Origin of the sequence: Nocardia sp. NPDC023852 (assembly GCF_040639505.1) — a bacterium.
In the GTDB taxonomy this organism is placed as follows: Bacteria; Actinomycetota; Actinomycetes; order Mycobacteriales; family Mycobacteriaceae; genus Nocardia.
Window position 1 is genome coordinate 136,561 of the sequence record NZ_JBFAAB010000011.1, and the last position, 51,542, is coordinate 188,102.

Sequence of the window (51,542 nt, forward strand, 5' to 3'; positions counted from 1 at the left end):
GAAGGCGACCGCCGACAACGCCCCCGAGACGTCCTCGGAACGCAAGTTCGCGGGCGTCACCCTGCCGTCGATCGGCACCGGGTGGGATCTGACGCTGCCGGGTGCGGAGTCCACGCACTGGCTGCGCATCGATCCGGAAACCGGCAAGCGGCGCGGTCTGCGCTCGGCGCTGCATGAGGCGAAGGTCGTGCTCAAGGAGAAGGCGCGGCAGGAGAAGGAAATGCTGCGCGAGGCCAAGGCTGCCTTGCGAGTGAAGGCCAAGCACGAGCAGGAGATGCTGCGCGAGGCCACACTCGCGCTGCAGGAGCGTGCCCGTCAGGAGCAGGCGTCGCTGCGCAGGAAGGCTGTCTGGGGCAAGTCTTTTCGCCTCGGCCGCAAGCGGCGTTGACCTATCGGGTCGCTGATCGCAAGAGCATGCCCGATCCAGTTGTGACGAGTCCCTCACAACCTACGGTCTCGTAACCTACGGTATAGTAACCGGCATGGCCATCTCGGATGTCAAGGAATACGCGCACCTGACCGAGGCCGATGTGGAAACACTCGGCGCGGAGTTCGACGCGATTCGGCGAGAAATCGAGGCCTCTCGGGGCGAGCGCGACGCGAAGTACATCCGCAACGTCATCCGGCTCCAGCGCGCGCTCGAGATCAGCGGCCGCGTTGTGCTGTTCGGCAGCTTCCTGCCGCCCGCATGGTTGGCCGGCGTTGCCCTTCTCGGCACCTCCAAGATCATCGAGAACATGGAGATCGGGCACAACGTCATGCACGGGCAGTGGGACTGGATGAACGATCCGGAGATCCACTCCAGCTCCTGGGAATGGGATAACACGGGTGCGTCCAAGCATTGGAAGCACACGCACAACTACCTGCACCACAAGTACACCAACGTGCTCGGCATGGACGACGACATCGGCTACGGCCTGCTGCGGGTGACCCGCGATCAGCGGTGGAAGCCGTTCAACCTGGGCAACCCGCTCTACAACCTGGTGCTACAGCTGTTCTTCGAGTACGGCGTGGCCATTCAGCACCTGGAGCTGGGCAAGCTGGCCGCGGGCCGATTCAAGCCGGGCACCCCGGAACGGGCCGAGTTCGAGCGCAAGCGCGGCGAGGCGCTCACCAAAATGGGTAAGCAGGCCCTCAAGGACTACGTGATCTTCCCCGCGCTCACCGGTCCCGCGTTCTTCTCCACGCTGACGGCCAATCTGGCCGCCAACGCGATCCGCAATGTGTGGTCCAACGCGGTGATCTTCTGTGGCCATTTTCCGGACGGCGCGGAGAAGTTCACCAAGGCCGACATCGACGGCGAGACACGCGGCCAGTGGTACCTGCGTCAGATGCTGGGCAGCGCCAACATCTCCGGCGGGCCGGTCACCCATTTCATGACCGGCAACCTCAGCCATCAGATCGAACACCACCTGTTCCCGGACCTGCCGAGCAACCGGTACGCCGACATCGCCGTGCGGGTGCGCGAGCTAGCCGAGAAGTACGACCTGCCCTACACCACCGGTTCGCTGCCGGTGCAGTACTTCAAGGCGTGGCGGACGATCCTCAAGCTGGCGTTGCCGAACAAATACCTGCGCGCCACCGTCGATGACGCACCCGAAACAGCCTCGGAGCGCAAGTTCGGTGGTAAGGCAGAGTCCACCATCGACCCGATCACCGGAAAGCGCCGCGGTCTGCGCACCGCGATCGCCAACGGGCGACGCCGGATCAGGCGTCACGCGGTCTGATCGGTTTGCCGGCACACAGGCATCAACCGCCGACTGTGCCCGCTCACGTTACGGGTGCGCGCGCTCAACTCAGTTACTGGCCGATACAACCGAAGCAGCTCGACCTCCGCTTCCGAGCTCAGCGAGACAGAGCATTGCTCGGACGCGAGCCACAAGGGGGCCGCGAAGACGCCGCGCCCGCGCGGCAAAAGACACAGCTGGTTGACTGGGGCAGTGCGTGCTGAGGATCTGAGCGTCTACGAAGCCATCCAGCGGCGCCGCGATGTGCGCGCCGAGTTCACCGGGGAGCTCGTAGACGATGCCACGCTGTGGCGGATGCTCGGTGCGGCGCACCGGGCGCCGAGCGTGGGCAACTCGCAGCCATGGGACTTCGTCGTCGTCCGCAATCCGGCGACATTGCGGAATTTCGCCGAACACGTGGCGGGCAAGCGCGGCGAGTTCCGGGACGCGCTGCCACCGGAGCGCGCCGCGACCTTCGAGCCGATCAAGATCGAAGGCATCACCGAGAGCGGCACCGGCATCGTGGTCAGCTACGACCACGACCGGGGCGGACCGCAGGTGCTCGGCCGAACCACCGTGCCCGAAACCGGGATCTACTCGGCGGTTCTCGCGATCCAGAACCTCTGGTTGGCCGCCACCGCCGAAGGTGTCGGCGTCGGCTGGGTGTCGTTCTACGACCCCGAGTTCCTCGCCGAGCTGGTGGGTCTCCCCGACGGCATCCACCCCGTCGCCTGGCTGTGCGTAGGTCCAGTCCACGAGTTCCAGCAGGTCCCCGACCTGGAACGATTCGGCTGGCGCGCCGGACGGCCACTGCCGGACGCCGTGCACCAGGAGACCTACCGTGGCTGAGTCTCGAGCAACCCCTTCGAGAAGGTTCGGCGAAGGCCGAGTTACCGGAGTGGCACCAACTCGAACCGGTCGAGGATGCGAGCCAAGTGAGTCGTTCATGGTTCAATTGTCCGCAGAGTGGGTACGCTTTGGGCGAAACTGCTTCGGACGCAGCGTTCTTCGTTCAGGAGGTTTGTGCAATGGCCAATGTCGCTGCCGTTCGGCTTTCGAGCGAGCTGGGCATCGATCTGGCTCAGGCGATGTTGCGCCTGCGGCGGGAGGGCGTCCCCGGCGAGACCAAACACCAGACCTGCCTGCGAATCATCGCTGACGAGGGCCGCGGCCGTCGACCCGGCACAGCCCCGGCCAACCCTGAGCGGGGACGCTAGCCACAGGCAGCGCAGTCGCGCACTCATCCCGTCCCACGGAAGTTCGATCATTCGGACGCCACCGTGGCCCTGACCCACGTCGGGTCACATTCGCTCGAGCACCGCTGAAGCGCCGATACCACCTGCGGCGCAAATGCCGAGCAGCGCCGTACTCTTGCCGGTGCGGGCCATCTCGTTGGCCATGGTGGTCACCATGCGCGCCCCCGTGGCGCCGAACGGGTGCCCGAGGGCGACCGAACCGCCGTGCACGTTCAGTTTGTCGATGTCCACCGCACCGACGGCGGTGTCGCGATCCAGCCGGGTCTTGGCCCACTCGTCGCTGGCGAGGGCGCTCAATACGGACAGCGTCTGCGCGGCGAAGGCCTCGTGGATGTCTATGACATCGATGTCCCTCAAAGACATTCCAGCCTTCTCCAGCGCGCGCGGCATGGAGATCGCGGGACCGATCAGCACCTGGTCGGTCGGGTCGACGCTCACGTAGCTCCAGGAGCGGAAGGCGGCCAGTGGCCGATAGCCGAGGGCGTGCGCCTTCTCCTCGCTCATCAGCAACACTGCGGCGGCACCGTCGGTCAGCGGGCTGGCGTTGCCCGCCGTGACGGTGCCGTCGGCCGCGAACACCGGCTTCAGTCCGGCCAATTTCTCGACGGTTGTGTTACCACGCACGAGGCCGTCGCGCGCGATCTCGACCCCCTCGGGGGTGCGTACTCGCAGTACCTCGTCGTCGAACCGCTTCGACTCGATGGCCGCAGCCGCGCGATGGTGCGAGCGGGCGGCGAACTCGTCCTGATCGGCCCGGCTCACACCATGGATGCGGGCCATTTTCTCAGCGGACTCCCCCATCACCTCGCCGGTGCTGCGCTCGGCGATCCTGGGCCGGCGCGGCAGCAGATCGGTGAACGGCGCGAGCTGCGCGACCGCGGAGAGATAGTCCTTCGGCTTCGGCTTGCCGAGCGCCAACGGCGCCGCCGCGTGCACGACCTTCTGCGGAAGCTTCACCTCGGCGTTCGAGGTGGAATCGCTGCCGCCCGCGATCATGATGTCGTATTCGCCGCGCTCGATCGCGGCCGCGGCGGAGGTCACCGCCTGCAGGCCGGAGGCGCAAGCCCTGGTCACCGTGTAGCCCTCGCAGCCCGGGTGCAGCCGCAGGTCCAGCGCGATCTCGCGCGCGATATTCGGCGCCACGCTCGGCAGGATGACCCCGCCCCAGACGATCGACTCCACCTGCGCGCCGGGCAGCCTGGTCCGTTCCAACACCCCCCGGACCGCGGCATCCGCCAGCGCGATGGAGTCCATTCGGGTGTATCCGGTGAACGCACGCACGAATGGCGTGCGTGCACCGGACACAATCACAGCACGGCGAGCGGCGTTGGTGGCCATGCGATTTCCTCTCGAAGAGCGCGAACCACAAAACTTACTCTAAAGTAAGTTCACCGTCGACCCCCTTCGCCGACGGTGAATCGCAACCAGCGGCGATCCCCGCCTCCGAGTCCGCCGCCCGCCATCTAGTGACCGGCCGGAAACGCCCGGCCCGACGAACACCCCCTGCTCGTCCCGGAGCGACGCCGTGGCCGACATCCCCGGCCAAGAGAACCGTAGCAATGCATCGCCCTCGGAGCTGTCGCGGCGGCAGAAGAGATTCGGCCGAATCATCAAGGAACGCCGGGACGAACTCGGCCTCACCCCAGCTGCAGATCGGCGATCTCGGGGGACCTTCGGCACCGACGATCCGGAAGATCGAGGACGGCGACGCGACGATCAGCACCCACACGCTGAACAAACTCGACGTGCCGTTGCGGTGGCTACCCGGCAGTGCCGCCCGCACCTACGCGGGCGGCGCCCCCGCCGCCGACGATCCGTCGGCCGCCGCTCGCGGCGCGGGCGAGTCGGTGGTGACCGGACCTGACTCGATCCGGTTCGAAATCGCCGACCTCACCGGACTTCTCGCTGCCGCGGGCAGGCTCACCGACGCCGTCGAACACGGGCGTACCACCGATCCCCAGGTGGTCGCGGCGATCACCCAACTCGACCGGGGCGACCGAACAGTCCGCGCGCTACGCGACCGCGAGGACAGCGACATCATCGGGGCGCCGCGCGATAACGACCAAGGAAGAGAGAGGCTTTCATAAAAAATCTCCGGGCACCCAACCCTCGAGCTGGGCGCCCGGAGAAGCGGACGGACTCGATCAGGCGAGCCGGATGAGGCCGTAGTCGAAGGCGTGCCGACGGTAGACGACCGACGGCCGGTCGGTCTCCTTGTCGTGGAAGAGGAAGAAGTCGTGGCCGACGAGCTCCATCTCATAGAGGGCGTCGTCGACGGTCATCGGAGTCGCCGGGTGCACCTTCGTACGCACGATGTGACCTGGGCCCGTAGCGTAATCCGTGTTCTCTGCCTCGTCGATGCGGCGGCTTTCGCCTTCGGTATGAGCATGCGCGGTACTCGCCCCGCTCGGCCGCTCGAACAGGGACTCATCCACCAGGTCGGCCGTGGCCTGGGCGACAGAGACCGGGGTCTTGTCCCCGTAGTGCACCCGGCGCCGATCCTTGGTACGACGCAATCGGCTCTCCAGCTTCGCGGTCACCGACTCGAAGGCGGCGTAGAAGCTGTCCGCGCGGGCCTCGGCCCGGACAACGGGACCTTTACCGCGCGAAGTGATTTCGACGCGCTGGCAGCTCTTGCGCTGCCGACGGTTGCGTTCATGGAACAGCTCCACGTCGAAGAGGAAGATCGACGGGTCGAAGCGCTCGAGGCGGGAGAGTTTTTCCGCGACGTAGATTCGAAAATGATCAGGCACCTCGACATTGCGGCCTTTCACCACGATATCGGCGAGCGGAGCCCGTGGGCTTTCCGCTACGGGTTGCTCTGTCGCATCTTGGGCGCCGGAATCCAGCACCGAAGGAGCAGCGTCTTTCACTGAAGGTCGTGAAGAAGTCGTCACGCGTACCTCCCGGATATGGCCGCACAGATCGATTCATGCGGCGGGATTGAGCAGTGCCGATCGAGAATCGCTCGGCACAAGTTGTCCGAGGCGACACCTCCAAACTCCCGGTTCGGGTGTGTGATCGCGACGCTAGTACGACATCGGGCAGACCGCCAGTCTTCACGCAAATTTCCCGGCGTCAAGCGGCACAGATAACCAAAACCCCACGAATCGGCAGTCCGACCCGCGCGAGCGCGCGGACCGATTCCCGAGCCGTCGCACCGGTTGTCAGCACGTCGTCGACTACCACCACCTCGGCGTTTTTCGGCATCCCCCACGCGGGGGCGCAGGCGGGTACAGTGGTCACCCGCCCACGGAGATTGTGTACCCGCTCACCGGGCGTCAAGCCGACCGAATCGCGCACCCCGCGCCACACTCGCAACACCGATACCACCCGGCTATCGGGCAGCCACCTCGCGGCTACGTGCGCCGTGCGCAGCATCGGATCTCCGCCTCGACGCCGTGCCGCCGATGCTTTGCTCGGCGCGGGCACCAGTGCCAGCGGCCGATCCCAAGACCGCAGCCGCGCGAGTCCGCCCGCGAGCGCCGCGCCGAGCGGCTCCACGAGATCCCGGCGACCCTGCTCCTTGGCCGCGAGCACCGCGCGCCTGCCGGGCCCACGGTAGGGACCGAGCGCCCAGCACGGGACCCCCGGGTCCGTGCGTGGTCGTACCCGCACCGGCGGCGAGTCCAAGGCGGCCTCGCAGGCGGCACACCACGCCGTCCCGGCCAGCCCGCACCCACCGCAGGCCGTCGGCAGAATCAGATCCAGCAGCGTCCCCATCGCCCGATTCTGCGCCAGGGCACCGACACCTTCGCCGAACGACGGTTGCGGCAGCGGCAGCGGCAGCGGCAGCGGCAGCGGCAGCGGCAGCGGCAGCGGCAGCGGAATACGATGGTTTGGAGGTGATTACGACGACCCAGCCGCAGTTCCAGAACCGTGGGTGCCAGCTACCGTCAGAACGACCGCCATCGCCGCGGTCGCGCCCTTGTCGGCCCCGGTGGGGCGTTCGGTCGGTATCGTGCACACGCCACGCGACTACGCGGAGGACTTGATCGAGACGGAATGCGCCAACTCGGCGCACATGCCGTACGAGCGATGGGACAGCTGCCGATCAGCGCTCCCTGAACGACCGACCGCCCTGGCGTTTCCGCCCGCCAACGGGTTGCCGTCCTCGACGACTCCGCGGTCACATCAATGCCTCGACGACCTCGATGATCATGCGGCCCGCACCGCGACCAACGAATCACGGCGAGTCGGAGGGACCGAGCAGGGCGAAATCTCAGCCAGGTAGGACCGGAACCGCATTCGCGCCGAGACCGGGCACCTCGCGCCAGTACGGTTCACCGCCGTCCGGGTTGCTGGTCAGCTCGAGCACCGCACGTGAGTCCGCGACGTACTGGTGTTCCGGCGACGCGCTGACCTCTCGCACTGGTGGCGTCAGGTTCCGGCTGGTCTGTGGCATCGGCTGGGAACCGTCCACCGACACGGTGTTCACCGGGTCGACGTTGCCCTCGCGAGCGATGATGATCGTGTCCATGGTAAGCCAGCTGAGCGACACAGCGCGGGTGCTCAGGGTGATCGCGACGGGCAGTGGCGCGGTAAGGGCGTAGTGGCCGTCTGGACGCCGTTCCACCACCGCCACATAGACTTTGCCGTCGGCGATCAGCGCCGCTCGGACGCCGGTGCGCGCGATCTGCAAGTCGGTGATCGGCGACCTCGGCGCGAGACCGGAGGACACCGTGGCCAGCGCCGAGGTGTCGACCTCCTGCACCGAGACCGTCGAGGTGGCTCGGTCGTTGATCGCGCGGATCACCCGCTCGCCGTCGACCACCGCCCACGCCGCGCTGCCGTCGGAGGTCCACGAAGGTCGGGTGATGGTCGAGCCCGTGGCCACCGGAAAGGCGTTGCCGCCGTAAGTGCCGACCATCAGAGCGCGGGGCTGCTCGGATCTTCCGGTCTCGGCCACCGCTGCCACCAGCTGACCATCTTGGGACAACGCCGCCGACCGCAGGTTGTTCACCGCGCCGAAGTACCCCGGTGTCGGCGTGATGCCGCCGTTGTCCTGGAACTGCACCAGTCCGCCGCCGCGCAGCGCGTGCAGACCGACCTGGTTACGTGCGGATGTCGCGGGATTGAGCTGCTGCACATCAGCGACGGTCCATCCGTTCGCGGCGAACCGGTCGTCCAGCGGTTTGCCGTCGGCGAGCAGGACGTAGGGGCCGAGGATGTCGGCGCCGGACAACGTCAGAATCACCTGGGCGGCGAGCAACTCGCGGTCGCGCGGGTTCAGGGCGGAGGCGCCGGCGAAGTCGATCTTGACGCCGCCGAGCCCGATACCGACCCCGTCCGGGTCGCCGTTCGCCTTGGTGATCGGACCGCGGAGGGCGACCGGCCCGGCCAGCTCGTTGCGCAGGACCGGGGCGAGCGCGGGTTGGGTACCCTCGATCAGGAGGCTGAGCAGCTTCTGGGTCAGCTGAACCTTGGCCACCGAGATCCAGCGCAGATCCGGAACAACGGTGGTAGCGGCGGGGTCGACGAAGTACAGCACGTAACGCCGATAGGACCTGGCGAACGCGGTGGAATCCATCACGACGCCGTCGGGCAGCTCGTCGATGCGCCACTCGCCATCGACCTTGGTCAGCTCGATCTTGTTCTCGACGAGGTCGTCACTGGCGCGGTACGCGCCGTCCGTGGCCAGCTCGCCGACCTTGCGCGCGCGGATCCGGTACGTCGCCTTATCGCCGGAGCGCGATTCACGCAGTGTGTCCGGCTTCTCCACGATCACGGTGCTCGCGGCGTCGTCCCACTGGGTCGACGCCGCGGGGGTCATGTACTGTCGCGCGGCCAGATGACGATTGGCCGGATCGGCAGTGGCCTGCAGAAAGTCACGCAGCAGCAGATCCGGATCGCGGTTGGCGATGGGCGGCGGCGGCCCCTCGGACGTGGGCTCCCGGTCGATCGTGCCCAGCGCCTGCGGCGCCGAGGACTCGGGCAGACTGGCGCATCCGGTCAGCGGCAATAGGATCGCGACCACGACCGCGACCAGCGTGGACAACCGCTGCCTCCGCGCAGATCCGGCACGCATGCTCATGACTGTACGTCCCCGGACTTGCGCTCCGCCCCGCCCCCGGCCTGCGCCGACTCGGGCGCCTGCAATCCGTTCGAACCGGGCGCGGGCCGGTCACCGAATGCGGGCGTGGCACCGGACACAGTCCCGGCACTCGACACCGGCGCGACCCCGGGCACCGTCCCGGCTTCCGACGCAGGCGCGTCACCGGACAGGGTCTTCCCGTCGCCGCACGCAGGGACGCCACCAGAGGCGGGCGCACCACCAGCCGCCGACGCCGACGCCCCACCAGAAGCAGGCCCGTCACCGGACCCGGATCTGCCACCGGACTCCGGCCCGGCTCCGGACACGGGCGCCGCACCAGAAGCAGGCGCGTTATCCGACGTGGGCCCGGCGCCGGCCCCACCCCCGCCACCAGGCACAGACGAAGCAGCACCATCCGATGCCGAAGCGCCACCAGAGGCAGGCGCGTCATCGGATACAGACGCAGGTGCTGTGCCGGAGGCGGTATCCGCGGACGCTGATGCGCTCTCGCTCGCGGCGTCCGGATTCGCGGCAACGGGATCGGCGGGCGGCGCCGGCTCGACCACCCGCATCGATTTGCGGACAGGTTCCAGCGGCAGCGGACTCATGCCGAGTTTCTTCCCGCGCACCAGCGGCAGCGTGAGTCGGAAGGTGGCGCCGACGCCGACCTCGCCCCACGCCTCGAGCTTGCCCTCGTGCAGGTTCGCGTCCTCCACGCTGATCGACAGGCCGAGGCCGGTGCCACCGGAACGGCGCATCCGGGACGGGTCCGAGCGCCAGAACCGGTTGAAGACCAGCTTCTCTTCGCCGGGTCGCAGGCCGATGCCCTGATCCCGTACGACGACGGCGACCGCGTTGGCGTCGGCGTCGCCGCGCATCCGGATCAGCACCGGCTTGCCCTCGCTGTGGTCGATCGCGTTGGCCAGCAGATTGCGCAACACCCTCTCCACCCGCCGCGGGTCGACCTCGGCGACCAGCGGCTCTTCCGGCATATCGGTGATCACCTCGACACCGGCGTCCTTGGCCAGATGCCGCACGGTGGCGATCGCGGCCCGCGCGCACATCCGTACGTCGAGGGATTCGACCTGGAGTTCGGCGACGCCCGCGTCGTGGCGGCTGATCTCGAGCAGATCGTTGAGCAGGCCCTCGAACCGGTCCAGCTCGTTGACCAGCAACTCGGCGCTGCGGGCAAGGGCGGGATCGAGGTCGTCACTGCTGCCGTGGATCAGATCGGCGGCCATGCGCACCGTGGTGAGCGGCGTGCGCAGCTCGTGGCTGACGTCGGAGGTGAACCGGCGCTGCAGGTTGCCGAACTCCTCTAGCTGCGTGATCTGGTTGGACAGGCTTTCGGCCATCTCGTTGAATGCCTGGGCCAGCCGCGCCATATCGTCCTCGCCGCGCACCAGCATGCGTTCCTTGAGCCTGCCGTCGGCGAAACGACCCGCGATCCTGGCCGCGGAGCGGATCGGCAATACCACCTGCCTGGTCACCAGTGCGGTGATCGCGGCCAACAGCACCAGCAGCACGATGCCCCCGACGAGCATGGTGCCGCGCATCAGCGCGAGGCTGCGCTCCTCGTTGGCCAGCGGAAAGATCAGGTAGATCTCCAGCGTGGGGATGTCGGCGCTCGGACTGCCGATAATCAGCGCACGACCGCGGTAACCGCCCGGGTCGTCGACCGTGGCGAACTGGTAGCTGACCTGGTTGCGCTGCACGAACCGGCGCAGCTCGTCGGGCACCTCTTGGATCGGGCCGGTGGAGATCTGCTGCTGCGGCATGCCACCCATGATGGTCAGCGCTGAATCGAAAGTGCCTGCGGCACCGGTCGATTGGCCTGCGTCGCCGCGGTTGGACAGCGCGTTGCGCGCATCCTGCAAGCGCTGCTGCTGGGTGCCGATGTCGTGCACGCCGACCAGCTGGCTCTGCACCGTGTTGCGCGCCCGATCCATTTCCTCGACCGCCGCATTGATCTTGGCATCCAGCAGGCGGTCGGTGATCTGACTGGTCAACACCACGCCGAGGATCGTGATCACGATCAGCGACAGGGTCAGAGTCGACACGATGACGCGCAACTGCAGCGAGCGGCGCCATAGGTGACCGAGGGCGCTGCCGACCGCTTGGAACCAAGCCACCACCGGTGCCATCGAAATCCGAAGACGTGCGATCACGCCATCGGTATCTGAATTCCGGCCTCGGCGGGGCCCTTCGTGGTCACGCAAGCTACCGCCTCCGGACCCTGAACGCAGGCCGGATCACGGTGGTCCAGCCTTGTAGCCGACTCCACGGACGGTCAGCACGATCTCCGGATTTTCGGGATCCTTCTCGACCTTGGCGCGAAGCCGCTGCACGTGGACATTCACCAGACGGGTGTCGGCGGCGTGCCGATAACCCCAGACCTGCTCGAGCAGGACCTCACGGGTGAACACCTGACGCGGCTTGCGGGCAAGCGCGACGAGCAGGTCGAACTCCAGCGGCGTGAGCGAGATCTGCGCGCCGCCGCGGCTGACCTTGTGCGCGGGCACATCGATCACGATATCCGCAATCGACAGCAGCTCGGCGGGCTCCTCCTCGGTACGGCGCAGACGGGCGCGCACCCGCGCGACGAGTTCCTTCGGTTTGAAAGGCTTGACAATGTAGTCATCGGCGCCCGACTCCAGACCGAGTACTACGTCGACCGTGTCGGTCTTGGCCGTGAGCATCACGATCGGAACCCCGGAATCGGCCCGCAGCACGCGGCACACATCGATGCCATTCATGCCGGGCAACATCAGGTCCAGCAGCACCAGATCCGGGCGGATCTCTCGAACCGCCGCAAGGGCCTGTGTGCCGTCGCCGACCACATGCGGGTCGAACCCTTCCCCGCGCAAGACGATCGTGAGCATCTCAGCGAGTGCCATATCGTCGTCGACGACCAGAATCTTCGGCTTCATAACTACTATGTTGTCATCTCCCAGGCCAGGATCGGGCCGCCACGCCAACACTGGTGTGAACACACGGCACAGCCAACCTTATCGACCAATGATTTCGGTGATCCGCGCGCTCAGCGTAGCCGGGTCGTCGTCGGATCGGTATGTCCACCATGGCCCGTGCCAGTCGCGTTCGGCCAGCTCACAGTACACCGCACCAGTTCGGTGCTGCAGACCGCGGTCGCATTCGTAGGCGTCCAGCGCACGGGCGGCGTCGAGTTCGCCTCGCCTGCGGGCACGCTCGGCCGCGACCTCGGTCGGCACATCCAGCAACACCTGCAGCGCTGGCGCGGGAAGGTCGAACCTGCCGAACTCCAATTCGCCCACCCAATCGACGATTTCGTCGTCGGCCGACTGCTCGAGCCGGGCAGCGGAATACGCGGCGTTGGAGGCGACATAGCGGTCCAGAATCACAACGTCGTTGTCGGCCAACAGCTTCGACAACTCGTCGTGGGCGTCCGCGCGGTCCAGCGCGAACAGCAACGCCATGCCGCGGACCGAGTCCGCGAGATCGCCGTGCGCGCCGCGCAGCGCCTCGGCGGCCAGGTCGGCGTGGACCGAACGGTGGTATCGCGGGAAGGCCAACGCCTGCACCCGCAGGCCACGCTCGCGCAGATCGGCGACCACCCGGTCGATCAGCGTGCGCTTACCCGCGCCATCGAGGCCTTCGACGGCTATCAGCACTCCCATAGGTAGGCACGATACCCCGACGCCTATTTACCGCCGACACCGACTGACCAGGGCTGATACCGGGTCGGTATAGCCGGAGGCGGCTCGGGATCGACCACGCGGCGCCCGCCGACCGGACGGTCGACGGGCCACCCCGCGCCTACCACTCAGTAGCGGTAGTGCTCCGGCTTGTACGGGCCTTCCACATCCACGCCGATGTACTCGGCCTGGTCCTTGGAAAGCTTCGTCAGCTCGCCGCCCAGCGCCTCGACGTGGATGCGAGCGACCTTCTCGTCCAAGTGCTTCGGAAGGCGGTAGACCTCGTTGTCATACTCCTCCGGCTTGGTCCACAACTCGATCTGCGCGATCACCTGGTTGGAGAAGCTGTTCGACATCACGAACGACGGATGTCCGGTCGCATTGCCCAGGTTCAGCAGACGCCCCTCGGACAACACCAGGATCGACCTGCCCGACTGGAACGTCCACAGGTCGACCTGAGGCTTGATCGTCAATTTCGTTGCGCCGGAACGTTCCAGCCCTGCCATGTCGATCTCGTTGTCGAAGTGGCCGATGTTGCCGAGGATGGCCTGGTCCTTCATCGCCTTCATGTGCTCGAGGGTGATGATGTCCTTGTTACCTGTCGCGGTGATGACGATGTCGGCCTCGCCGATCGCCTTCTCCACGGTCACCACGTCGTAGCCGTCCATCAGCGCCTGCAGCGCGTTGATCGGGTCGATCTCGGTGACCTGCACTCGTGCGCCCTGTCCGGCAAGTGATTCCGCGCAGCCCTTACCGACATCGCCGTAGCCACAGATCAATATCTTCTTGCCACCGATGAGCACGTCCGTGCCGCGGTTGATGCCGTCGATCAGCGAGTGGCGAGTGCCGTACTTGTTGTCGAACTTGCTCTTGGTGACCGAGTCGTTGACGTTGATCGCCGGGAACACCAGTTCGCCCGCCGCCGCGAACTGGTAGAGCCGCAACACGCCGGTGGTGGTCTCCTCGGTGACGCCCTGAACCGAGTCGGCGATCGCGCTCCACTTGCCCTTGTCGGTCTCGAAGCGCTCACGCAGCAGGTTCAGGAATACCTTGTATTCGGCCGAGTGGTCCTCGTCCTCCGGCGGAACCACGCCCGCCTTCTCGAACTGCGCGCCGCGTAGCACGAGCATGGTGGCGTCACCGCCGTCGTCGAGGATCATGTTGGCGGGCTGGTCCGGCCAGGTGAGCATCTGCTCGGCGGCCCACCAGTACTCCTCCAGGGTCTCGCCCTTCCAGGCGAACACCGGAGTGCCCTTGGGCTCGTCGACAGTGCCGTGCGGTCCGACGACGACCGCGGCCGCCGCATGGTCCTGGGTGGAGAAGATGTTGCACGAGGCCCAACGAACCTCGGCCCCGAGGCTGGTCAGTGTCTCGATCAGCACCGCGGTCTGCACGGTCATGTGCAGCGAGCCGGAGATGCGCGCGCCCTGCAGCGGCCGCACGTCGGCATACTCACGGCGCAGCGCCATCAGACCGGGCATCTCGTGTTCGGCGAGGCGGATCTCCTTGCGACCGAATTCGGCCAGCGACAAGTCCGCCACCTTGTAGTCGATGCCATTGCGGACATCGGCGGTCAAAGATGTTCGTGCGGGAAGTTCTGAGGTGGTCATCAGCCTCTCCTGATTCGGCAAGTACCGAGGCAAGGCTAGTCGCTGGCCGCCGGATACGGGCTAGGCGGTCACCCCGTGTGCCGACAGGATGCGGCGGCGCTTGCGCGGGTGAATGTTCGCCAGTGTGATATCGCCGTCGTAGTGGTCCAGAACGCGGCCGTCCATGATCCGGCGCCACAGCGGCGGTATGGCGGCGAGCACGATCATGGTGGCGTACCCCGCCGGCAGTTGCGGGGCTTGCTGGGAGCTGCGCAGCGTCTGGTAGCGGCGGCCGGGGTTGGCGTGGTGGTCGCTGTGGCGCTGCAGGTGGAACAGGAAGATGTTGGTGACCAGGTGGTCGCTGTTCCAGCTGTCTCGCGGCGAGCAGCGGGCGTAGAGCCCGTTCGGTCGCCGGGACCGCAGCAGGCCGTAATGCTCGACGTAGTTCACCGTCTCCAGCAAGGCGATGCCGATCACGGCCTGCAACGCGAGGTAGGGCAGCACCCGCGGGCCGAACGCCGCGATCAGGCCGCCGAACAGCACCAGGGTCATCGACCACGCCTGCAGGATGTGGTTATCCGCGTTCCACCAGCCCTTGCCCTTGCGGGCCAGTCGCTCGCGCTCCAGACCGATCGCCGAACGGAAGCTACCGGACACGCTGCGCGGCAGGAACTCCCACAGCGACTCACCGAGTCGGCCGCTGGCCGGATCCTCCGGAGTCGCCACCCGCGCGTGATGCCCGCGGTTGTGCTCGACGAAGAAATGCCCGTACCCGGACTGAGCCAGGGCAATCTTGGCCAGCCAACGCTCCAGGTGCTCGACCCGGTGCCCGAGTTCGTGGGCCGCGTTGATGCCGATGCCACTGACGAGGCCGAGGGTGGCGGCCAGCCCGAGCTTGTCGACCACGTCCAACTCGTCACCGGCCCACATGTAGCACGCGACCGCCAACCCGATCAGTTGGATCGGCAAGAACAGGTAGGTACACCACCGGTAGTACCGGTCGTTCGACAGCAACTCGTAGTCCTCGTCCCGCGGGTTGCTGCCGTCCTCGCCGATCAGCCAGTCCAGCACTGGGATCACGACCAGCACAATGATCGGCCCGATCCACCAGAAGACCACCGCGCCCGTGTGAAGCACGAGTTGCGATGGCAACAATGCGGATGACGGCGCGATCAGGCCGAGAACCCACAAATGGCGTTTGGGATCGACCGACCCCGCCGGTTTGCCAACCGTTTGCACGTTTGCCCCGCTTAATAAGAACCCTGACTTCGACGACGCATGAAGATAGTTGCAGACTTTACGTCTGTTACATGTGGCTGGACGGTTGAAACGTGGCAGAGATTACCTGCCTGGCAGCCGGTTCTTGTGGAGGTCCACATGTGATGAGAATCACCGTCCTCGATCGCGACCCGGTTGCCGTCGGCTCAGCTCTGTACCCGTGCCGCCAGGATCGCCTCGACATATGGGGTGAGAAGCGCGCTCATCTCCTCCGGGGCATCGCGTCCCGGGCCGGGCGGGGTGGGAATGTAGCTCAGCGCGATGCGGGCCAGCGCGTGTGCGATAACGTCCGATTCGGTGGCCGTCGCCGCCACCCAACTCTGCTGGAACGCGAGCGAAAGCCGCTCCGTCGCATGGTCGAGCAGCGGCCCGGCATCGAGGGTGATCAGCCGCAGCAGATCCAGCTTCACCTCGCCCCCGAGCAGCGACCGCACCAGTGGGTCGGCAGCCGCGTCGAGGAAGAAGTTGCCCATCCCCTCGCGGAACGCGGCGCGGGCATCACCGACATTGCCGGTGATCGCCGCGTCGACGTGGTCGACCAGATCGTCGGCCAAGCGCAACGCATACGCTTGGGTGAGGCCGTTGCGCGAGCCGAACTCGTTGTAGAGCGTCTGCCTGCTCACTCCTGCCCTGGTCGCGACGTCACCGAGCGTGATCTTGGACCAGTCACGCTCGGTGAGCAGCTCGCGCATCGCGTCCAGGACCGACGTACGCAGGAGTTCCCGTGCGGCCTCCTGGTAGGGAATCCTGGTTCCGTTGCGCGGCATACCCGCGACACTGTCACGGGCGCTTGCCGCAGTCAAAACCTCACGACCGCTCGATCTGGACCATGAAGAAGTCGGCTTTGGCGGCTCCGCAATCGGGGCAGGTCCAGTCGTCCGGAATGTCGTCCCAGCGGGTTCCGGGTGCGATCCCGTCGTCCGGCCAACCCTCGGCCTCGTCGTATTCGAAGCCGCACTGGATGCATTGATAGAGCTTGTATTCGGGCCCACCCGTCTCCCGGCCGCCACCCCTCATCGAATCGCTCGGCGATGCTGTACTCATTTCCTAGCCCCTGTCTGCTCGAAGTCGATCTTCTCCCGCACGCCGCAATCGGGGCAGCACCAATCGTCCGGCACCGCCTCCCACGGCGTGCCCGCCGGGAAACCCTCGTGCGGCGCCCCTTTCGCCTCGTCGAAGACATAGTCGCAGACGGGGCAGCGATAAGCGGTCATAACTCCACCTCGCCAGCGCTCGGCCCCCTCATAATCGCCAGGGCGGCCGCGCCCGTCGCTCGCCTGCCGCGCCTACTCATGCCCCGGCCACCTGTGCGCCGCCGGTCGGGGCATCCGTGCCGTAGCGCGCGAGCACCTGGTCGCGCTTGCCCGGATGAATGTTGGCGCGCGTGATGTCGCCGCCGTAGTGCGCGAGCACCCGCTTGTCCATGACGCGGCGCCACAGCGGAGGGAAGTAGGCCAGCAAGATCATGCTGGCGTAACCGCTGGGCAGATTCGGTGCGCCATCCCAACTGCGCAGCGTCTGATAGCGCCGGGTCGGATAGGCGTGGTGATCACTGTGCCGCTGCAAGTGGTAGAGGAAGATGTTGGTGACGAGGTGGTCGCTGTTCCAGCTGTGCACCGGAGCGGGCCGCTCGTAGCGTCCGCCGGCCGTCCGCTGCCGAACCAGGCCATAGTGCTCGAGGTAGTTGACCGCCTCCAGCAAGCTGAAGCCGACGACAGCTTGCAGAACCAGGTATGGAAACAGCTCGATACCGAACACCACCAGCAGCACCGCGTACAGTGCGGCCGACATCAGCCAGGCGCTGACAACCTCGTTCCGCGGACTCCAGGGCTTCTTGCCCAGCCGCTCCAAACGGACCTTCTCCAGATGCCAGGACGACTTCAGGCTGCCCCACACGGTGCGTGGCCAGAACGCCCAGAAGGTCTCGCCGACGCGGGAACTCGCCGGATCCTCCGGCGTCGCCACACGTACGTGGTGACCACGGTTGTGCTCGATATAGAAATGCCCGTAGAACGACTGGGCCAGCGCGATGCGGGACAGCCACCGCTCCATGCTCACCTTCTTGTGGCCGAGCTCGTGCGCCGTATTGATGCCGATGCCGCCGATCATGCCGACCGTGATCGCCAGGCCGATCTTGTCCACCACGCGTAGCCCGCCATCGATGCCGAGCCAGCTCAGGTTGTCCGCGGTGATCAGGTAGGCCGCCATGAGCAAGGCCGCGTATTGGAACGGCAGGTACAGGTAGGTGAGGTAGCGGTAGTACTTGTCGTTCTCCAGGTACTCCATCACCTCGTCGGGCGGGTTGTCGCCGTCCGGGCCGAAGAAGATATCGGCCAACGGGATCAGCACGTAGACCAGGATCGGCCCGAGCCAGAACGGCACCTGAGCCAGGCGGTGCCAGCCGAGTTCGTTCAACGCCCACACGAGCGGGAGGCCGATCGTGAACAGGCCGGTCGGTGCGAACAACCCCCACAGCCACATGTATCGCTTACGGTCACGCCAAGCCGGCAACTCGACCGGCTGTGCGGACAGTTCGGCGTCCGTCGACATCGTTGTCTCCATTCAAAGCGGCACATCACATGTGACGTGCGTTACTTCCGAAATGGACGATATCGCATCATTTGTCGGCTGTCTATACAAATCATATCTTTTGTAAAGGAGCGGAATGGGCCCCGTTTCCTGCTCATGGGAGCTCGGACGAGACGCAGCGAACGGGTCGCGCGTCAACGCAGCAGGACGTCGGCGTCGGCGGGCAGTGCGTCCACCGGCCACCAGCGCAGATCGGTGGACTCACTGCTGCGCACTGGTACCGCGCCGGCGGGCGCGGTGATCCGGAACAGCAGGTCCAGGTGCCTGGTCGGCACACCGAGCGAACAGGTGATCGGATGCGCTTGCGCGCCGTACAGCTCGGGCTCCAGCCGCAGGCCCGAAATGCCCGACTCCTCGGTCGCTTCGCGCAGTGCGGCGTCGGCGACCGTGGCGTCGCTTTCCTCACAGTGGCCACCGAGCTGAATCCACCGGCCCACCCGCGGATGCAGGGTGAGCAACACCTCTCGCTCGTCGCGGGAGAAGACCACGGCCGAAGCGGTGATATGGCCGGGTGCGTGTTCGCGTAGGCAGCCGCGTGGAGCAGAGCCGAGGAAAGCCAGCATCGCCTCGCGCAGCGATCGGTCGGAACTCGCTGGGGGACACCAGGATTCAAGTATCTCGGTGGCCGAGACATGGAGTGAGGCAGCGGTCATGACTCCACCTGGCCGGCGCTTGTCCCCCTCATGACCGAGCGACGCCCGGCCGTGCCCGTTGTTCGATGGTTCACGCCGAGCTGCGCTCGCAGACTCACAGCTCGACCAGGCCGTGGCCGGCACCGCGCACTGGCCGCGGGGCCAGCTCCCCCTGCGGATGACCGACGGCTATGGCGCCCAGAGGGTTCCAGTCGTCGGCCAAGCCGAGGATGTCACGGGTGACCTCCGGGGCGAAGATGGTCGACCCGATCCAGCAGCTGCCGATCCCCTCGGTGGCCAAGGCGACGAGCAGGCCCTGCACCGCGGCGCCCACCGCGACCGTGAACATGGTGCGCTCGTTGGCGCGACGCCGCTCGTCCGGGTAGTCGTGCGCGCCGTCGGGCACGCAGAACGGGATGATCACCTCAGGTGCGTCGAACAAGATGCGACCGCGGGCGATGCGGCGCTCGACGCGTTCGGGCGCGAGGCCGTCGGCGGTGAGATCGGCGCGCCACTTCTCGGCCATCGCCTCCAGCAACTGGGCACGCAAAGAAGGTTTGCGCAGCCAGACGAACCGCACCGGGCGGGTGTGGTGCGGGGCAGGCGCGGTCAGTGCGACAGACACCGCCGCACGGATGCGTTCGGGATCCACCGGGGTGTCGGCGAACTGGCGGATCGAGCGACGCAGCAGGATCGCCTCCCGCCGCCCCTGCTCGATCGCCTCCGCGGTGCCGAGCCAGAACAGGTCGTCGGTACCGCTGCGCAGCAGATCGGCGGCGCCGGACCCGTCGTCGATGACCGGAAACCCGCGCACCACGGCGACAGGAATGCCGCCGAGCTTGCCCTTCACCAGGTCCGCGGCGGCGGCCAGCTCGTCGGCCACCGCGACCTGGGTGACGTTCAGCTCATTGCCCTGGCCGTCTACAGCACCCGCGTAGTCGTGCAGCACCCGAAGCCCCGCGGCGCCGATCGCCGCGTCGGTCTGGCCATTGCGCCAGGCACGGCCCATGGTGTCGGTGACAACCACCGCGACCGTCACGCCCAGTCGCTCGGCCAGCGCCGTCCGCAGCGCCTTGGCGCTGCCGTCCGGATCGGTGGGCAGCAGGACGAGTTCACCCTGCTCGACATTCGAGCCGTCGACCCCGGAGGCCGCCTGCACGATGCCGAGCTTGTTCTCAGTGATCAAGGTGCGGCCCTTGCGCGCGAGCACCCGCACCGCCTCGTGCTCGATGAGGCTGCGTCGGGCGCTGTCCCGTTCTTCGGGGTCCATCGGCGCCTCCACGACCCGGCCCTCGACCTTCGCGACGATCTTGCTGGTGACCACGAGCACGTCGCCGTCGGCCAGCCAGGGTGCACACCGAGCAAGGTGTTCGGCCAGGTCGTCACCGGGCCGGAACTCCGGAAGGCCGGTGACGGGCAGGATGCGCAGCTCTACTGCCGCGTGGTCGGTGGATGTCGTCATGGCTTCACTCCTGCGAGATCCAGTGCCTGACGCACCATTTCGGCGGTGGCCGGCGGGTCGGTCATCAGCAAAGGCACGCTACGCACCTCGACACCGGGCACGTCGGCGGTATCGGTGGTGTGGATCAGCCAGCCGTCCAGGATTCCGGTGGCCGATCGGGCGCCGTAGTAACGACCGATCGCCTCGGCCGTGGTGTCCACCCCGATCACCGACAGGCACTCGTCGGCCATACCGCGCAACGGCTTTCCGTCGATCACACCGGACACGCCGATCACCTTGGCCTCGGTCGTGCGCAGGGCACCCCGAATACCCGGCACGGCGAGGATGGCTCCGATGCTCACGACCGGGTTCGACGGAGCGAGGAGCACCACATCGGCGGACGTTATGATCTCTGTCACATTTGGTGCTGGTTTGGCGTCATCGGCGCCAATTGTGGCGAATCCATGGGTGTCGACGTTCGCCCGGTAGCGGACCCACCACTCTTGGAAATGGATCGCGCGCCGTTCGCCAGGATTGTCCGGGTCGGTCACAACGACATGTGTTTCGCAGCGATCATCGGTTGCCGGGAGGAGTTTCACGCCGGGTCGCCAGCGATTGCACAGCGCCTCGGTGACCGCGGAGAGTGGGTATCCGGCGCGCAACATTTCGGTTCGGATCAGGTGCGTGGCGATATCACGGTCCCCCAAGCCGAACCAGTCGGGTTGGGCATGATATTTCGCAAGTTCCTCCTTGGCGTGCCAGGTCTCGCCGACGCGGCCCCAGCCGCGATCGGTATCAATGCCTCCGCCTAGGGTGTACATGCAGGTATCGAGGTCGGGGCAGATCCGTAGGCCATGCATCCAGACGTCGTCACCGACGTTCACGATCGCGGAAACATCGGCCTCGGGCAGCAGTTCGCGGACGCCCTGGAGAAAACGCGCCCCACCGACACCGCCGACCAGGACGGCGATCCGGGGCCCGCTCCCGGGTGCGGCGTCCACTTGTTGTCCAGTCACATCCGCACAGCCTATGCGGTAACCCGATGGCGACGACTCGCGGTAAATTTGCTATCTATTTGCTAACGTACATGACAAGATCAATTCGGAATGCGGCTGCGGATAGTAACGGAATAGCGTCGGCGGCTTGACCATCGACACGTCCGGCGTGTCTAATCACAGTCATGTCATTCCGGGTTCGCGCGAGAGCCCAAGGCGTGAACGACTTTTCGAACAGATGTTCGGGTGAATGACAGGCTCGGGGACGTCCGCGGGACAACGTCGCGGGGTATGGCCGTCGGCGTGCGTGTTGGTCCGACGGAACGAATCATTCTGCGCTAACACACAGTGAGGAGGCGGAGCGATGGCCAACGAGATGGTCTCGCCGACCGATTCCACAGCAGGCGCAGCACGTGGCGTCTGCGCAGACAACGGCTGGAAGGACGAAGAGGGGGGTGACGGAGTCTCGGCACCCCGGCTCAGCCTGGTCGTGACCGGCTTCGACGAGATGTTCGAATCCATCGAAGAGCAGTGGCAGGAGCGTGCCCTGTGCGCGCAGACCGATCCGGAGGCGTTCTTCCCCGAGAAGGGCGGCTCGACCCGTGAGGCGAAACGGATCTGCATGGGCTGCGAAGTACGTGACGAGTGCCTGGAGTACGCACTCGCGCACGATGAGCGCTTCGGCATCTGGGGCGGGCTCTCCGAGCGGGAGCGGCGCCGCCTCAAGCGCGGCATCAGCTGAGACGTACGCGAGGCCCGGAGTTGCCCACCTCCACCAGGGCGACTCCGGGAACACGCGAGGACAGCCGATCCCGCACCCGAAAATCGATGCACGGCAGTACCGCCACCCCACTCGCCGACGCGCGCTCATCGACACGACGAGAGCGTCACGCCGCCTCGATGAGCGCGGCCGGAATCGACTGGCCTAGATTTTGTGTCATGGCACGTTCCCGTAAGCGTCGACCGCCGACCGCCCGGTCGGTGATCCGACGCGGCCGAGGAGTGCGCGGGCCGATGCTGCCACCCACGGTGCCGGCCTGGCGGACCCGCGGCCAAAAGTTCGACCGGCTGGTGCTGGAGGCGTTCGCCCCGCTGGACACCCGCTGGCACGACCGGCTCACCAAACTCGACATCGCCGTCGACGATGTGCCGAAAATCCGTCCGCTGCATCCCGATTCGGTTACCTGGCCGGACGAGGTCGTCGCGGACGGACCGGTCCCGCTGTCCCGGCTCATCCCGGCCGGTGTCGACCGGCACGGCGCGGCGACCCGGGCGCGGGTCGTGCTGTTCCGCAAGCCGCTCGAGCTGCGGGCCAGCGATCCCGACGACCTGGTCGACCTGTTGCGCGAGGTCCTGGTCCAGCAGGTCGCGACCTACCTCGGCGTCGACCCGGACGTGATCGATCCAGAAGCCGAGTGATCCGCACCCATCCAGACGGGTCAGCCCCTCGAATGCCGTTGTGGGGCGAGTGGAACCGATACCACGGGTACGTGGGCTGGATACCCGGAATCTCCCTTGCAGAAGACACACCGTCGGACGCGCCACACGCGCCTCTCGCGGAACGTCGTGCTGCCCGCATTCTGCTGAGAGCAGACCGAGATTCGTCAAGCGTGTCTGTCCCCATCGACGCGCCAGGAGCGTTACTCTCATCGGCGTGATCCCCATGCGTCGTTGCTGCCGACCAGGCTGCAAGAACCCGGCCGTCGCGACGCTCACCTATGTGTACTCGGATTCGACAGCGGTGGTCGGACCACTCGCGACGGTCGCCGAACCGCACTCCTGGGATCTCTGCGAAACACACGGCTCACGAATCACCGCCCCGAAGGGTTGGGAGCTGGTTCGGCACGAAGGCGGATTCTCCTCGAGCACCCCGGACGACGATGACCTCACCGCGCTCGCCGAAGCGGTCCGCGAGGCCGGACTGCGCCGCCGCCCGCCGGAACCCGACCAGCGCGGCTACCACGACTACGCTCCCCCTCCGCCGCGCACCACACGCACCGGTCGCCGCGGCCATCTGCGTGTCCTCCCTGATCCGCCGTCCTGACCCGGACCAGGACGGTGTCGGGCCGACCGGTGGCAACCACTAGGGTGTTGGGCATGACAGTCCCCCGCTCTGCCGAATTCGTGAACGCGGTGATCAAGGCTTACGACGTTCGCGGCGTGGTCGGTGAACAGATCGATGCGGAATTCGTCAGGGATGTCGGGGCGTCGTTCGCCCGGTCGATGCGCGCGGAGGGCGCGAGCCAGGTCGTCATCGGACACGACATGCGGGACTCCTCACCTGAGCTGTCGACCGCCTTCGCCGACGGTGTGCTCGGCCAGGGGCTGGACGTCGTGCACATCGGCCTCGCATCGACCGACCAGCTGTATTTCGCCTCCGGCCACCTGGACTGTCCCGGGGCCATGTTCACCGCCAGCCACAATCCGGCCCGCTACAACGGCATCAAGCTGTGCCGGGCCAAGGCCCTCCCGGTCGGGCAGGACACCGGCCTCGCCACCATCAAAGACGAGCTGATCGAGGGCGTGCCCGGCTACGAAGGAGCGCGCGGCGCCGCGACCGAACTCGACCTGCTCGCCGACTACGCGAACTTTTTGCGCGGCCTCGTCGATCTCGGCGACATCCGTCCCCTCACCATCGCGGTGGACGCGGGCAATGGCATGGGCGGCCACACCGTGCCCCAAGTGCTCGGCACGCTACCGCGGGTGACCGTCGTGCCACTGTACTTCGAGCTGGACGGCAGCTTCCCGAATCACGAAGCCAACCCGCTGGATCCGGCGAACCTGGTGGACTTGCAGAAGCTGGTCCGCACATCCGGCGCGGACATCGGCCTCGCCTTCGACGGCGACGCCGACCGCTGCTTCGTAGTGGACGAGAACGGCGACCCGGTATCGCCGTCGTCGATCACCGCCCTGGTCGCCGAACGAGAGCTGGCCAAGGAGCCGGGCGCGGTGATCATCCACAACCTGATCACCTCACGCGCGGTGCCGGAACTGGTACACGAGCTGGGCGGGACGCCGGTGCGCACCAGGGTCGGTCATTCGTTCATCAAGCAGCAAATGGCCACCACCGGTGCCGTGTTCGGCGGCGAGCACTCCGCGCACTACTACTTCCGCGACTTCTGGGGCGCGGACTCCGGCATGCTCGCGGCCCTGCACGTCCTCGCCGCACTCGGCGAGAAGGACCGGCCGGTGTCGGAGCTGATGTCTTCGTACGCAACGTATGCGACCTCCGGAGAGATCAATTCCACCGTGGCCGATGCGAAGGAGCGGACGATGGCCGTAGTGGAGGCTTTCACGGACCGGGCGCACTCGGTGGACCGGCTGGACGGGGTGACCGTGCAGCTGGCTGACGATGCCTGGTTCAACCTGCGCGCGTCGAACACCGAACCGTTGCTCCGGCTCAACGTCGAGGCCCGATCGGCGGAGGAAGTAGACGTACTCGTAACCGAGATCCTGAGCATCGTCCGCTCCTGACTGGAATAGTGGAATCACAGGCCTTGGATTCGCCCGACTCGGTCTCGGTGTGGCAGCTGAACCGGGTGGGCGCGGGGGCGGAAACGACACAGCGCGATGAGGGGAGGTGGGACGCCCGATGATCGCTGGAGCACCGGTGCTCGACCTCGACGATGCCGCTTCACTCGAGGCGGCCGATACCGAAGGCGCCCTGCGCTCGGCCGCCTCGGGCGGCGCCCAGGTGCGCGCCACCGCGGCGGCCGTAGGTGAGGATGCGCTGGCCCGCCTTGCTGACTTGAGACCACGCAGCGTAGTGCTGGTTGCCGGTTCCGGGCGCGCGGCGCGTGCCGCGAGCCTGCTGGTCGCCGCTCTGGGCGATCGCACAGGCCTACCCGTTGTGCCCGCGACCGCCCTACCACCGTGGGTCGGACCGCTGGACGTCGTGCTCGTCTCCGGGGATGATGCGGGCGATCCGCGTCTTATCGACGCCGTCGACCGGGCGTTGCGCCGCGGTGCCGAGGTGGTCGTCGCCGCTCCACACGAGGGCCCGCTGCGCGCCGCCGCGGCCGGTCGGGCCGCGTTGCTGGAACCGAGGGTGCAGGTGCTCGATCACAACCGACTGCTGCGATTCCTGGCCGCCGGAATCGCGGTACTGCGTGCGGTCGACCCGCTCCGTGCCGGCGCCGCCGTCCCCGATCTCACAGAGCTGGCCGACGTCCTCGACGCGGAGGCGCTGTGCGACGGCCCACAGAACGAGATCTTCCACAACCCGGCCAAGACGCTGGCCGCACGAATGCAGCAGCGCGGCATCGTGCTCGCGGGCGACTCGCCGGCCGCTGCCGAACTCGCCGAGCACGGCGCCGAGGTGCTGCTGCAATCCGCCGGCCGGGTGTGCGCCGCGGTGGATCTCGCCGAGGCCGTCGCGGCGAAGGGCCGAATGGCCGAGGCGGCAGGCGGATCCGCGCCCGACTTCGATCCGCTGTTCCATGACGAGGAGCTCGACGGGCCCGCGCCGGTGGAGCGCATCCGAGTGTTCATGCTCACCACCGATCGCGATCAGGCGGCCGCGCGCCGCCGTATCGCGGTGTTCGGCGGCGCGGCGTCGAGCCCGGTGGACGCCGATCTGGTCACTGCTGACGTCGATCTGCTGCGCACCGACCTGACCGATCCCTCCGCGCCCGCGCAGGCCCCTTCCGAGGAGTCGGCATCCGGGCACGGGACCGAACTCGAACAGCTCGCCGTGCTCGCGTTGCGACTGGAAATGGCCGCCGCCTACCTAGGGCTGATCGGGTCTCGCCCCGCCGCGGCCGACAGCCAGGGGCAGTACGGGGGAAGCTACTAGTGCACGAACTCGTCGGTGCGCTGCGCTCGTATGCCTGGGGATCGCGCACCGCGCTCGCTCAGCTGTGCGGACGGCCGGTTCCTTCCGCGCACCCGGAGGCCGAACTCTGGTTCGGCGCCCATCCCGCCGACCCCGCGCAGGTGCGGATCGGTGACCACACCATCTCGCTGCTCGAGCTCGTCGCAGCCGATCCGGATCGAGAATTGGGGATCGCCGCACCGGAATTCGGCGGGAAGCTACCGTTCCTGTTGAAGGTCCTTGCCGCCGAGGAGCCGCTGTCGCTGCAGGCGCACCCAAGCATGGCGCAGGCCGCGACCGGATTCGAACGGGAGAACCGCGCGCGGGTGCCGTTGGACTCGCCGATGCGCAACTACCGCGACGAGAACCACAAGCCCGAACTGGTCGTCGCGCTGGACCGGTTCGAAGCGCTGGCCGGATTCCGTGACCCGGACCGCACGGTCGAGCTGTTGCGCGCGCTGCGCGTAGACGGGCTCGACTCCTACGCCGACCTGCTTGCCGCCCAACCGGATTCGGCGGGTCTGCGCACCCTGTTCACCACGTGGATCACGCTGCCGCATCAGGTGCTCGCCACACTGCTGCCCGCTGTGCTGGACGGTTGCGTGCGCTACCTGTCCGGTAAGGGCAAGCGCGAGTTCGTCCCCGAGGCCCGCACCGCGCTCGAACTCGCCGAGGCCTACCCCGGCGACGCGGGCGTGCTCGCTGCACTGCTGCTGAACCGGTTGACATTGGAACCGGGTCAGGGTCTGTTCCTCGCGGCCGGGAACTTGCACGCCTACCTTCGTGGGCTCGGCGTGGAGATCATGGCCAACTCCGACAATGTCCTGCGCGGCGGTCTCACGCCCAAGCACGTAGACGTGCCGGAACTATTACGGGTGCTGGACTTCGAGCCGATCGACCTGCCCGTCGTGCTGCCGGAACCGGCAGGCGACGGGTCGGTGCGCTACCGGACGCCCGCACCGGAGTTCGCGCTGCGGCGCTTCGACCTCGTCGCAGGCTCCGCGCGGGTACCGCTGACCGCGGCGGGTCCGGGCATCGTGCTGTGCACGGCGGGCGCGGTGCGACTGTTCCAGAACGGCTCGCTGCTCGAGCTCGAGCGTGGCGCCGCCGCGTGGATCTCCGCGATCGACACCGACATCCGCGCCCAGGCGGTGAACGGCAATGCCCAGCTGTTCTGCGCGTGTGTGGGCGGAACCAATTGACCGATCCGAATTGTCCGGTCCGGCTGGCTTAGGCGTACCTCCGCATTCGCTCCGGCCATGCGCGGGCTGACGACGGCCTACGTCCGACAGCGCCATCAGGCGTACCTCCGCATTCGCTCCGGCCATGCGCGGGCTGACGACGGCCTATGTCCGACTGCGCTATTAGGCTGTTCGCGGGTAGGTCGAAAACAGAGAGGACATGCTTCCATGTCGGCTGGTGGTGGCAAGAAAGCGATTATCGCTGCGTTGACGGCGAACGCGGGGATCGCCGTGGCGAAGTTCGTCGGTGCGGCGATCACCGGCTCCGGCTCGATGCTCGCCGAGGCCGTGCACTCTGTGGCCGACACCGGCAACCAGGGACTTCTGCTGCTCGGTCAGCGCCGCGCCGAGCGTGAGGCCGACGCCCTGCACCCGTTCGGGTACGCGCGCAATCGCTACTTCTATTCGTTCATCGTGGCGCTGGTGCTGTTCACGCTCGGCTCCGGATACGCGATCTACGAGGGTATCCACAAGATCCAGCATCCGGAGGAGCTGAGTTCGCCGCTCGTGGCGATCGTCATCTTGGTGATCGCGATCGGGCTGGAGTCCTACAGCTTCATGACCGCGATACGGGAATCCAAGCCGCTCAAGGGTGATGCGAGCTGGTGGCGGTTCATCCGCAATTCGCGCAGCCCCGAACTTCCGGTTGTTCTGCTCGAGGACACCGGCGCGCTGGTCGGTCTGCTCCTCGCGTTCGCGGGCGTCGGCCTGACCATGCTCACCGACGATGCGGTCTGGGACGGCGTCGGCACCCTGGCCATCGGTGGGCTGCTCGGCGTGATCGCGATCGTGCTCATCGTGGAGATGCAGAGCCTGCTGATCGGCGAGGGCGCGACGCCCGACGAGGACCGGCTGATCCGCGAGAACCTCGTCGACGGCACCCGCATCGACCGGTTGATCCACCTCAAGACCCAGTACCTCGGCCCCGACGAGCTGCTGGTGGCCGCGAAGATCGGCGTGGTTCCCGGCCTCGATGTCGCCGCCATCGCCACCGCGATCGACGACGCCGAATCCCGCGTGCGCGCCACCGTTCCCGCCGCCCGCGTCATCTACCTCGAACCCGACCTCTACCGCACCGAACTCGCCAAGGGGTAGGTCTCGCGCACCGCCCCGGTAACCGACACGGCGCAAGCGTTGCGGAACGAGCTGGTCAGGCGTGCGAAGGATCAGCGAAGCTGCGGGGCGCGGGTGCGGAGAAGATCCAGGGGGTCCGTGTGGATGGCGAAGCGCCCGCGCAGAGCGTGGCGGGCAGCGTGCAGGCCGTTCATACCGTGCACGCCCGGGCCGGGCGGGGTCGCTGAAGAACACAGGTAGACGCCGGGAATGGGTGTGGCGTAAGGGTTCCAGCGCACGGCGGGGCGGAAGGCGAACTGGCGTAGCGTCATCGCGCCCGCGGAGATGTCGCCGCCGACGTAGTTGGCGTTGTGCGCGGGCATCTCGGCCGCGGTGCGGACGTTCTGGGCCACGATCAGGTCGCGGAAACCCGGTGCGAAACGCTCGACCTGGGCAATCACGGCGTCGCTGACGTCGCGGGTGGAGCCGTTCGGCACGTGCGCGTAGGTATAGAACGTGTGGCTGCCCGTCGGCGCCCTGGTCGAATCGACCACACCGGGTTGGATGGACAGCACATAGGGCCGCTCGGCGTGTTGCCCTGCGGCGACCGCGTGTTCAGCCGCCATGGCCTCGGCGCGAGTGCCGATAACGTGCACCGTTCCGGCCAGTTCGCAGCCATCGGCCCGCCACGGCACCGGACCGGACAGCGCGAAGTCGATTTTGCACGCCGCGCCACCGTAACGGAAACGCCTCAGCCGCTCGGCATAGCGCGCGGGCAGCCGGTTCCCTGCGATGCGCAGCAGTTCGGCGGGGGCCAGGTCGAGCATGATCGCGCGGGCGTCGGAGAACTCCTCCAGCGAGTCGACCCGGTGCCCGGTGTATACCCGTCCACCGAGGCGTTCGAGTTCCGCGATCAGAGCATCGGGGATCGCCTGGCTACCTCCGCGCGGGATCACCCAGCCCCCGGCGTGGGCCAGGGTGCCGAGCAGCAGTCCGGCGCCCGCGGCGGTAATGGCGCGCGGCGGGATGATCGCGTGCGTGGCGATGCCGGTGAGCAGGGCGGGCGCGGCTTGGTCACGAAACCTGATGTCCCACAACGGCGTGCCTTGCTCCAGGGTTCGTAGCCCGAACCGGAACGCGGTGCCGAGCCCCGGCGGCATCCGGCGCAGATCCGACATGGCGAAATCGACCACGTCCGACCAGTGCCGTACCAGCGGCGCGAACAGGGAACGCCAGGCCGCGCCGTCCCGTCCGAGGCCATCGACGGTCCGCTCCAGATCCCGCCAGGCCAGTCCGGCCACACCACCGTCGAGCGGATGCGCGTAGGACACTTCCGGCGCGAGCAGCTCGACACCGTGCGCCTCGAGGTCGAATGCGCGAAAGAAGGGCGAGGCCGACGCCATCGGATGCGCGCCGGCGCACACGTCGTGCCGGTATCCGGGCACGGTCAGCTCGGCTGTGCGCGATCCGCCCCCGGCCGTCTCCTCGGCTTCGTACACCTCCACCGCGAGGCCGGCCCTGGCCAAGATTACCGCGGCAGCGAGCCCGTTCGGCCCGGAGCCGACCACCACCACATCAGCCATGTCCCCACGCTACCGGCCCACGACCACCTCGACGGGCCACCGGAACGCGACGAAGGCCCCGCAGATCCTGCGAGGCCTTCGTTGTCACCGTGCGGCTAAGCCGAAACCAGATTCTTGGTTTCGGGTTGCCGCGGCGGCGGTGGCGTCCCGTGGTCATCGTCGACCATGGTCTGCTCGTCGAAGGGCAGCTTGCGATCGAGCACGTCCTTCACTTGATCCACGTTGATGGTCTTGGTCCAGGTGCCGATCAGCACCGTGGCGACCGCGTTGCCGGAGAAGTTGGTCAACGCGCGCGCTTCGGACATGAAGCGGTCGATGCCGACGATCAGACCGACACCGTCGAGCAGTTCGGGTCGATGACTCTGCAACCCGCCGGCCAGCGTCGCGAGACCCGCGCCCGTGACACCCGCCGCGCCCTTGGACGCGATGATCATGAACAGCAGCAGGCCGACCTGCTCGCCGAGGGAGAGCGGTTTGCCCATCGCGTCCGCGATGAAGATCGACGCCATGGTCAGGTAGATGGCGGTCCCGTCCAGGTTGAACGAGTACCCGGTCGGCACCACCACACCCACCGTGGTGCGCTCCACCCCCAAGTGGTCCATCTTCGCGATCAGGCGCGGCAGCGCCGACTCCGACGACGAGGTCGCGACGATCAGCAGGTACTCCCGCGCCAGATAGCGGACCAGTTTGAGGATGGACACCCGCGACACCGCCCACAGCAGCATGCCGAGCACACCGAAGACGAACACCAGGCAGGTGAGGTAGAACGCGGCCATCAGCGTGGCCAGCTTCACCACCGCGTCGAGCCCGGTCGTGCCGACCACGTTCGCGATCGCGCCGAACGCGCCGATCGGCGCGAGCCACAGGATCATCGCCAAGATCCGGAACACGAGCTTCTGGATGATCGCCACCGCACGCAGGACCGGCTCACCCGTTCGGCCCATGGCCTGGACCGCGAAACCGACCAGCAGCGCGACGAACAGCGCCTGAAGCACGTTGCCCGCGGTGAGCGAGGACAACAGCGTGGTCGGGACGATACCCTGGATGAAGTCCCAGGTACCGCCCGCACTATGCGCCGTGTTGGCCAGATCGTGACCGGCTTTGACCTTGGTGAGATTCAGGCCGGTACCGGGCTGCAGCAGATTGCCGACCACGATGCCGATGCCGAGGGCGATGGTCGACATGATCAGGAAGTACCCGATGGCCAGGCCGCCGACCTTGCCGACGGTGGCGGCCGCGCGCACCGAGCCGATACCGAGCACGATGGTGCAGAAGATGACGGGGGCGATCATCATCTTGATCAGGTTGACGAAGATGGTCCCCAGCGGAGCGAACGACTGCCCGACATCGGGCGCCAGCCAGCCGACAAGGATGCCCCCGATCACCGCCACGATGACGGCCAGATATAGCCAATGGGTGCGGTCGTGCCGCGTTGTAATGGGGTCGCTCATCGCGATGGGTTTCCCTTCGAGTGGTACCGAAGTGAGGTGTCTCATGCACCCCAGGCAGAATGATGACTGGCCGGGGTGATCCGGGTCACTGTTTGGTGCATTACGTTCAGCGAAGGAAGAGCTTGTGAGACGCGGTCGGCTATCCCTGGCCGGTCAGGCATTCGCCCTTCAGCTGGTCGTACTCGCGATGATGATCGCCATCGGCGCGGTGCTCGCGGTCTTGGACGCCAGGCACGACAGCGATGTCATCACCACCCGTGAGGTTGTCGCCGTCGCGGTGACCCTCGCGGAGGCACCGTCCACCGTCGCCGCACTCCACACCACCGATCCGACGAGGCCGCTGCAGCCGGTCACCGAGGAGATCCGGCGCGAGACCGGCATGGACTTCATCGTGGTCATGGCGCCGGATCGGACCCGTTACACGCACACCAACCCCGCGAACATCGGGCTGCCTTTCAGCGGCAACATCGATCGCGCGCTGGCCGGCGAGACGTTCACCGAGACCTTCACCGGCACCCTCGGCCCCTCCATCCGTGCGGTCACTCCCGTCTACGACGACGGGCGCGTCGTCGGCTTGGTCTCCGCCGGGGTTACCCGTGCGAAGATCGGCGACCAGGTCGCCACCCAGGTGCCGCTGATTCTCGGCGTGGCGAGCGCGGGTCTCGTGGTGTCGGGGGCGGGCTCGTTCCTGCTGAGCCGCCGACTGCGGCGGCAGACCCACGGCCTCGCGCCCGACGAACTCCGCGTGATGTACGAGCACCACGACGCCGTGCTGCACTCCGTCCACGAGGGTCTTGTGGTGTTCGGGCCATCCGGCGAGCGCGCGGAGGTGGTCAACGATGAGGCGCGCAGGCTGCTCGACCTGCCCTCCGGCAAGATCCGGCGCAGCGACCTTCCGCTGTCGTTGCAGCGGATGAGCCGGGGGGTCGTCCGGGACGAGATGCACGTGACCTCCGATCGGATCTTGCTGGTCAACCAGGACATCGTGACGTGGGAGGGCCGGGCGATCGGCACTGTGATGACGATCCGCGACCACACCGAATTGCGGGCGGTGATGGGCGAACTCGATACCGTGCGCGGTTTCGCGGAGTCGCTGCAGGCGCAGGCGCACGAGTCCGCCAACCGGTTGCACACCGTCGTCACCATGGTGGAGCTGGGCCGCCACCGAGAAGCGGTGGAGTTCGCCACCTCGGAACTCGAACTGTCTCAGGCGCTGATCGACCGGCTGCTCGCCGCGGTGGGCGCGCCCGCGCTCGCGGCACTGCTGCTCGGCAAGGTGAACCAGGCGACCGAGCGGGGCATCGAGCTGACCATCACCGAGGACACCGCACTCGACTCGGTGGACCCGTTGTCCCCGCAGGAAACCGTCACGCTGGTCGGCAATCTCATCGACAACGCGATCGACGCCGCGGCCGGCAGTGCGTCCGGATGGGTGGAGGTCACCATGCGATATCAGGACGCCGACGCCGATACATCGCATCGCAGTTCGGCGCTCTTCGTCCGCGTGGCCGACAGTGGTCCCGGCATGTCGGCGGAAAAGTTCGCGCGTTCCTCCCAGCGCGGCTATTCGACCAAAGCCGACCATCACGGGCTCGGCCTCGCACTGGTCCACCGTCTGGTGGCCCGCTACGGGGGAACCATTCGCACTGAACGAGATCCCGAAAGCGCGGTGACCGTGACGATTCCACGAAAGGACACAGCATGAGCGGTCAGGCCCGAAGACGGCAGCGGAGCGTGACCACGGAGGGCCCCGCTCATGCGAGAAAGGACACAGCATGAGCGGTCAGGCCCGGAGACGGCAGCGGAGCGTGACCACGGAGGGCCCCGCTCATGCCAGAAAGGACACGGCACGATGATCCGAGTGCTGATCGTCGAGGACGAGCCGCTCATCGCAGAGGCGCACCGCGCCTACGTGGAGCGCATCACCGGGTTCACCCCAGTCGGCATCGCCCATACCGGACGCGAGGCGATGCGCGCGGCGGCCGATGCCGCCGCCGAGGGGACGCCGGTCGATTTGGTGCTCATGGACATCGGCCTGCCGGATGCGAGCGGCCTCGATGTCGCCGCCGCGCTGACCGGCCTCGCGCCGCGCCCGGACGTCATCGCCATCACCTCCGCGCGCGACCTCGCCCTGGTGCGCACCGCCGTATCGCACGGCGTCGTGCTGTATCTGCTGAAGCCGTTCACCTTCGCCGCGTTCCGCGACAAGCTGGACCGCTACCGGGAATTCCGCACCGCTCTCCCCGCGGGCGAGTCCGCCATCTCCCAGCACGACATCGACCGGGCGCTGAGCGCACTACGCACGTCCGACCAGCGCGCCGCCACCCCGAAGGGCGTCGCGCCCCAGACGCTGGACGAGATCTCGCGCGCCGTGCGCGCCGCCGAGACCCAAGGCATGACGGCCGCCGACACCGCGACCTCGATCGGGGTCTCTCGCATCACCGCGTGGCGCTACCTGGAGAAACTGGCCGACGACGGCCTGGTCGTCCGGCGCTCGGACTACGGGAGAGCGGGTCGCCCGAAGACCCGCTACGTCTGGAAGAGCGCCTCCACCGGCTGATCAGGCGCTCCGGTCAGACCACGGTCGGTTCCGGCGCCGTCGCCCGGCGTCCGAGCCGGACCGGCATCCGCTCGTAGCCGTGCAGCGTAAACAGCTCACGGCGTTGTGGGGTGCCATCCAGCCGGAGGTCGGGAAACCGGTCGAACAGGGCCTGTAGCGCGTAGACGCCTTCCATCCTGGCGAGGCTGGCGCCGAGACAGACGTGCACGCCGCTGCTGAATGAGAGGTGGTCCTTGGCGTTCGCACGCCCGACGTCGAACCGCTCGGGTTCGGAGAAGACCGCGGCGTCGCGGTTGGCGCCCGCCAGCGACAGCACCACCGTGTTGCCCTTGCGTACCCGAACGCCCTCGATCTCCACGTCGGTCAACGCGGTCCGTGCCGTCGTCTGCACCGGCGAGTCGATCCGCAGGATCTCCTCGACGGCGTTCGGCCACAACTCCGGCTCGGTGCGTAACCGCTCCAGCTGATCGGGATGAGCGAGCAGCTGCACGACGCCGTTTCCGATGAGGTTCACCGTCGTCTCGAAACCCGCGCCCATGAGCAGGCTCGCGGAGGCCTTCAGCGCGTTGTCGTCCAGCTCGCCCGCGGTGACCAAGCTGCTGAGGATGTCTTCGCCGGGCTCGCGGCGCAATCGCTCGATATGCCGGTCGAGGTAGTCGTTCATCACCTCCATGGACCGCAGCGCCCTTCGGTGCACCCGCCACGAGATGCCGAGGTCCAGCAGCGGTGTCATCCGATCGCCCCAGTCGAGGAACATCGCCTTGTCCTCGTCGGGAAAGCCGAGCATCTCGGAGATGATCGCGATCGGCACCTGGGCGGCGAACGACTCGATCAGGTCGGTCGATCCGCCCGAGGGCAACGCGTCCAGCAATTCCGTGGTGACGGACTCGACCCGGTCGCGCAGCCTGCGGATAGCGCGCGGCGTGAACGCCGACGCGACCGGCTTGCGCATCAGGCTGTGCTCCGGCGGATCGATCACCAGCATCGACGGCGGTTCGACCGGATTCGGTGGCAGCGGAAAGCGCTCGGCGAGCTTCTGCATCGGCTTGGGGATGTTGAAGCTCTCGGTGGTGCGCACGCCGAATCGGTTGTCGCGCAGGATCGCACGGCACAGCTCATGGTCGAAGGTCGCCCACGAGATCGAAGTGCGGATGAACTTGCCCTTACCACGCAGCTGCTCGATCAGCGGATACGGGTCGGAGCAGCCGGTGGGGCCGCCAACCAGCTCGGCGAACGGGTCACCGCGGCGGGCCTGCGCACGCAGGACGAGCCGAGGCGCGCCCTGCACCGACAACCACCGAAACCAATAGTGCGGCTTCATATGTTCCTCAACCCCCGTCGTTGTGCGATCGACTCCACCGTACGGAATCCGGCCGAGTTGTGGAACATCCCCTGGTCGGATTCTGGCCTATACTGCGGTAGGAGTCGGCAAGCGCTCGTTCGCGATGCCGGGTCCCGCTCACCCCCGCTGCGCGGTAACCCGTTCCGAGGCGATCCGCCGGTCACGCAGCTCCGGATCGGGATTGACCACCTGCACCAGCGAGGCGCCCGCGGCGAGCACCGCGACGTACCCGTCGATCAGCTCCGCCGGGGTTTCCCACGATGTGCTCGACAGGACCCGGTCGCCCTCGGAGAAGCCTTGCCGTATGGCGGATTTCCTCGCCTCGGCGAGTACCTCCGCGACCGGCATACCGTCCAGCGCGACACCGGCCCCGCGGGGCAGGAACTGGTCGCCGTGCACACGCACCGCGGTGGCGAAATCGGTGATCCCGATGGGTAAGTCGCGTACCGGGGCGCCCATCGCGTCGAGCGACAGCGCGGCGACCTCGCCGACGCCGTCGGCATCGTCCAGACGGTCGGGGGTCACCAGGGCCAGGTCGGCGTCCTCGTCCGGGCACAGCACCACCTCGGTACCCGCCCACCAGCAACCGAGCAGCACCGCGGCGGTCTGCCAGTGCGCGGGCAGCAGCACGGCGACCCGGGCGCCGGGACTCAGGCCGAACTCGTCGCGAATCAGGTTGGCGGTCTTGGCCGCCCAGTTCGCCAGCGTCAGGCCGGACAGCTCGATCCGCGCGCCGGTGGCGTCGTCGTAGTAGGTGACGCGCGGGCCCGCGGGTTCGCGGGCGAGGATCGGATCGAGTACCGCTTCGGTGAGGGTGTGGGCCTGGTCGATGTCACGCATGGTTCAATTCACGCATTTCGGTCCGTTCTGGCCTGCGTCGATCGGTGGGGCGGGCGGCACGGGCGTGGCGGAGGTCGACGTTCCGGAGAAGTCGAACACACTGCTGGCCGCCGAGCCGGGACCAGAATAGTCGCTCGCCAGCACGACGCTCACCGAACCCGCCGACAGTGTCGAATCGGCGACGACCGACAGCCCACCCAGTGCCTTCGCCACCGCCTCGGCCTTCGGGTCCGAGGCATCCGCGGCGAGCACCCGGCTGCCCGTGACACTCCGACCGGTGTAGTTGGTCACCACACCTTCGCGAAAACCCTTGGCGTTCAGCGCCTGCGCCACCTGAGCCGCGAGTCCGCCGACGCCGCCGGCGTTGTAGACGCTGACGATCACCGTCGCCGGATCGACCCCGAGGTCGGAGTTCTGCGCGGATTCACCGTCGGCGACCAGCCCGGCGATGTAGGACTTGACCGCCTTGGGATCCACCTTCACCACCGACTCGCCACTGCTGGACTCACCGTTGAGATCCTTGACCGGGATGGTCTCGAACTTCACCTGCCCGCCGGACAGATCCTCGAGCTGCTGCAGGAACGCGACCACATCCCACGCGTCGTCCAGCACGACCGTCCGCCCCACCGCGTCGCTGAGCTGCTTCAGCCTGCCCGGATTCCCCAGCGTCTTCGCGCTGAGCACCTGCCGCACGAGCTGTGCCATGAACACCTGTTGGCGCACGATGCGGTCGAGGTCGCCGCGCAACAGATCGTGTCGCTGGCGCACGAAGCTCAGCGCCTGCGGCCCGTCCAGGCGCTGGCGGCCCGCGGGGAAGTCGGCGCCGGACATCCATTCGTCGACCGGCTGGTTCAGGCACACCTCGACGCCGCCGACGGCATCGGTGAGCAGCACGAAGCCGAGCAGACTCACCTCGGCGTAGTGGTCGACGGTGATGCCGGTCAGGTTGGCCACGGTTTTGATCAGCGCCTGTCTGCCCGCCTTCGTGGACCGCTGCTCCGCGTCGGCCGCGGCGACGCCCTGGTCGAGCAGCTTGGTCTGCTGCGTCGCCTTGGTCACGCCGTAGGCCGAGTTGATCTTGCCCATGCCGATACCGGGAATGTCGACGTAGGAGTCGCGCGGTAGGGAGATGGCGGTCGCGGAGCGGCCGTCGTTCGGCACGCGCAGCAGCACGATGGTGTCGGTGTTGGTGCCGACCTCGTCGCCGGCGTGCAGCATGGCACGCTCGCCGTCCGACAGCGGGTTCCCGTGCGCGTCGGCGCGACTGTCCACACCGACCAGCAGGATGTCCACCGCGCCGTCGCGGCCACCGCCGAGACCGAGGTCGCCGATGCGCTGGATGCCGGCGACCAGCGAGTCGACGCTGCGCCAGGCGAAACCGGTGAGCACGAGCACAAGCACGGAGGTGATCGCGACGACGAGACGCAGTGGCCCCAACGACTGCGCGCCTGCCCCGGTCGACCGCGACGGGATCGATGTGCCCCTCCGCTGCGACAACTCTGCATCCTCCTCGCCGAAAGTTGGTGTCCTCGCGTCGCTTGCGCAATTGCCCCGGCACCCCGGTCCCACCCCGCCCCGCCCGGTCCGGGAAGCCCCCGATGCTCCAAGGCTAACGAACGGTTACCGGGAAGGACCTCAACCACCGGTATGACGGCGTGCCAGACTTGCGCCGTGACCGCCCCTACCGCGCCCGACTCCGCCGTATCCGCACACCTCGTCGTCACCGGGGCGCGCGGCCAGGTAGGCCGGGAACTGCTGCGTCTCGCTCCGGCTGCCCGCGGCTACGGACGCGCCGAACTGGACATCACCGATCCCTCCGCGGTACGCGCGGCGCTCGCCCGGGGTGACGTGGTGGTGAACTGCGCCGCCTACACCGCCGTCGACCGCGCCGAAACCGACATCGAGGCGGCGTACGCGGGGAACGAGACGGGACCCGCCGTGCTGGCCGCCGCCTGCGCCGACGTCGGCGCCCGCCTGATCCACCTGTCCACCGACTACGTCTTTCCAGGTACCCACGACCGGCCGTACGACACCACCGATCCGACCGGGCCCGCAACCGTCTACGGCAAGTCCAAGCTTGCGGGCGAACAGGCGCTGCTCGCGCGATGCCCTGACGCGCACGTGGTGCGCACCGCGTGGGTATATGCCGGGCGCGGCGGCGATTTCGTCGCGACGATGCTTCGTCTCGAACAGGAACGTGACACCGTCGACGTGGTCGAGGACCAACTCGGCTCGCCCACCTACGCCGGCGATTTGGCCACGGCCCTGCTGGAACTGGCGGGACGACCGGACGCGCCACATGTGCTGCACGCCACCAACGCGGGGCAGGCCAGTTGGTTCGAACTCGCTCGCGCGGTGTTCGCCGGGATCGGCGCCGACCCCGGGCGCATCCGCCCGTGTGACTCGTCGGCATATCCGAGACCGGCACGGCGCCCGGCATATTCGGTGCTGTCGCCTCGTTCCTGGAACGAGGCCGGGCTGACCCCGCTGCGCGATTGGCGGACGGCACTGGGGGACGCGCTGGCGCGGGTGTCCGACTAGGGTTGGCAACTGTGAGTGAGCGCAGCGAGCGAACCGAAGACACAGCAGCTTCCGATTCCGTCACCCCCGCGGGCATGGCCGTCGTCACGGTGACCTATTCGCCGGGTGAGCACCTCGAGCACTTCATCACTACCCTAGCCGCGGCGACCACCGAGAAACCACAGGTGATCCTCGCCGACAACGGGTCGGTGGACGGCGTGCCGGAGCTGGTCGCCGAGGCCAATTCACACGTGCGGCTGCTGCGCACCGGCGGAAACATCGGCTACGGCGGCGCGATCAACCGGGCGGTCGCGGAGATCGATCCGGACATCGAGTTCATCGTGATCGCCAATCCGGATATCCGCTGGAGCACCGACTCCATCGACAAGCTGCTCGCCGCCGCCAAGCGCTGGCCGCGAGCGGGCGCGCTCGGGCCGATGGTGCGGGAGCCGGACGGCAGTGTGTACCCATCCGCCCGCCGGGTGCCCGGGCTACTCGACGGCGCGGGGCACGCGATCCTCGGCACGGTGTGGAAGTCCAATCCGTGGAGCCGCCGGTACCGGCAGGAAAACGAGGAGATCTCCGAACGGGCCGTTGGCTGGCTGTCCGGGTCGTGCCTGCTGGTGCGGCGCGCGGCCTTCGACTCGATCGACGGCTTCGACTCGCGCTACTTCATGTACATGGAAGACGTCGACTTCGGCGACCGCATGGGCAAGGCGGGCTGGCATAACGTGTTCGTGCCGGACGCCGAGGTCACCCACGCCAAGGGCCACGCGGCGGGCCGCCATCCCGAGGTGATGCTCCCCGCGCACCACGCCAGCGCCTACCGTTTCCAGGCCGACCGGCATCCGCACTGGTGGCAGGCGCCCTTGCGGCTGGCGTTGCGGACCGGACTTGCGGTGCGCTCACGGATTGCGGTTCGATCTGCCCTGCGCCAACAGGCGCAGAGCGCCGGGTAACCGACGCACAAGAGAGCGCAGCGAGCGAATAAACACCGCAGCGCCGCGCATCGCGCATGACGGAGCCGAGCGCCGGCGAGGCGCCGGCATGAGCGGATAACGACCCACTGTGAACAGGGGAGCTTGATGGCAGGAAATGCAGGCACCGACGCCGTGATTCTGGTCGGCGGCCGGGGAACGCGACTGCGTCCGCTGACCCTCTCGGCACCCAAGCCGATGCTGCCGACTGCCGGGCTGCCGTTCCTGACCCATCTGCTCGCCCGCATCGCGGAGGCCGGGATCACGCACGTCGTACTGGGCACCTCGTTCAAGGCGGAGGTATTCGAGGAGCACTTCGGCGACGGGGCCGATCTCGGGCTGGAACTCGAGTACGTCACCGAGACCGAGCCGCTCGGCACCGGCGGCGGCATCCGGAACGTGCTCTCCAAGCTGCGGGCGGACAACGTGATGGTGTTCAACGGTGATGTGCTCGGCGGCACCGACCTCGGCGCGGTGCTGGACACGCACGAGTCGACCAACGCGGACGTGACGCTGCACCTGGTCCGGGTGAGCGATCCGCGCGCGTTCGGATGTGTGCCGACCGACGAGAACGGCCGGGTCACCGCGTTCCTGGAGAAGACCCAGGATCCGCCGACCGACCAGATCAACGCAGGGTGTTACGTCTTCCGCCGCGAGTACATCGAGAAGATCCCGGCCGGGCGCCCGGTCTCGGTGGAACGCGAGGTATTCCCGTCGCTGCTCGCCGAGGGCGCCCGCGTCCAGGGCCACGTCGACGCCTCCTATTGGCGCGACATGGGCACCCCCGAGGACTTCGTCCGCGGCTCCGCGGACCTGGTGCGCGGTATCGCACCCTCCCCCGCCCTACCTGGTCAGCGCGGCGAATCGCTGGTCCATCCGGGTGCGGGCGTCGCGCCAGGAGCGTTGCTCATCGGCGGCACGGTCGTAGGTCGCGGCGCCGAGATCGGCGCGGGCGCTCGACTGGACGGCGCGGTCGTCTTCGACGGCGCCGTGATCGAAGCGGGCGCCACGGTCGAACGCACCATCATCGGCTTCGGCGCGCGCATCGGCCCGCGCGCGCTCGTCCGCGACGGCGTCATCGGCGACGGCGCCAACATCGGCGCACGCTGCGAGCTGCTGCGCGGCGCCCGAGTCTGGCCCGGTGTCGTGATTCCCGACGGCGGTATCCGCTTCTCGACAGACGTGTAGCAGTACTCGCCAGAAACGCCGAGAACCCGTCCGCATCCGCAGCGAACGCCAGCAACGCCGGGGCCTACCACGACCAAAAGCCGCGTGTTCTATCGAACAGGTGAACCTGGGTGGTCAGCGCGCTGCGCGGACCACCCGCCGCCAGGATCACCGCGCGATGCGGAAGAACTCGCGCAGGTCGCCGACGAGTAGGTCGGGCACCTCCATCGCAGGGAAGTGGCCGCCCCGGTCGAACTCCGACCAGTGGTCGACGGTGCTCGCTGGGTCGGCGAGGGCTCGGATCGTCATATCCGCCGCGAACACCGCGATCGCCTGCGGCGGTGCCGACACGGACGGCCAGCCGGCCTGATCGTCGCCGGCCTGGCCGTCGGCGATCGCGCGGTAGACGCGCATACCCTCGTAGACAGTGTTGGCCGAGGACGCGCCGGAACCGGTAAACCAGTAGACGCTCACGTTGGTGAGCAATTGGTCGCGGTCCACCGCGTCCTCGGGCAGCTCGGCGGCCGGATCGGTCCACTCCTTGATCTTCTCCACGATCCACGCCAACTGTCCGATCGGCGAATCGGTCAGGGAGTAGGCGAGGGTCTGCGGCCGGGTGGACTGCAGGTGCAGATACCCGAGGTCATCCTCGCAGGCGGCGTTGAACCGCTCGGCGCGCGCTCGGTCGGTGTCAGACAAGCCGTCCAGCTCGACGGGCGGACCGAACGGATACGGCGCTGGACCATTGAGGTGGGTGGCGACCACGCGGCCGGGGGCGGCCGTGGGCAGCAACATGGCCACCCCGCCGCCGACGTCACCGCCCTGCGCGGCGAACCGCTGGTAGCCGAGCCGACTCATCAGCTCTCCGAATGCCGCGGCCACCCGGAACAGGTTGCCCCAGCCCGGTTCCCGTACCGGGTTGGAGAACCCGAAGCCGGGGAGCGACGGGATCACGACATGGAACGCGTCCGCCGGATCCCCGCCGTGCGCGCGGGGATCGGTGAGCGGTCCGATCACGTCCAGGAAGTCCACGAACGAGCCTGGCCAGCCATGGCACAGAAGCAGCGGCAGCGCATCTGGCTCGGGCGAGCGGACGTGCAGGAAGTGGATGTCCTGGCGGTCGATCGTCGTCACGAACTGTGGATGCTCGTTCAGCGTTTTCTCCTGGGCCCGCCAGTCGAAACTGTTCGCCCAGTAGTCGGTCAACTCCTTTAGGTAGTCCACAGGAACGCCGCGTTCCCAACCAGTTCCGGAGATCTGCCGGGGCCAGCGGGCGCGGGTAAGGCGATCGCGTAGGTCGTCCAACTCGGCCTGCGGGATGTCGACGCGGAACGGGCGGATGTCGGTGTTGTTGTTCATGCCGAGAACGGTAGGAGCGATACAGGAACATTCTGTTCCTGTATCCGGGCAGACTTGAAAACATGTTGGACAGGGCACAACGACTGCTGCGGCTGCTCTCCTTACTACAGACGCCACGGGACTGGACCGGGCCGGAGCTTGCTGAGCGCCTCGGCGTCACCGCGCGCACCGTGCGCAACGATGTGGAACGCCTGCGCGGTCTCGGCTATCCGGTGCACGGGATCAGGGGCGTCGCCGGCGGCTACCGCCACCTGGAAGTGCCGGACCCGGGTGACGGTGCGCGCACCAGCCGAGCACGTACGCAACCGGCTCCCGCCAGGCATCACGGTGGAACCCTTGGGCGACAATGCCTGCGTGGCCGAGGTCGGCTCGAACACACCGCAGATGCTGGCCAGCTACCTCGGCATGCTCGACGCGGACTTCGAAGTCACCGAGCCACCCGAGCTCGTCGCGGCGATCCGCGCGCTGGCCGACCGCTACAGGCAGGCGGTTTCGGAATGAACCGCTTGTAGCGCATCGCCGGATAGTACGCCGCACGGTATCGAATCGTCGGCCGACCAACCCGACGAACCTGTGTGGTCACCGCACTAGCCACCGAAACGCCGAGTGGCCCTGTCCGCCACCCGTTCTGTGCGGGCCGCTGCCCGCGCGGTGACATATGCTGCGCCGGTGAAAAGGACGTTTCGTATCTCGGCCATGCCGACCGTGTGGGCAGTCGAGTAGGTACTCCGGGATTCTGGCCACGGACCAGCGGCGAGGTCAGACGCTGATCTGGAGAACACCACCGACCTCGAGAGCCGGATCATTTCCCAACTCGGTTCAGCTCAACAGCCGCATTTCGCGATCATTTCAAGCTGGTGGTCGGCGCCAGCCTTCCACAACTCTCGGATTGCGTTTCGCGGTTCAGACGTTGAAAGATCTTGATCAGCAGCACTTCAGGACATGACGGTCATAATCGCCACTATGCCCGATGATCGCCTCTCCATGGCCGATACCAGCCCGTATTTCCGGGCTGCCACAGAGACCAGGACGCGGCGGAAGATAAGGACACGGATGAACATCAACACCGAACGTCTTGCGCGGATCGCCGCGCTCACCGCGGTGACCGGCGCTGCGCTTCTGTTCGGTGCGGGTACCGCCGCCGCCGACGACTGGCCTTCGAACGGCGGCGGCGCGTTCGAGGTTTATGAGACCGAGAATTTCGCCGTCCCGAGCGACCCCGACTACTGGAATCCGCTTTCCGACCAGCACCGGCTGACCTCGCCCTTCGGCACGAGCACCCGCATCGTGTCCATCAGCTTTCATGGCGTCCAGCAGGATTGCTGGCAAGCAGACCGCGACGGCAACCCACACAAGCTCAACACAACCCCACTCGACATGCCATATGCCGGTTCCAGCAAAACGGGCAACTTCGGGCCCCGCCATTACGTCTATCCGGGCTGATACCACCGGTTCGCCACATGCTGCGGTGCTGGTCACCATCCGCAGCGATACATGGCTGCGTTCAGCGCCGCCGCGAGTAAGTGCCTCAGACCTCCCCGGACTACCGAACGAGCAGCTCTATCCCAGCCGCGATATCCACTGCTGACAGAACGAACGACGTCGCGGCGGCGTCCTAACTGAATCCCACCGCCTGTTCGCCCCAAGCGCTGTGCAATTCGCGGTCGGGGTCGTCCACCACTCGGTCCGCGGTGTCGATGACCAGGGTGGTTCGGGCGGCCAGGCGGTAGGGGGGCCAGTGCTTGGAGCCGTCGAGCGCGGCCGGAACGCTGTGTGCCGCGAAGGCGAGCCAGCGCCGCATCATGCGACCGGACACTTCCATCGCCACCTTGCGGCCACCGAGCCAGAAGGTCGGGTCGTGGTTGAAGGTACCGAAATTGCCGAACACATAAGGCAATTCGGTGGCGTGACCCGCGCCGACCCGGGCCGCCCGTAACATCGGGGTCGCATAGTCGAAGCGGTACATCCAGGTCGGTGAGTGCTGGGCATGCGCGTCGGCCACCCAGTGCGCGGGCATCCGGAAGGCAGCGTCGGTGGACATGGCCATCGCGCCGCGGGTCTTGGTGAGATCCGGGTAGGCCGACGTGATTTCGGCGATCCGCTCCGGCGACATCTCCGGGTGGTTGGCCGCGACGTCACGAAGCATCGCATTCACCGCGTCCGGGGTCACCGGCATGATCGGCGAACGGAACACCCGGAACAGCGACGCCTCGTCCTTGTTGGTGCCGATGATCAGCGGCACCCGGTGCGAGCGGCCGTGCTGAAACCGGTCGATCGGGTAGGTCGACAGCAGGTCGCCGTCGACCACCGGCGCGGCGGCCAGCCTGCCCGGCTCCTTCAGCGGGATCTCGTCGAGCAGCACGCCCGCCGCCGCGACGATCCGGTCGAGGGGGCATTCCAACAGCTCCTTGGCACGAGACGCCGGCAGCTCCATCAGCTCGAGGAAGCGCCGCGCCACCGTCGCGGCCCGCTCCTGCCCGAACACCGTCGTAGCGGGCGGGCTCTGCGCGATCGCCTTGTGGAACAGGCCGGTGGCGCGCGGCGAGGTCAGCAGCGCGGTGACGCAGCCGGCGCCGGAAGACTCGCCGAACAAGGTGACATTGCCGGGATCGCCGCCGAACGCGGCGATGTTGTCGCGCACCCACTCCAGCGCGGCGATCTGGTCGTGCAGGCCCAGGTTGGGCACGAAGTCGTCGCCGAGCGAGGACAGATCGAGGAAGCCGAGCGCGCCGAGCCGGTAGTTCACCCCAACCACCACGACGTCGCCGGTAGCGGCTAGCTTGCGCCCGTCGTAGATATCCTGCGCTGCGGTGCCGAGGCAGTACGCACCGCCGTGCAGCCAGACCATGACCGGTCGAGACTCACCGGTTTCCGCACCGCCCCCCGGCGCGCCGCTGTCGTGCTGCGGCGACCAAACGTTCAGCCAGAGACAATCCTCACCCATCTTCAGCTGCGAATCGACCGGCACCATGTTGCCCATCGTCTGCGGTGCGATCTGGCCGAAGGCGGTGCAGTCGCGCACGCCCGCCCAGGACGGTGGCGGCTGCGGCGGCGCGAATCGGGCGGTTCCGGTGGGGGCGGCCGCGTAGGGAATACTGCGCCAGACCAGAACCGATCCTTGGCGCATGCCGCGCACGTCACCGTACGACGTGTGGACGATCGGCTCGGCAAGGTCATCGGGACCGGGCGCCGTCTCGAAGAACTGAGCGCTCATCTCAGACCTCCTCATACTTCTTTCTCGAGAGTACGTCGAAGATCAGTACGACAACGTTTCGATGCCGAGACATTGCTGCGTCGGATCACATTCGTCCGCTGTTCAGGCCAGTCCTGAGGCCATCGTGTCGAATCGGTCACGTAGCGAGGTCAGGCCGCAATCGTTCTGATAACTGCCCAAGGTGCAACAACCGGGCCCGCCACTCCATTTCCGTTACTACCGAAACCTGGAACCCAGTCCGGACCCGTGGCCGTTCTACGCCTCGAGCCGGATAGGTACTCGATGTCCAGAACGCGCAGCGCCCCGGTTTCAGGCCCACGGGTCGATGACGGGCACTCCAGCAGCCCGGAACGGTGTGGTGTCGCGGGTGGCCACGGCCATCTTCGCGGCGGCCGCCGTCGCCGCGATGTAGCCGTCGGAGGTACCGATCGCGGCCCCGGTAGCGCGGGCGGTGGCCATGAGTTCGGCGTAGGCGGCGGAGGCGGTCATGTCGAAGACGAGCACGCGCCCGGCGAACAAGGGCAGCACGCGGGTTTCGACCCTGTCGCACAACGTATCTCGCCGCCTGCCCGCGGGCATGGCAGCAATGCCGAACCGCAATTCGGCCACGGTGATGGCCGAAAGGTACAGGGCGTGCAGGGGCTGGGCGTCGATCCAGGCGACCACCTGGGAGTCAGGTGCCTTACGCAGCGGTTCGGAGATGACGTTGGTGTCGAGAACGATCACTCGAACTCCAGGGGGACGGCAGGACTGCGGTCGCGGGCGGAGAGCACGGCGACCTCGTCGTCAGTGAGTTCCACCTCCCTGCCGATCTCGACCAGCAACGTCCCGAGCTTGACCTGCGCCGCGGGCGTGACGGTCTCGATGAGGATCGCCCGGACCTCCGCCTCGGTGCTGCGGCCGTGCTGGGCCGCGCGTACGCGCAGTGCCTCGCGTACCTCGTCGGGGAGATCCCGGACGGTCAGTCTGGCCATGTGCACTCGCCCTTCTCAATTGACGCCATTGGCGTCAACGACTTCATTGCCTTCAAGGCTAGAACAGCGGTGCGCTCCCAGCAAGCCCGCCTTTGCGAAGTCGACAAGCTCGATGGATGGGTTACCGGTGTCCGGAACGACGAACCAGGGCCTGGCCGGTACCGCAGGCCGATCCGAACGGCCCGGCGGCGCGGCCCTACACTGGGCGAATGCCGAGTTACAGCTATCGGTGCCGCAGCTGCGGCGACACCTTCGAGATGACCCGTCCGATGGCGGAGTCGTCGGCACCCGCGACCTGCCCCAGCGGGCACGACGACACGGTCAAACTGCTGACCACCTTCGCCACGGTCACCAGGGGCGGCGGCAGCGCGACTGCGCCGAGCCCCGCGCCGCGTCCAGCGGGCGGCGGCTGCTGCGGTGGCGGCTGCTGCGGCTGACTCCGCTTCGGCCGGCCCGGGTTTCAGTCGCGCCGGTCGACGTGGCCGAGGTCGCGCCCAGGAGCGACCCGGTCGCGCACCCGCTGCTTGAGCACCGCGATATCAGGGAACCCACCGTCGGCTTTGCGCTCCCAGATCTGCTCGCCGTCGACAGTGATCCGGAAGACACCGCCCGACCCAGGAATGAGCGCGACCTCGCCCAGCTCGGTGGCGAAAGTGCTCAGCAGCTCCTGCGCCATCCAGCTCGCGCGCAGCAGCCAGCGGCATTGGGTGCAGTACTCGATCGCGACGCGTGCCATGCCCGCTGACGCTACCGGTCAGGCCTTGTGCGTGCCGTCCAGGTAGACCCACGCGCCCTCGAACCGGGCAAATCTGCTCACCTCGTGCAATGCGCCGCGACCGTCCGCGTCCCGGTAGTGCGCGACGAACTCTACGGTGCCGGTGTCATCGAACAGGCCACCGCGTTCGGCCGCGCGAACCTCCAGGAACAGCCAGCGCCGCGCCGGATCGAGCGCCACTTCCGGCGGACGGGTGCGCGGATGCCAGGACCGCAGCAGGTAATCCACGTCCGCCACCGCGAACGCGGTGTAGCGCGACCGCATCAGCGCCGCCGCCGTCGCCGCGGCGCGTTCCCCGCGTAGCACCGGGCCGCAGCAGTCGTCGAACGTCCCGCCCTGCCCACACGGGCACCTGAGCTCACTCATGCCACCGATCTTGCCGCCGGACGAACGACGCAGCTCCCCCGGGCTCGCCCATACCCAGGCAAACCCGAAAAGAAAACCGAATTCCGTTCGCTCACAGCGTAATTCGCTGACGGTGAACGTCCATTCCGGTATGCTCGGCAAACTCCTACGCTCGGTCCATGGCTACCAGCGGATTCACCTTCGACGATTCGGTACACGAACGACTCCTGCGCGAACGCGTCATCTTTCTCGGCCAGCAGGTCGATGACGACATCGCCAACCGGCTGTGCGCACAGTTGCTGTTACTCGCCGCCGAAGACCCGGACCGCGAGATCAGTTTCTACATCAACTCTCCCGGCGGCTCGGTCGACGCGGGCATGGCGATCTACGACACGATGACCTACGTGGGCTGCGACATCGCCACCTACGCCATGGGTTTGGCCGGTTCGATGGCGCAGGTTCTGCTCACCTGCGGCACCGCGGGCAAACGCCACGCGCTGGCGCACACCCGCATCCTCATGCACCAACCCTCCGCCGGGCTCGGCGGCTCCGCGGCCGACATCCTCATCCTCGCCGAGCAGCAGGCACTCATGAAGCGCCAACTCGCCGGGCTGGTCGCCGAGCACACCGGCCAGACCCATCAGCAGATCCTGACCGACTGGGACCGCGACCGGTGGTTCACGCCGGCCGAGGCGAAGGACTACGGGATCATCGACCACATCATCAGCGGACCACGACAGCCGGTGTCCTAGCCGCCGTGTCGGGCACCGCCCGGCTAGCTCCGGTGCGCGTCGACGGCCGCCAGCTCCGCGGCGAGGGCGACCGTCTGCTCCCGCCAGCGCCGTAGCTCGGTAACGCTCGGCGCGAGTTCGTAGTCGTGGTGGTGCGCGGCCCGTGACAGTGCCGCCCACAGCGCTGCGACCCGCGCCGCCACCTCCGGTCCCGCGAAGGCCCGCAACGCGATCAGCTGTGCCCGCATCGGACAGCGAATCAGCGCGGGCGCCAGTCGCATCCACAGTTCGTCGACGGACTGCTCCAGAGCGATCCGCAAGATCCATGCGGTCGCCCGGGACCACAGCCCGCCCGCGTCGGTCACCGAACCGGCGAGCAGACGATCCACGGTGTCCAGCCGCTCGGCCACCGACGGGCGATTCGCGCGCGGCCGCCGCGAGCCCTTCTTCGGCCCGCGCCGAGGTTCGCGGCGCGCGCCGGTAGGCGGACGCCGCCCGCTCACCGGCGCCTCACCGGGCCAGCCACGCGACGAATTTCTCGGTCTCGCCGATCAACTCACGCATCGTGCGCCCGATCGGCACATGCGCACCCGCCGTCGCGTCGCGCAGCGCGTCCACCACCCACTGTCCTTCGCGCGCGACCAGATTCTTGTTCAAGTCGTCGACCTTGCTGCCCACACCGAACACCGCGAGCGCGACCTTGGCCCTGGTCGACTGTGCCGCGTCGATGTGGCGTTCGACCTCGTGGTGGTTCATGCCCGCGGCGAGCAGGGTGCGCCGTGCCCTCGCCAGGCTCGCCGCCTCGACCGCGGAACGACAGCAGGTGGCCACGAGTTCGTCGGCGATCGCGGCGGGCAGTTGCGGGGTGCGCACCAGCGCACGGGCGTCGTCGAGGTAGCGGCGGACCGGATCGCTCGACACCCGCACCTCGACCACCGAACGGTCGCGGCGCTGCACTTCGAGCACGGTCGCGTCGAGCTCCATCCGCCGCACCGCCTCGGCGAGTCGCTCGTCGTGGGTGAAGACCACCACCTGGCGGGTCCATGCCACCATGGCAAGCACCTGCGCCAGGCCGTCCACCTTCGCCGGGTCCATCGCCTGCACCGGGTCATCGATCATGACGAAGCGGAACGGGCTCTCCTCGACCGTGGCCCGCGGCAGAAACAACGAAAGCCCCAACGCGTGCAGCTCACCCTGGCTCATCACGCCGAGCGCGGCGCCGTCCACCTCGTCCACCGTGACATCCAGCAGCACCCTGCGCGCGGTTCCCGAATTGCCCTGCAGGCGAATCGCGCCCAGTTCGACACTGCTCTGCTGGCGCAGCGTCTGCCACACCCAGCGCGCCGTCGTCTCCAGCGGCGTCATGCGCTCGCCTCGCAGGCCCGCGGTCGCCGACTTCAACCAGTCCTCGGCCTTCTTCACCGTACGCAGTTCGGCGGCACGCGCGGCGACCTCGCGCGCCCCTTGCAGCCAAGTCGCGATCCGCGGTACCAGCGGCGCCCACACCTCGTCGAGGCGGTCGAGTTCCTTGCGGGTGCACTGCTGCAGCAGATCGAGTTCGTCGACCAACCGCGTGTGCGCGCCGCGCAGCCGGTCGGCGAGGTCGGGGGTGTAATCGGCGGTAGTCAATGCGGCCCAGTCGGACCAGGCGCCGCGTACCGCGGAGGTGTCCACCGACGGCGGGTTGCGCGGATCGAATTCCAATTCCGCCGGGACGAGATCCGGCAGCGACCGGGCCGCCTGTACGGCGCTGACCAATTCGGCGCGCGCGGTGGTGAGCGTGTCGACACGTGCGGCGAGCTGGTCGATGGCGGCCTCGGCGTCGTGTGCCCAGGCATCGTCGAGTGCGCCACGTCCGCAGATCGGGCAAGGACACGTCCCGCTCGCCGCTCGGTGATCGCGCGCCCTGCGCAACAGCTCGAGGACCCGCAGATCGGCCTCGGCGTCGGCGGTGGCGCCCTTGGCGACCGCCTCGCCACAGTGCTCCAAGCGAGCGGCCACTTCCTCCACTTCGGTGTCGGTCGGCAGCACGAGCCGCACGATCGCCCGGAGCCCGTCCGGCCAGGCCGGGTCGTCGACGGCGCCGATCACCTCGCCCCCGATCGCGGCGAGATCCGGCTGGGCAGGGCGCAGCAGACCCGCCACCCGAACCGCCCGGTCGTCTGCCACCGACGCGAGCACCTCGAGCAGCTCCAGTCGTTCCTGGCGCGAATCACGCACGGCGCGTTCCAGTTCCAGCCGACGCATTCGGATTCGCTCCTGCGCCATGGTGAGTTCGTCGAGACCGAGCAGCTGATGTAGAGCGTCGAACAGATCGCTCGGCTTGCCGTCGACCAGGGCACCCAGTTCGCTGTAGGACAGGAAGGGGCGGTAGAGCTCCAGCTGGGCCGCCCACCGGTCCACGTCGAATTCCGTTGGCGGGGCGGGCGGATACTGCTGGGTCCAGTGCGCGTCGGTCAGATCCGCGGCGGGAGTCCACTCCTTGGCGATGGTCAACTGTGTGTCTGCCGAGGCTTCGCTCGGCCGAGCACTCCTGGTGTCTGCCGAGGCTTCGCTCGGCCGAGCACTCCTGGTGTCTGCCGAGGCTTCGCTCGGCCGAGCACTCCTGGTGTCTGCCGAGGCTTGGCTCGGCCGAGCACTCCTTGGCGTAACGCCCGCGGTGAGCAGCGACAGCTCGATGCGCGTCGCGTCGCCGTCGTGCAGATTGCGCCAGCCCTCGCGCCAAGCGGCCGACCGGCCGTCCCACCGGCGATTTCCGCCGGTCAGGGCCAGTTCGGCGGCCTCGGCGAAACTGGATTTCCCACTGCCGTTGCGACCGACCACCAGGGTGAGACCGGGCCCGGGCGGCAGGTGCAGCGTCGCCTCCGGCCCGATGCCGCGGAAACCGCGCACCCGGATGGAGCGCAAGAAGATGCCGGAGTGGCCGAATGCCCTTGCCGGATCACCCGACTCGGCGCCGCCCAGCGCCCGCAGCACGGTCCGTGTCACAGACGGCGGCACCGCGGGATCCTCGGCGAGGCGCCTGGTCACCACCGCGGACAGCCGGGGCGCCGCGTCCGCCGGACCGTTGACCCGGATGGCGTCGGCATCCAGGCGCATGCGAAAACCCCCTCCACCACCGAGCCGCCACACGTCCTCCGACCTCGTGCACGGCACCTTCGTCGAAGCTGTGCGAAACGGTACCCGATCGCGCCGCATTCGCAAGGAGTGCTCGGCCGAGCGAAGCCTCCGCAGACACCAGAAGTGCACGGCCGAGCGAAGCCTCCGCAGACACCAGAAGTGCACGGCCGAGCGAAGCCTCCGCAGACACCAGAAGTGCACGGCCGAGCGAAGCCTCCGCAGACACCAGAAGTGCACGGCCGAGCGAAGCCTCCGCAGACAC

49 protein-coding genes and 2 pseudogenes (1 of these 51 running past the window's edge) are annotated in these 51,542 nt (G+C 67.7%); 22 read left to right on the top strand and 29 right to left on the bottom strand.

Translation table 11 applies throughout. The features are described from left to right. The 4 genes from AB0H00_RS17295 to AB0H00_RS17310 form a co-directional block, all read left to right on the top strand. Positions 1-388, top strand: the 3' portion of a protein-coding gene (locus AB0H00_RS17295; RefSeq protein WP_357266982.1) for a fatty acid desaturase. It extends 1,076 nt beyond the left edge of the window; 388 of the gene's 1,464 nt are visible here — the last part of the coding sequence; its start codon lies off the left edge, out of view; it ends in the stop codon at positions 386-388. Positions 389-482: 94 nt separating this feature from the next. Next, positions 483-1,727 (top strand): fatty acid desaturase, encoded by a 1,245-nt coding sequence (locus AB0H00_RS17300; RefSeq protein WP_357266985.1) that lies wholly within the window; start codon positions 483-485, stop codon positions 1,725-1,727. A 228-nt stretch (positions 1,728-1,955) separates the two neighbouring features. Next, positions 1,956-2,576: a 5,6-dimethylbenzimidazole synthase gene (gene bluB / locus AB0H00_RS17305; protein ID WP_357267151.1), complete on the top strand. Its 621-nt coding sequence runs from the start codon at positions 1,956-1,958 to the stop codon at positions 2,574-2,576. A 179-nt stretch (positions 2,577-2,755) separates the two neighbouring features. Then, a complete protein-coding gene (locus tag AB0H00_RS17310; protein WP_357266988.1) occupies positions 2,756-2,944 on the top strand; it encodes a hypothetical protein in 189 nt (62 codons plus the stop codon). 84 nt (positions 2,945-3,028) lie between these two features. Here AB0H00_RS17310 and AB0H00_RS17315 read toward each other — a convergent pair whose 3' ends face one another. Next, the gene (locus AB0H00_RS17315; RefSeq protein WP_357266991.1) at positions 3,029-4,321 is read right to left on the bottom strand and encodes an acetyl-CoA C-acyltransferase; all 1,293 of its coding nucleotides are present in this window, start codon (positions 4,319-4,321) and stop codon (positions 3,029-3,031) included. A 221-nt stretch (positions 4,322-4,542) separates the two neighbouring features. Here AB0H00_RS17315 and AB0H00_RS17320 point away from each other — a divergent pair, with 221 nt between their 5' ends. Next, entirely contained in the window at positions 4,543-5,070 is a 528-nt protein-coding gene (locus AB0H00_RS17320; RefSeq protein WP_357266994.1) for a hypothetical protein, read from the top strand. 57 nt (positions 5,071-5,127) lie between these two features. Here AB0H00_RS17320 and raiA read toward each other — a convergent pair whose 3' ends face one another. The 15 genes and pseudogenes from raiA to cofD form a co-directional block, all read right to left on the bottom strand. Next, positions 5,128-5,832, bottom strand: coding sequence for a ribosome-associated translation inhibitor RaiA (gene raiA, locus AB0H00_RS17325; RefSeq protein ID WP_357267154.1), 705 nt, complete (start codon positions 5,830-5,832; stop codon positions 5,128-5,130). A 229-nt stretch (positions 5,833-6,061) separates the two neighbouring features. Then, positions 6,062-6,706 carry a ComF family protein gene (locus AB0H00_RS17330; protein WP_357266997.1) on the bottom strand — a complete coding sequence of 215 codons (645 nt, stop codon included), beginning with the start codon at positions 6,704-6,706 and terminating at the stop codon, positions 6,062-6,064. A 499-nt stretch (positions 6,707-7,205) separates the two neighbouring features. Beyond that, positions 7,206-9,017 (bottom strand): MtrAB system accessory lipoprotein LpqB, encoded by a 1,812-nt coding sequence (lpqB, locus tag AB0H00_RS17335; RefSeq protein WP_357267000.1) that lies wholly within the window; start codon positions 9,015-9,017, stop codon positions 7,206-7,208. A 584-nt stretch (positions 9,018-9,601) separates the two neighbouring features. Further along, positions 9,602-11,161, bottom strand: a pseudogene (mtrB, locus tag AB0H00_RS17340) (MtrAB system histidine kinase MtrB); the annotation flags it as partial. A gap of 108 nt (positions 11,162-11,269) precedes the next feature. Next, positions 11,270-11,956: an MtrAB system response regulator MtrA gene (mtrA, locus tag AB0H00_RS17345; RefSeq protein ID WP_174315456.1), complete on the bottom strand. Its 687-nt coding sequence runs from the start codon at positions 11,954-11,956 to the stop codon at positions 11,270-11,272. 69 nt (positions 11,957-12,025) lie between these two features. Continuing rightward, a complete protein-coding gene (locus AB0H00_RS17350) occupies positions 12,026-12,673 on the bottom strand; it encodes a dTMP kinase (protein ID WP_357267003.1) in 648 nt (215 codons plus the stop codon). Between the two features lie 146 nt (positions 12,674-12,819). Next, positions 12,820-14,301, bottom strand: coding sequence for an adenosylhomocysteinase (gene ahcY, locus AB0H00_RS17355; protein ID WP_357267006.1), 1,482 nt, complete (start codon positions 14,299-14,301; stop codon positions 12,820-12,822). A 60-nt stretch (positions 14,302-14,361) separates the two neighbouring features. After that, the gene (locus AB0H00_RS17360; protein ID WP_357267010.1) at positions 14,362-15,417 is read right to left on the bottom strand and encodes an alkane 1-monooxygenase; all 1,056 of its coding nucleotides are present in this window, start codon (positions 15,415-15,417) and stop codon (positions 14,362-14,364) included. Positions 15,418-15,704: 287 nt separating this feature from the next. After that, complete coding sequence (locus AB0H00_RS17365) at positions 15,705-16,325, bottom strand: TetR family transcriptional regulator (protein ID WP_357267013.1); 621 nt, start codon at positions 16,323-16,325, stop codon at positions 15,705-15,707. A 40-nt stretch (positions 16,326-16,365) separates the two neighbouring features. Beyond that, positions 16,366-16,575, bottom strand: a complete 210-nt coding sequence (locus AB0H00_RS17370) for a rubredoxin (protein WP_357267157.1) — start codon at positions 16,573-16,575, stop codon at positions 16,366-16,368. Between the two features lie 23 nt (positions 16,576-16,598). Next, positions 16,599-16,772 carry a rubredoxin gene (locus AB0H00_RS17375; protein ID WP_357267015.1) on the bottom strand — a complete coding sequence of 58 codons (174 nt, stop codon included), beginning with the start codon at positions 16,770-16,772 and terminating at the stop codon, positions 16,599-16,601. 76 nt (positions 16,773-16,848) lie between these two features. Continuing rightward, entirely contained in the window at positions 16,849-18,108 is a 1,260-nt protein-coding gene (locus AB0H00_RS17380; RefSeq protein WP_357267018.1) for an alkane 1-monooxygenase, read from the bottom strand. A gap of 173 nt (positions 18,109-18,281) precedes the next feature. Then, positions 18,282-18,800: an NUDIX domain-containing protein gene (locus AB0H00_RS17385; protein ID WP_357267021.1), complete on the bottom strand. Its 519-nt coding sequence runs from the start codon at positions 18,798-18,800 to the stop codon at positions 18,282-18,284. 94 nt (positions 18,801-18,894) lie between these two features. Beyond that, entirely contained in the window at positions 18,895-20,241 is a 1,347-nt protein-coding gene (locus AB0H00_RS17390) for a coenzyme F420-0:L-glutamate ligase (RefSeq protein ID WP_357267025.1), read from the bottom strand. Beyond that, a complete protein-coding gene (gene cofD / locus AB0H00_RS17395) occupies positions 20,238-21,236 on the bottom strand; it encodes a 2-phospho-L-lactate transferase (RefSeq protein ID WP_357267028.1) in 999 nt (332 codons plus the stop codon). Before cofD ends, AB0H00_RS17390 begins: the two co-directional genes overlap by 4 nt. Positions 21,237-21,723: 487 nt before the next feature. On the opposite strand from cofD, the gene AB0H00_RS17400 reads away from it, so the two are divergent. The 7 genes from AB0H00_RS17400 (at position 21,724) to AB0H00_RS17430 (ending at position 28,364) form a co-directional block, all read left to right on the top strand. Continuing rightward, positions 21,724-21,957, top strand: a complete 234-nt coding sequence (locus tag AB0H00_RS17400) for a WhiB family transcriptional regulator (RefSeq protein WP_041561325.1) — start codon at positions 21,724-21,726, stop codon at positions 21,955-21,957. A 197-nt stretch (positions 21,958-22,154) separates the two neighbouring features. Then, positions 22,155-22,634, top strand: a complete 480-nt coding sequence (locus AB0H00_RS17405) for a metallopeptidase family protein (protein WP_167477524.1) — start codon at positions 22,155-22,157, stop codon at positions 22,632-22,634. A gap of 235 nt (positions 22,635-22,869) precedes the next feature. Further along, positions 22,870-23,259 carry a DUF3499 domain-containing protein gene (locus AB0H00_RS17410; protein WP_357267032.1) on the top strand — a complete coding sequence of 130 codons (390 nt, stop codon included), beginning with the start codon at positions 22,870-22,872 and terminating at the stop codon, positions 23,257-23,259. A gap of 53 nt (positions 23,260-23,312) precedes the next feature. Beyond that, positions 23,313-24,689 (top strand): phosphomannomutase/phosphoglucomutase, encoded by a 1,377-nt coding sequence (locus AB0H00_RS17415; RefSeq protein WP_357267035.1) that lies wholly within the window; start codon positions 23,313-23,315, stop codon positions 24,687-24,689. Positions 24,690-24,807: 118 nt separating this feature from the next. Then, on the top strand, positions 24,808-26,010 hold the full coding sequence (locus AB0H00_RS17420) for a tobH protein (protein WP_357267039.1): 1,203 nt from the start codon (positions 24,808-24,810) through the stop codon (positions 26,008-26,010). Further along, positions 26,010-27,230 carry a mannose-6-phosphate isomerase, class I gene (gene manA / locus AB0H00_RS17425; RefSeq protein WP_357267042.1) on the top strand — a complete coding sequence of 407 codons (1,221 nt, stop codon included), beginning with the start codon at positions 26,010-26,012 and terminating at the stop codon, positions 27,228-27,230. Before AB0H00_RS17420 ends, manA begins: the two co-directional genes overlap by 1 nt. Positions 27,231-27,437: 207 nt before the next feature. Beyond that, entirely contained in the window at positions 27,438-28,364 is a 927-nt protein-coding gene (locus tag AB0H00_RS17430) for a cation diffusion facilitator family transporter (RefSeq protein WP_357267045.1), read from the top strand. A 71-nt stretch (positions 28,365-28,435) separates the two neighbouring features. Here the strand turns inward: AB0H00_RS17430 and AB0H00_RS17435 are convergent, their stop codons facing one another. Then, complete coding sequence (locus tag AB0H00_RS17435) at positions 28,436-29,905, bottom strand: NAD(P)/FAD-dependent oxidoreductase (RefSeq protein ID WP_357267048.1); 1,470 nt, start codon at positions 29,903-29,905, stop codon at positions 28,436-28,438. Positions 29,906-30,000: 95 nt separating this feature from the next. Then, complete coding sequence (locus tag AB0H00_RS17440; RefSeq protein WP_357267051.1) at positions 30,001-31,356, bottom strand: cation:dicarboxylase symporter family transporter; 1,356 nt, start codon at positions 31,354-31,356, stop codon at positions 30,001-30,003. A gap of 187 nt (positions 31,357-31,543) precedes the next feature. Here AB0H00_RS17440 and AB0H00_RS17445 point away from each other — a divergent pair, with 187 nt between their 5' ends. Further along, a complete protein-coding gene (locus tag AB0H00_RS17445; RefSeq protein ID WP_357267159.1) occupies positions 31,544-33,061 on the top strand; it encodes an ATP-binding protein in 1,518 nt (505 codons plus the stop codon). 147 nt (positions 33,062-33,208) lie between these two features. Further along, positions 33,209-33,916 carry a response regulator gene (locus AB0H00_RS17450; protein ID WP_357267054.1) on the top strand — a complete coding sequence of 236 codons (708 nt, stop codon included), beginning with the start codon at positions 33,209-33,211 and terminating at the stop codon, positions 33,914-33,916. Between the two features lie 13 nt (positions 33,917-33,929). Here the strand turns inward: AB0H00_RS17450 and AB0H00_RS17455 are convergent, their stop codons facing one another. The 3 genes from AB0H00_RS17455 to AB0H00_RS17465 all read right to left on the bottom strand — a co-directional run bounded on the left by AB0H00_RS17455 (position 33,930) and on the right by AB0H00_RS17465 (position 37,535). After that, entirely contained in the window at positions 33,930-35,237 is a 1,308-nt protein-coding gene (locus tag AB0H00_RS17455) for a cytochrome P450 (protein WP_357267057.1), read from the bottom strand. A gap of 138 nt (positions 35,238-35,375) precedes the next feature. Further along, complete coding sequence (locus AB0H00_RS17460; protein ID WP_357267060.1) at positions 35,376-36,098, bottom strand: TIGR03089 family protein; 723 nt, start codon at positions 36,096-36,098, stop codon at positions 35,376-35,378. A gap of 3 nt (positions 36,099-36,101) precedes the next feature. Next, positions 36,102-37,535 carry an LCP family protein gene (locus tag AB0H00_RS17465; protein ID WP_357267162.1) on the bottom strand — a complete coding sequence of 478 codons (1,434 nt, stop codon included), beginning with the start codon at positions 37,533-37,535 and terminating at the stop codon, positions 36,102-36,104. A gap of 234 nt (positions 37,536-37,769) precedes the next feature. Here AB0H00_RS17465 and rfbD point away from each other — a divergent pair, with 234 nt between their 5' ends. The 3 genes from rfbD (at position 37,770) to AB0H00_RS17480 (ending at position 40,783) form a co-directional block, all read left to right on the top strand. Continuing rightward, positions 37,770-38,639: a dTDP-4-dehydrorhamnose reductase gene (gene rfbD / locus AB0H00_RS17470; protein WP_357267063.1), complete on the top strand. Its 870-nt coding sequence runs from the start codon at positions 37,770-37,772 to the stop codon at positions 38,637-38,639. Between the two features lie 74 nt (positions 38,640-38,713). Further along, a complete protein-coding gene (locus AB0H00_RS17475) occupies positions 38,714-39,577 on the top strand; it encodes a glycosyltransferase family 2 protein (RefSeq protein WP_357267165.1) in 864 nt (287 codons plus the stop codon). 126 nt (positions 39,578-39,703) lie between these two features. Next, on the top strand, positions 39,704-40,783 hold the full coding sequence (locus tag AB0H00_RS17480) for an NDP-sugar synthase (RefSeq protein WP_357267066.1): 1,080 nt from the start codon (positions 39,704-39,706) through the stop codon (positions 40,781-40,783). 147 nt (positions 40,784-40,930) lie between these two features. Here AB0H00_RS17480 and AB0H00_RS17485 read toward each other — a convergent pair whose 3' ends face one another. Continuing rightward, complete coding sequence (locus AB0H00_RS17485; RefSeq protein WP_357267069.1) at positions 40,931-42,121, bottom strand: epoxide hydrolase family protein; 1,191 nt, start codon at positions 42,119-42,121, stop codon at positions 40,931-40,933. A gap of 62 nt (positions 42,122-42,183) precedes the next feature. On the opposite strand from AB0H00_RS17485, the pseudogene AB0H00_RS17490 reads away from it, so the two are divergent. The 3 genes and pseudogenes from AB0H00_RS17490 to AB0H00_RS17500 form a co-directional block, all read left to right on the top strand. Next, positions 42,184-42,369: pseudogene (locus AB0H00_RS17490) on the top strand (helix-turn-helix domain-containing protein); the annotation flags it as partial. Further along, a complete protein-coding gene (locus AB0H00_RS17495; RefSeq protein WP_357267071.1) occupies positions 42,302-42,622 on the top strand; it encodes a WYL domain-containing protein in 321 nt (106 codons plus the stop codon). The pseudogene AB0H00_RS17490 and the gene AB0H00_RS17495, both read left to right, overlap by 68 nt. A 462-nt stretch (positions 42,623-43,084) precedes the next feature. Then, positions 43,085-43,564, top strand: a complete 480-nt coding sequence (locus AB0H00_RS17500) for a hypothetical protein (protein WP_357267074.1) — start codon at positions 43,085-43,087, stop codon at positions 43,562-43,564. Between the two features lie 172 nt (positions 43,565-43,736). On the opposite strand, the gene AB0H00_RS17505 is transcribed toward AB0H00_RS17500, so the two are convergent. From AB0H00_RS17505 to AB0H00_RS17515, 3 genes are all read right to left on the bottom strand, one after another. Then, positions 43,737-45,335 (bottom strand): carboxylesterase/lipase family protein, encoded by a 1,599-nt coding sequence (locus AB0H00_RS17505; RefSeq protein WP_357267077.1) that lies wholly within the window; start codon positions 45,333-45,335, stop codon positions 43,737-43,739. A 309-nt stretch (positions 45,336-45,644) separates the two neighbouring features. After that, a complete protein-coding gene (locus AB0H00_RS17510) occupies positions 45,645-46,061 on the bottom strand; it encodes a type II toxin-antitoxin system VapC family toxin (RefSeq protein ID WP_357267080.1) in 417 nt (138 codons plus the stop codon). Beyond that, complete coding sequence (locus AB0H00_RS17515) at positions 46,058-46,309, bottom strand: Arc family DNA-binding protein (protein WP_357267083.1); 252 nt, start codon at positions 46,307-46,309, stop codon at positions 46,058-46,060. Before AB0H00_RS17515 ends, AB0H00_RS17510 begins: the two co-directional genes overlap by 4 nt. Positions 46,310-46,518: 209 nt before the next feature. Here AB0H00_RS17515 and AB0H00_RS17520 point away from each other — a divergent pair, with 209 nt between their 5' ends. Then, on the top strand, positions 46,519-46,746 hold the full coding sequence (locus AB0H00_RS17520; RefSeq protein ID WP_357267086.1) for a zinc ribbon domain-containing protein: 228 nt from the start codon (positions 46,519-46,521) through the stop codon (positions 46,744-46,746). 23 nt (positions 46,747-46,769) lie between these two features. Here the strand turns inward: AB0H00_RS17520 and AB0H00_RS17525 are convergent, their stop codons facing one another. Further along, positions 46,770-47,045: a SelT/SelW/SelH family protein gene (locus AB0H00_RS17525; RefSeq protein ID WP_357267088.1), complete on the bottom strand. Its 276-nt coding sequence runs from the start codon at positions 47,043-47,045 to the stop codon at positions 46,770-46,772. A gap of 18 nt (positions 47,046-47,063) precedes the next feature. Beyond that, positions 47,064-47,450, bottom strand: a complete 387-nt coding sequence (locus AB0H00_RS17530; RefSeq protein ID WP_357267091.1) for a YchJ family metal-binding protein — start codon at positions 47,448-47,450, stop codon at positions 47,064-47,066. A 158-nt stretch (positions 47,451-47,608) separates the two neighbouring features. On the opposite strand from AB0H00_RS17530, the gene AB0H00_RS17535 reads away from it, so the two are divergent. After that, a complete protein-coding gene (locus tag AB0H00_RS17535; protein WP_357267094.1) occupies positions 47,609-48,181 on the top strand; it encodes an ATP-dependent Clp protease proteolytic subunit in 573 nt (190 codons plus the stop codon). A gap of 23 nt (positions 48,182-48,204) precedes the next feature. Here the strand turns inward: AB0H00_RS17535 and AB0H00_RS17540 are convergent, their stop codons facing one another. Together AB0H00_RS17540 and AB0H00_RS17545 are read right to left on the bottom strand one after the other, a co-directional pair. Then, positions 48,205-48,663, bottom strand: coding sequence for a hypothetical protein (locus tag AB0H00_RS17540; RefSeq protein WP_357267097.1), 459 nt, complete (start codon positions 48,661-48,663; stop codon positions 48,205-48,207). A 7-nt stretch (positions 48,664-48,670) separates the two neighbouring features. Continuing rightward, a complete protein-coding gene (locus AB0H00_RS17545; RefSeq protein WP_357267100.1) occupies positions 48,671-51,259 on the bottom strand; it encodes an AAA family ATPase in 2,589 nt (862 codons plus the stop codon). Positions 51,260-51,542 lie beyond the last annotated feature (283 nt).

Bases quoted from the DNA above. Each gene is read 5' to 3' on its own strand.
- AB0H00_RS17445 (WP_357267159.1), top strand. From the start codon at position 31,544: ATGATGATCGCCATCGGCGCGGTGCTCGCGGTCTTGGACGCCAGGCAC.
- AB0H00_RS17420 (WP_357267039.1), top strand. From the start codon at position 24,808: ATGATCGCTGGAGCACCGGTGCTCGACCTCGACGATGCCGCTTCACTC.
- AB0H00_RS17495 (WP_357267071.1), top strand. From the start codon at position 42,302: ATGTGGAACGCCTGCGCGGTCTCGGCTATCCGGTGCACGGGATCAGGG.
- AB0H00_RS17450 (WP_357267054.1), top strand. From the start codon at position 33,209: ATGATCCGAGTGCTGATCGTCGAGGACGAGCCGCTCATCGCAGAGGCG.
- ahcY (WP_357267006.1), bottom strand. From the start codon at position 14,301: ATGACCACCTCAGAACTTCCCGCACGAACATCTTTGACCGCCGATGTC.
- AB0H00_RS17525 (WP_357267088.1), bottom strand. From the start codon at position 47,045: ATGGCACGCGTCGCGATCGAGTACTGCACCCAATGCCGCTGGCTGCTG.
- AB0H00_RS17435 (WP_357267048.1), bottom strand. From the start codon at position 29,905: ATGGCTGATGTGGTGGTGGTCGGCTCCGGGCCGAACGGGCTCGCTGCC.
- AB0H00_RS17315 (WP_357266991.1), bottom strand. From the start codon at position 4,321: ATGGCCACCAACGCCGCTCGCCGTGCTGTGATTGTGTCCGGTGCACGC.
- AB0H00_RS17430 (WP_357267045.1), top strand. From the start codon at position 27,438: ATGTCGGCTGGTGGTGGCAAGAAAGCGATTATCGCTGCGTTGACGGCG.
- AB0H00_RS17460 (WP_357267060.1), bottom strand. From the start codon at position 36,098: ATGCGTGACATCGACCAGGCCCACACCCTCACCGAAGCGGTACTCGAT.
- AB0H00_RS17380 (WP_357267018.1), bottom strand. From the start codon at position 18,108: ATGTCGACGGACGCCGAACTGTCCGCACAGCCGGTCGAGTTGCCGGCT.
- AB0H00_RS17475 (WP_357267165.1), top strand. From the start codon at position 38,714: ATGGCCGTCGTCACGGTGACCTATTCGCCGGGTGAGCACCTCGAGCAC.
- AB0H00_RS17545 (WP_357267100.1), bottom strand. From the start codon at position 51,259: ATGCGCCTGGATGCCGACGCCATCCGGGTCAACGGTCCGGCGGACGCG.
- lpqB (WP_357267000.1), bottom strand. From the start codon at position 9,017: ATGAGCATGCGTGCCGGATCTGCGCGGAGGCAGCGGTTGTCCACGCTG.
- AB0H00_RS17530 (WP_357267091.1), bottom strand. From the start codon at position 47,450: ATGAGTGAGCTCAGGTGCCCGTGTGGGCAGGGCGGGACGTTCGACGAC.
- AB0H00_RS17515 (WP_357267083.1), bottom strand. From the start codon at position 46,309: ATGGCCAGACTGACCGTCCGGGATCTCCCCGACGAGGTACGCGAGGCA.
- AB0H00_RS17455 (WP_357267057.1), bottom strand. From the start codon at position 35,237: ATGAAGCCGCACTATTGGTTTCGGTGGTTGTCGGTGCAGGGCGCGCCT.
- AB0H00_RS17505 (WP_357267077.1), bottom strand. From the start codon at position 45,335: ATGAGCGCTCAGTTCTTCGAGACGGCGCCCGGTCCCGATGACCTTGCC.
- AB0H00_RS17390 (WP_357267025.1), bottom strand. From the start codon at position 20,241: ATGACGACATCCACCGACCACGCGGCAGTAGAGCTGCGCATCCTGCCC.
- AB0H00_RS17310 (WP_357266988.1), top strand. From the start codon at position 2,756: ATGGCCAATGTCGCTGCCGTTCGGCTTTCGAGCGAGCTGGGCATCGAT.
- AB0H00_RS17535 (WP_357267094.1), top strand. From the start codon at position 47,609: ATGGCTACCAGCGGATTCACCTTCGACGATTCGGTACACGAACGACTC.
- AB0H00_RS17405 (WP_167477524.1), top strand. From the start codon at position 22,155: ATGGCACGTTCCCGTAAGCGTCGACCGCCGACCGCCCGGTCGGTGATC.
- AB0H00_RS17500 (WP_357267074.1), top strand. From the start codon at position 43,085: ATGCCCGATGATCGCCTCTCCATGGCCGATACCAGCCCGTATTTCCGG.
- AB0H00_RS17330 (WP_357266997.1), bottom strand. From the start codon at position 6,706: ATGGGGACGCTGCTGGATCTGATTCTGCCGACGGCCTGCGGTGGGTGC.
- AB0H00_RS17350 (WP_357267003.1), bottom strand. From the start codon at position 12,673: ATGGGAGTGCTGATAGCCGTCGAAGGCCTCGATGGCGCGGGTAAGCGC.
- AB0H00_RS17480 (WP_357267066.1), top strand. From the start codon at position 39,704: ATGGCAGGAAATGCAGGCACCGACGCCGTGATTCTGGTCGGCGGCCGG.
- AB0H00_RS17400 (WP_041561325.1), top strand. From the start codon at position 21,724: ATGTTCGAATCCATCGAAGAGCAGTGGCAGGAGCGTGCCCTGTGCGCG.
- AB0H00_RS17375 (WP_357267015.1), bottom strand. From the start codon at position 16,772: ATGACCGCTTATCGCTGCCCCGTCTGCGACTATGTCTTCGACGAGGCG.
- AB0H00_RS17385 (WP_357267021.1), bottom strand. From the start codon at position 18,800: ATGACCGCTGCCTCACTCCATGTCTCGGCCACCGAGATACTTGAATCC.
- AB0H00_RS17415 (WP_357267035.1), top strand. From the start codon at position 23,313: ATGACAGTCCCCCGCTCTGCCGAATTCGTGAACGCGGTGATCAAGGCT.
- AB0H00_RS17300 (WP_357266985.1), top strand. From the start codon at position 483: ATGGCCATCTCGGATGTCAAGGAATACGCGCACCTGACCGAGGCCGAT.
- AB0H00_RS17320 (WP_357266994.1), top strand. From the start codon at position 4,543: ATGCATCGCCCTCGGAGCTGTCGCGGCGGCAGAAGAGATTCGGCCGAA.
- AB0H00_RS17485 (WP_357267069.1), bottom strand. From the start codon at position 42,121: ATGAACAACAACACCGACATCCGCCCGTTCCGCGTCGACATCCCGCAG.
- AB0H00_RS17370 (WP_357267157.1), bottom strand. From the start codon at position 16,575: ATGAGGGGTGGCGGCCGGGAGACGGGTGGGCCCGAATACAAGCTCTAT.
- AB0H00_RS17520 (WP_357267086.1), top strand. From the start codon at position 46,519: ATGCCGAGTTACAGCTATCGGTGCCGCAGCTGCGGCGACACCTTCGAG.
- AB0H00_RS17365 (WP_357267013.1), bottom strand. From the start codon at position 16,325: ATGCCGCGCAACGGAACCAGGATTCCCTACCAGGAGGCCGCACGGGAA.
- AB0H00_RS17440 (WP_357267051.1), bottom strand. From the start codon at position 31,356: ATGAGCGACCCCATTACAACGCGGCACGACCGCACCCATTGGCTATAT.